Origin of the sequence: Asaia sp. VD9 (genome assembly GCF_037150015.1) — a bacterium.
In the GTDB taxonomy this organism is placed as follows: domain Bacteria; phylum Pseudomonadota; class Alphaproteobacteria; order Acetobacterales; family Acetobacteraceae; genus Asaia.
In genome coordinates, this window is record NZ_JBBCQM010000012.1 from 1 (window position 1) to 57,671 (window position 57,671).

The following is a 57,671-nucleotide window of genomic DNA, read 5'->3' on the forward strand; positions in this document are numbered from 1 at the left end:
CTCATAACCTGAAGGCCGCAGGTTCAAATCCTGCCCCCGCAACCAAATCCCCACACATACAGATACAGACGTACTCAGCAGCGTAGTGCACAGCGCCCTGCACATAGAACGTGCACAGCGGCCAATAAGCACACCCGTAGTGGGCGATTTGGGGAATATCCTTCCAAATACATCCCCACCCCTGCCTGGATCAGGGCTAAGACACAGCAAAAAAAAGAGAAACACGTCAGGAGTGCGCCGCTAAGGCAAGGAACCGCCATAGGCTCGATGTATGCTCAGGCGTCCATTAGGTCATGCAATGTTGGTACGGTTTCATACAGGTCGCCAGAGCAGAAAAGCCTGCGTCATTGACAACGAAGAGCAGCAGAGGGGCCAAGACTGAAGCGCCCATATATCCTTAGCCTATCGCCAATGATGGGAGAGGGAAGGTTTATGATCAGGATGATCCGTCCCCCCTAGATACGCTTCGTGATAGCCGCAAACTGCTGCACAGAAGAAGCGATCTCAGAGCGTGGCTCAATCGGCAATGTATCGTCGGGCTATCCGCCCCCATGCACAGAGAGAGCCATCCGACATGCTTCACGATGTCTCGCACACTGGTGGGACCCAAGTCCGCGCAGGCGATCCGAGCGCGATGAATGCGCTTCGCGTGTAGATTACTCGAAGAAAACGGTTTGCTCGCGCAGTGCCTGACAATCCTCCACGCCCATCAGGCACATATCTGTATGGATCTCGCGCTGGAGCAGAGTAATGGCGTGTTTGAGGGCCTGTTCGCCTCCCAAGGCCGCAGCGTAGAGAAAGGGACGGCCTATCAATACGCTGTCGGCCCCCATGGCGAGGCCTTTGATGACGTCGGTACCGCGCCTGAAGCCGCTATCGACGAGCAGTGTCATATCGCCACAAACTTCCCGTATGCGGGAGAGCGTCTCGACCGGCGACACCGCGCAATCGAGCTGTCTGCCGCCATGATTGGAAGCCACGATCCCATCGGCGCCCATCTCGCGCGCCAGTCGCGCGTCTTCTGGTGATAGGATGCCTTTGATGATGAAGGCCCCTTTCCAGCGACGCCTAATCATCTCAGCGTGTTTCCAGCTGAAATGCGGGTAACCGGTTACGGCGTTGATCTCGCGCGAGAAAATAGAGGGACGCGCAACCGGGTCGATATTGCTGATACGGGGCAGACCGCGTTGTCTGAACGTCCTCCACCCTGTGCGGTAGAGCCAGGAGGGATGGCGTACCATGTCTAAAGCGAGGCGGGCAGTTGGACGAAACGGCATGGTATAGCCATTTCGCCGGTTGTTTTCCCGATTGGAGCCAACGGCAACGTCAGCCGTCAGGAAGTAGGCCGAGAAGCCAGCATCGGAGACGCGTGCAACCATCCGTTCGATGTTGCTTTCATCAGGCTTCTGGTAACCCGCAAACCAGCATCCAGGATAGGCCCGCCCGATCTCTTCGATGGGTGTGATTGCGTTTGCACTGAGGATGTACGGGATGCGAGCGGATCTGGCAGCGCGTGCCATCGCATTATCGGCGTCATGACCCACAATGGCGGACGCACCCATAGGCGCGATCATGAACGGACTGGCGAAACTCTGACCAAATAGTGTGACCTGCTGCGAGCAGGCAGAAACGTCGCGCAGCACACGCGGAACCATACGCAGTCGGTCAAGTGCACGCAGATTATGCTGGATCGTTGTGCCGTCATCGGCGCCGCCCTGAACATAGCCGAAGATCGCTTTGGGAAGATGACGGCGCGCAAGGCTCTCCAAATCATTGAGGTTAAGGATCGCATTGTCGAGCGAACGAAGCAGTTTCAGCATGGTGTCGATACTCGTGCAGCTATGGCGGCCCGTTCAGGCGCGTTTTTCTTGGGGGGATCGAGGGGGAGTGGCTCAATCGGCCCCACGATGAAGAGGTATGAAACGGCGCCGAGCAGGCCAAATCCCCCGGTTGCGCAGAGCGGGATGAGAAATGACCCATGTGTCAGGCTCACCATCAGTCCGGTAAAGCTCGCAATCACGATCCCGGCGATATTCGCGGCACTGTTCTGAAGGCCGCCCAGAGTAGCCACGAGGTCGGGGCTTGGCGCGATATCGGCTGGAAGAGACCAGATATTGGCCCCAGTGAAGGCAATACCGCCGAAGGAAACCGACAAAAGGGTGATGCACAACCAGGTCTGGGTGACGAAGGCAGTCAGAGCGATGACAGAGGAAAGTACGAGCCCACCCACGAGGCAGGTCTTGCGTGCCGCTGTGAGGCTCCATCCGTTATGATGGAGCCGATCAGAGGTCCAACCGCCCAGCCAGGCTGCCGGAATGGCGACAACGCCCGGGATCATCCCGATGAGCCCCAGATCCTTGAGCGAAAACCCGTGCGCGCTCACGAGATAGCTCGGAAACCAGGTGGCAAAAAAATAGAAGACGAAATTGGCGCAGAAGAAGCCAAGCATCATGCCCCACACCGTTCGGTGCCTGAGCATCAACCGCCACGCTCCCGGGGCGGCACGTACGGGAGTGGGCTGGGCTGCTCTCAGCGTTGCCAGCTCTCCAGCGGGAAGTCGGGGATGTCTGTCCGGGTCATGATAAAGCGCAAACCAGAAGACGACCCAGACCAGCCCGAGGCATCCCGCTGCGACAAAGGCAAGGCGCCAGCCGAGAAGAGCAATCAGCAGGGCAACCAGCGGCATTGATACCGCAGAGCCCGCCCGTGACCCGCTGTCAAAGATCCCGGCAGCGAGGCCTCTCTCGCTTTTGGGGAACCAGAGCGAGGCGACCTTGGCATTCGAAGGATAACTGCCCGACTCACCTATACCCAGAGCAAGGCGCAGACCGAGAATACTCAGCGGCCCGCGGACCAGAGCGGTCAGGGCGGTACAGACCGACCACCATATCACGGCAAGCGCATAAGCTGCGCGGACCCCGACGCGATCCACCACCATACCGAATGGCAGCTGCATGAAGGCATAAGTCCAGAAGAAACCACCGAGGATGATGCCAAGGAGGGCCGGATCGATGTGTAATTCGCGCGCCATGAACGGGGCTGCAATGGCGATCGTTGCCCGATCGATGTAGTTGATGGTGGTCGCAGCGAAACAGAGGATGATCATCAGCCAACGCAGACGGGGCATGATCTCTCTCCTGCACCAGAGAGGAAGGATGGCGAGAGGGCTGTCCTTTGCAAGGTCCGCATATCGGGACCTTGCAGAGAGAACGCCGCGTTATCTCGGCAGAATGCGACGCAGATAAGCGCGGTTGGTCGCGCTTACGCTCAGACCGTCACCGCCATAATGCTCGACCAGGAAGGCACTTTTGAACCCGTGGGCGAGTGCCATTTTAATGGCCGCCCGATAGCTGATCACGCCGAATTCGAGTGGGGCAGGGGCCGTGACCACCATGCCCGTGGTGGCATCTTCAGTGCGATAGTAATTCTTCACGTGCCAATAGCGCGCAAACGGCGCCACTTTCTGCATCATCGTCGCCCAATGCTCGACCGGGCGATGCAGCCGGACAAGGTTACCCAGATCGGCGTTGATCCCTACGCTGGCGTGGTCGACATCCTGCACGAAGCGGACGGCACTCTCTGCCGTGCCCAGATAGGTATCTTCATACATCTCAAGCGAGAGCCCGACCCCGACCTCCTGCGCATGACGTGCCAGTTCGCGAATGCGGGCGACCGCAAGGTTCCAGGTCGTCGTGTCATCCGGGTTGACCGTTCCCTGTGCGGTCCAGAACCACAAGGCGGCTTTTTGCGCGGGGGTCAGGGGATAGAAAAGACCGAAAGAGACCTCCTTGATCCCGAGCTTCGCGGCGGTATCGATCACGCGATGACTATAGGCGAGATTTTCATCCGCCTGTTCCGGATCGATGATGGAGCGCCGCGCAGTCGAGAGCCCTGGCATTGTGAGACCGGCCTCCTTCACGAGCGACGCGAAAAGGGCCAGTCGCTCTGCGGGGAGATCAGCGAGCCTGATCCAGGAATCCGTGGGGTCGATCTCGGTAAAGCCCGCATCAGTGACTTCAGCCAGTGTAGCGGCCCATTCTTCGGGTGTCTGATCCTGAACGCTCGAGCCGTCCGGCAGGATATTCGCATACTGGATCATGGCTGCGGCAATGGGCCAGTTGGTGCGGTTGAAAGGGGAAGACATTGTTATCTCCTTTGGCTGGAAGAGAGGAAAAGGGTAAGCGTCCGAGAATTGCACGATTGACGGCTGCTTACGCCTCATCTCGGACATTCAAACGCCCAAATGACTCTCCGTAGAGCCGACCAGACATTAGCATATTTTTGATTGACACATACCCTCCCCTATAGGGTAGGGAAAAGGCATGGCACATGAAACTCACCCTCTCATCAAGCGCCGCCTGAAACAGGCGCACGGGCACCTCGCAAAAGTCATGGAGATGATGGATGCCGGGCGGTCATGTTCAGACCTGGCGCAGCAACTCGAAGCGATCGAAAGTACGATCCGAGGTGCCAAGCGACTGCTGGTTCAGGATCATCTTGAGCACTGCATCATCGACGCCATCGCGGACGGGAAAATGACCCGTGAAGACGCGATGCAAGAATTTTCCTTCCTCACCAAATATTTTTGAGCAATCGAGCATGATCTCCTCGCGGTTTTATCCTGGATCGTGGGGCGGCAGGATTTGTGTCCTGTCCTGCGTGGGCGCCGCTCTCCTGCGGCCCCCTGTCTCTCTCGCGGCTGACAACACGGTCATTCCGTTTCATGCTGCGCTGGTCGCGGCATGGGAAAACGATCCGGTTCGCCGCGAACTGGTGACGAATACCCAGTCGGCGGACGCGCGCGCTGCGGCGGCGCGGTCCTGGTTCGCGGGTGGCCCCGTCCTGACCGGCAGTTATTATGACGACCGCGCCGCAGGCACCAATCTCGGCTACATCACCTGGCAAGGCGGCGTGTCCGTGCCGCTCTGGCTCCCCGGCCAGGGCAGCGCGACAGAGCGCGTGGCGCAAGCTGATTCCAAGACGGTGTTGTCGCGCGTCGATGTCGAGCGGATGGCTGTCGCGGTTCGTGTTCTCGAACAAACGGGTGCCGTCATCCTCTCTGAACGTCGGGTCATTGCAGGACATGCGATCGTGCGCTCGTTCGAGCATATCGCCGAGTTGACAGCACGTGCCCATGGACATGGTGAGGTGGGCACGGTGGAATTGCAGGCGGTGACGGCGCAACTCGCTGACGCACGCGGCGAGGTCGCGAAGGCGAACACCGAGTTGGCCAGTGCCCGTTCCCGCCTTCAAACGCTTCTGGGCGTCCCAGGTGTGCCAGATCTGATGGCTGCCGATCCGCGATGGCTCGACCGGGTTCCCCTCGGTGACACGCGCAAGATCGAGGAGCAGGATCCCCGCGTGCAATCAGCGCATCGAGAGGTCATCGCCGCGCAGGAACAGATGCGCCTGGCACGCGCCAGTTTCATGCCGAACCCGGAAATCGGCGTTGATGCAATCGATCAGGGACAGTACGGCAGCCCGTGGGCGACGCAGGTCGGGGTCAACTTCCGCATTCCCCTACCAAGCGATGTGACGCATACCCCGCAGATCTCGGCCGCGCGTGATCGTTTGGCAGCCTCAACGCGCGCTGAAATTCAGGCCCGAAGGGCCGTGCATGACGAACTCGCCCAGGTCATGGCGAGCCTCGCCGGAACGCAGGAAGCCCTTCTTCAGGCTCGTACGAGCGCCGCGCAGACGATGCGGCGTGCCGACGCCATCGAGCACTCCTGGACCTTGGGTGAGACCCCACTGATCGAAGCCTTGCGCGCCCGAACCGACGCGTGGCGGTCTCTACTCGCGCTCAATCAGGCGGAAGTATCCTGGCACGGCGCCATCATCCGAACCGGTATTTCGACAGGAACGCTTCCTTGAAAACCAGATATCTTCTGACCGCAGCCTTGCTGATGGGCACGTCTGTCGTCACGCTAGCTCCCGGTCGGGCCGAAACGGCCATCTGGATGCGCTCCGTGCATCTGGACGCGGCCGCGCAGGCCAGCGAAAAACTCTCCATCATTCAGGTCGTATCCGGCACACTGCAGGCCAGTATACCGGCGATGGCTTCGGTGACCAGCAACACGGCGCGATCCGTCGCCATTCGGCCTGCTGGAAGCGGTAAGGTCACTGACGTGTCGATCACGCCCGGCCAGCAGGTCCGTCAGGGGCAGGTCATGATCACCTACACGGATCATACCCTTCACGAACTCTACCTCCAGCAGGATCAGGCCCGCGCCGCGCTAGCCTCTGCGCGAGCGGCCTTAACCGAAGCCACCAAAGCCTATCAGCGCGGACGTGCCCTGGACGGTAGTACCGTGTCGACCGGCGAGGTGCAGCGGCGTCTTGCAGCAAGGCAGCAGGCCGAAGCTGCCCTCGCGGCTCGTCAGGCCGACATTGGAACGATCGAACATCGCCTGCACGAGGAATTCACGTCCGTGACGGAGACCATCGGCCATGGCGAGGATTCGCGGCTGATTTCTCCTGTTAACGGTGTGGTGCAGAGCCTTGCCACGGCGGTTGCAGCAGATGTTACAGCAGGCGAGACAGTCGCGGTCGTGACGGATCTGTCGACGGTGTGGATCGTGGCACAGATCCGACCGCAGGATGCTGCCATGCTAGCCGTCGGAGGCCGCGTCACCGTCCGTCCGTCCGGAAACGCAAACGTTGCGCCGCTGGTTACGACGATCAGTACGATCGACGGCATGGCCGACCCGGCGACCGGGTTATTACGTGTGGTCAGCGTCGTGGAAAATCATACTATCCCCCTGCGCCCTGGAGAGATGCTCGATGCACAGATCGAGACGACGCATGGTGTATCGGGACTTATCGTGCCAACCACAGCCATCCAGGATATTGCCGGACATAGCATCGTCTATGTGCCTGACGGAAAAGGCGCGTTCCAAGCTCATGAAATACGCATCCTTCTGGCGACGGACGATCAGGCGGTCATAGAAAGCGACCTGCATGCCGGCGAGCAGGTGGTTGGCGCGGGCAGCTTCGCTCTCAAGGGCACAGCACTCCTTGCCGATCAGAGCGGCGGCTAAGACCCATGCTGGAATTCATCCAAAAAAATGCCTTCATGTTGCTCGGCCTTGTCGCGGCGCTACTGATCGGCGGACTGATGACGATCCCCGGCCTTCCGGTGGAACCCGTCCCGGATATCTCGCCGCAGCAGGTCATGGTCTCAGTTACCGCTCCAGGCCTCGCGACGGAAGAAGTGGAGAGGCTGATTACTTTTCCGCTGGAATCCAGCCTTACGGGGATACCTGGAGTGGTGGATCTTCGCTCCATTTCGCGTACAGGCGTTTCCGCTGTCTATCTTCAATTTGCTGATTCAACCGACATCGATCTCGATCGCACGCGTGTCAGCCAGCGCCTTGCCGCAGCGAGGGAGGCCATATCCGTTCCGGGGATCGCCATCTCCATGGGACCGCTCGCCACTGGTATGGGCGAGATCATGCAAATCCAGATCAAAGGTGCTGGCTATTCGTTGACCGACCTCAACCGCCTGATGACCTGGAGTGTGGTGCCACAACTGCGCCTGGTGAACGGTGTGGTGGATGTCAACGTCAATGGTGGCGCCGAGGAGACCTTCGAGCTGACACTCGATCCGTCTCGGATGGTCGCTTTCGGTGTGTCTGTCCATGATATCATGCAGGCGATCGATACCAACAACGCCTCCTCGGGCGGCGGGTGGATCGCCCACCATGACGAGCAACAGGTTATCGTTGCTCGCGCCCGCGTCGCGGGGCTGGAGACCTTGAGTGCCATTCCAGTCAAGATGGGGCACAACGGCCACGTCATTCGTGTCGGTGACATGGGAACTGTGGGTATCGGCGCGCGCACGCGCCTGGGGGCTGTCACGCGTGACGGAGAGGGAGAGATCGTCAACGGCGTGGTTCTGATGCAGAATGGCGCCAGTTCGAATGCAACGCTGGCGGCGATCAATGCCGCGCTTCCAGGTATCCAACAATCACTGCCCCCGGGCGTAACGCTGGACCCGTTCTATACGCGTGCGACGCTAACGTCAGAGACGATCGGAACCGTCAAGGAAAACCTGGCGCTCGGGGCCGCACTCGTCATTGTCGTGTTGATCGTGGTGCTGGGCGACTGGCGCGCGGCGCTTGTCATCGCTTCGGTCATTCCTGCAGCCCTGATTTTTGCCATGGCGGGCATGCGCTGGTTTGGCGTTTCGGCAAATCTGCTCAGTCTGGGTGCGATCGATTTCGGCATGATCGTGGACAGCTCCCTTGTGGTAGTTGAGCATCTTCTCACAACACGTGGCCAGGCAAACGACCAGCGCACCTTCAAGGATCTGGCTGGAAGTGCGCTGACCAGCGTCATCCGTCCGGTCAGTTTCTCGATCCTTATTATCATCCTGGTCTACCTGCCGATCCTTACGCTCGAAGGGATTGAAGGCAAGATGTTCCGGCCGATGGCGCAGACTGTCATCATGGCCCTGTTGGCATCGCTTCTCTACTGCATCGTCTGCATACCAACCCTGGCTGCACTGATGATCCGGTTCGGGGGAGAAGAGCGCGAAACGCGGTTCGTACGCTTCGTTCGCCGCCATTACGAACCTGCCCTGGCCTGGAGCGAGCATCACGGTCGTCTGCTGATCGCAGTCACGGCAGGCACGTTTGCCGTCGCGGTCTTGCTGGCAATGCGACTGGGTGGAGAATTTGTACCGCAGCTTGATGAAGGGGCGCTGCTGGTGACCTCGTTGCGCCTGCCTAGTGCATCTTTGGATACCGTCATCCGAGGCGTAACGGAGCAGGAACGTATTCTCAAGAGCTTCCCCGATGTGGCTACGGTCGTCAGCAATACCGGCACCTCGGCGATCCCCACCGACCCGATGGGGACAGGGGAAACCGACACTTTCATTTTTCTCAAGCCACGCGCGCAGTGGACAACAGCGCGCACCGAAGCAGGACTGGTCGATAAGATGAGTGCGGCTCTGGCTGAACGTCTGCCTGATGCCGAATATTCATGGACTCAACCCATCCAGATGCGCATGGACGATTTGCTGTCAGGCGTACGGACCCAGCTTGCCATTTCGATCTACGGCGATGATCTGGCGACCTTGTCACATCTGGCGGACGAAACGGTGACAGCCTTGGAGAGCGTGCGGGGTGCGGCCGACGTGACGTCAGCTGGCGAAGGCACTGTTCCCTACATGCATGTCGATGTTGACCGGGACGCTGCGGCGCGTCTTGGCGTCGCGGTTCCCGACATTCTCCAGACAGTCGAGGCCGTAGGGGGGAGAATTGGCACCACCGTCACGTTGGACGAAGCCATTGTCCCGACGCAGGTGCGTTTCGCACGGGATGCTGTTCGCTCAATGGACCGGATTGGCCGAATACAGGTGCGTCGTGCCGACGGCACAGGCTGGGTTCTTCTTGGAGATGTCACGCACATTTCGGTTCTGGATGGAACTTCACGTATCGACCGTGACAGTCTGCGGCGGCGAATCATCGTCCAGGCCAATGTACGCGGTCGGGACGTCGCTAGTTTCGTCGCCGAAGCCCGGAAGGTCGTAGCACGACAGGTACATCTCCCGCCCGGATACCGCATGAGTTGGGCTGGACAGTTCCGTAACCTGGAATCAGCGTCCCGGCGGCTTGCGGTCGTCCTGCCAATCGCGCTTGCGCTGATCTTCGGGCTTTTGGTTGCCGCCCTGTCATCGGTCGGTGCCGCCGCGCTGGTCTTCGTCAACCTGCCGGTTGCAGCAACAGGCGGCATTCTGGCGCTGGTCCTGCGCGGCATGCCGTTCAGCATCGCAGCGGGGATCGGCTTTATCGCGCTGTTCGGCGTTGCGATCCTGAACGGCGTTGTATTGATGTCGCAGATCCGGATCTACCGGGGTGAGGGCATGACTGCGGCCAAAGCGGCCTTCGAAGCTGCCCGCGTGCGATTACGTCCCGTCATCGCCACTGCATCAGTCGCAAGTTTAGGCTTTTTCCCGATGGCCTTTTCCGGAAGTGCCGGAGCGGAAGTGGAACGACCATTGGCGACCGTCGTGATTGGTGGCCTCGTCTCCTCCACCATTCTCACGTTGCTGGTTCTCCCCTCACTCTATGCGCTGGCTTTCGGCCGCAAATCTTCCACAGGCAGTGCGCCTTGATGAGACCAACAGACTGCAATCCAAGGGAGGAAAGAGTGTCATGCTGAACATTCTCCGGCACCGTAGTTACCGACATCTATTCGCGGCTCAGGTTATAGCTCTGATCGGTACCGGGCTTGCGACTGTGGCTCTGGGTCTTCTCGCATTTCGCGTGGCAGGTGAGAACGCTGGCGCCGTGCTGGGTACAGCACTGGCCATCAAAATGCTTGCCTATGTTGGCGTGGCGCCGGTCGCCGCCGCGTTCACCGAACGCCTGCCGCGACGGGTCATGCTGGTATCACTCGACCTTATACGCTGTGCTGTCGCCGCCTACCTTCCGTTCGTGAGCACGGTCTGGGAAATCTATGCTCTGATCTTTATTCTACAATCAGCATCGGCCGCTTTCACACCGACCTTTCAGGCGACGATCCCCGATATCCTGCCCGATGAACATGAGTACACAGATGCTCTTTCCCTCTCTCGTGTCGCTTATGACATGGAGAGTGTCATCAGCCCGCTTCTGGCGGCAGCACTTCTGACGCTGGTGTCATTCAACCTTCTGTTCGTCGGCACTGCGATCGGATTTTTGTGTTCTGCAGCTCTTGTTGTCTCAGTCGCCTTGCCCAGCCCGAAGCCAGCAAAACCGCGCAGCATTTATGAGCGTACGACACGTGGCATGAAACTTTATCTTGCGACGCCGCGCCTGCGTGGCCTGCTCGCGATCGATCTTGCTGTGGCAGCGGCAGCCTCGATCGTTCTGGTGAACACAGTCGTGTATGTCCAGGGACACTTTGGGTTGAATCAGCGTGCTACAGCTCTGGCACTTGCCTGCTTCGGGAGCGGCTCGATGCTGGCAGCGTTCGGTCTGCCGCGCATCCTGGACCGTATAGCCGATCGCACCGTCATGCTCGGCGGCGCAAGTTTGCTTGTAGTCGGCTCAGGCCTCGCCATCTTCCTCCCCACCTACAACTGGCTTTTGCCGCTTTGGGTATTACTGGGAATAGGCTATTCCAGTGCTCAAACGCCGACCGGGCGACTGCTTCGTCGCTCCGCTCATGCCGAAGATCGACCTGCGCTATTTGCTGCCCAGTTCGCTCTTTCACATGTTTGCTGGCTTATCGCCTACCCCCTCGCGGGGCGTGTTGGTGCCGCGTATGGATTGCCTGTCTCTGCACTCCTGCTTTGTTTACTGACAGCAGCGGGCGTCGTTATAGCTTTACTCGTCTGGCCCAGACAGGATCCTGACACCTTGATACACGGACACGTCTCTTCCTCTGAGGATAATCCACATCTTAAAGATTTGGAAAATGGCCAACACGCGCATTCCTACGTAATCGACGACCAGCACGCAAAATGGCCACGTAAAACGTAAATTGAGCACCCAGTATAAAAACTTTCGCCGCAAAGCAGACTTTCCGCTTTCCTGAAGGGTTTCGGGCGCCGCGAGGCGTACGAAAGTCTGGGAAGACCGAACCCGCGACACCGGGACTCAGTTATGGGGAATTTGCAACTGGCGCTACCCGGGGGAGAGCCTGAGCCAGAGCATACAGGTGCGTTTGTGGAACTGGAACGGGTTTTTTATGACCGGATCTGCATGACGCGATGACAGAACTGGCGGTGCAGACAGCGATTTTCCCGGTTTTTCCGGTGATGCGTACAGAAGCCCCGGTTTGCCGGGGCGGAGCCACTCCGACATCGGGATCGGTCATGCTGTCGTATCTGCGGGCTGTCATGGTGATCCCCCGGTCGGATCAGTCGCCCGTGGTGGCCCTCGGGGCTGGCACCATCGGGGAAGGATCTGGATGACGATCATCGGACCACCACAGCATGGGCACGGCGGTGGCGTGATCGGTTCGGCTTCCGGGACTTCTGGCGCTGGTGTGGATATGACCTTGAGCAGTTCCCGCACCCGGGCGAGGCTGGCCTTGCGGCTGGAACTGGCCAGCAGGCCATAATGGCGGATGCGATGAAATCCCCGTGGCAGGACATGCAGCATGAAGCGGCGGATGAACTCATCCGTGGCGAGTGTCATGACCTGCTGCTGATGGGCCGTGTCCCGCCGGTAGTCCTTGTAGCGGAACGTCACGCCGTTTTCGTTGAACGCCAGGAGGCGGCGGTTCGAGATGGCGACACGGTGGGTATAGCGCGACAGGTAGGCCAGCACTGCTTTAGGACCGGCAAAAGGCGGTTTGGCGTAGACGACCCAGCGCGTGCTGCGCACAGGGGCCAGATACCGCAGAAAGGCACGGCGGTCTGCCAGAGGGGCAAGCTGCCCCCGAAAGGCCAGCCGGTCGGCATCGAAAAGTGCGCGCAGCCGGGTCAGGAACAGGCGGCGGAACAGTTTGCCCAGCACGCGAACGGGCAGCAGGAAAGCCGGTCGCGATGAGATCCAGCGCTGGCCATCGGGCGAGAGACCGCCACCCGGCACGATCATGTGCACATGGGGATGGTGGGTCAGCGCCGAACCCCAGCTGTGCAGCACGGCGGTGATGCCGATGCGCGCCCCCAGATGCCGGGGATCGGCGGCGATCGTCATCATCGTCTCCGAGGCGGCCTGGAACAGCAGGGCGTAGAGAACGGCCTTGTTCTGGAGCGCGATGTCGGCGATCCGCGCAGGCAGGGTGAAGACGACATGAAAATACCCGACCGGCAGCAGATCGGCCTCCCGCTCGGCCAGCCATGTCCGCGCGGCGTTTCCCTGACAGCGCGGACAATGACGGTTGCGACAGCTGTTATAGGCGATCCGCCAGTGTCCACAGTCCCCGCAGGCCGCGACATGACCACCAAGGGCCGCCGTGCGACAGTGTTCGATCGCCGACATGACCTTGAGCTGCTGCAGGGGGAGACGGCCGGCATGGGCTGACCGCCAGGCAGGGCCGGCAGCCCGGAAGATGTCCCCCAGTTCGAGGGAGGCGGACATGACCGCCCCCGCCCGGGGATCAGCCGTCGGGCCTCGCCTGCGTTGTCGCCAGCATGCCCAGTCTGTCGAGCGGACTGATGACGGCCCGCACGGTCCGTGTCGCAACTTTTGTATAAAGGGCCGTGGTCTCCAGGCGGGAATGACCCAGCAGAACCTGGATCACTCGGACATCGACACCATCCTCCAGCAGGTGCGTGGCAAAGCTGTGCCGCAGGGTATGAGGCCCCACACGTCTGGTGATCGAAGCAGCCCGCGCGGCATCGACAACCACACGATGGAGCTGCCGTGTGCTGATGGGCCTCATGGTGTCCTGCCCGGGAAAAAGCCAGCCACCGGAATGCATCACGCCCTGCTGGCGTCCGGCCTTCCACCACTCCCGCAGCAGGGGCAGAAGGTCTGCCGGAAGCATGGCGTTGCGATATCGTCCCCCTTTGCCCCGTTCGACCCTGAGCAGCATGCGCTCGCTGTCGATATCACTGATCTTGAGAGCTGCGACCTCGGCCACCCGCAGGCCTGCCCCATAGGCGACCGACAGGGCGGCCTGATGCTTGAGGCATACGGTCGCGTTGAGCAACCGGGCAACTTCATCGCGGCTCAGCACGACGGGCAGGTTGCGGGGCTGCGCCACCCGGACCAGCTTGCGTGCAAGGTCGGGGCGGTCGAGCGTCTGGGTGAAGAAAAACCGCAGCGCCGACACGATGGCATTCATGGTCGGTGTCGGCATGCCAGCCGCGTTCTGCGCAATCTGGAACTGGCGCACATCCTCGACTGTTGCCGTGTGGGGTGAGCGGCCCAGAAACGTGGCGAACCGGCCGACATCGCGAAGGTAATTGCGCTGCGTCTCCCGGGAGAACCGCCGCACCGCCATGTCATCAAGCAGGCGCTGGCGAAGGGGACTGATTGCAGCAATGCACAGGGACTCTGTCATCATCCGGCTCCTTCTGGTGGGAAGAAGCCAGAGTGCTTGGCCCGATCAGGACAGTTCCAAATAAAACAGATCGCTCACGCCGTGGTGACAGACCTGCACACCGCACCAATCCCGCGCAGCGGGTTCGTTCTCCCCCCCAAATCAGCCGTTGGCGCTTTGGGGGAATGGAAGCAGTTCGCTGATCCGGGCTGCTGGATATCCGTCGATCATGCGCGTCAACACGTCACGCAGCCAGACGAACGGCTCAATGCCATTGAGCTTGGCTGTTTCGATCAGGGACGCCACGATGGCCCATCGGTTGGCGCCGCCTTCGCTACCCGCGAACAAAGCATTCTTACGGCCGAGCGTGATGGGTCGAATGGCCCGTTCCACCGGATTTGTGTCAAGATCTATGCGTCCGTCCTCGACAAACCGCGCGAGATCGTCCCAGCGGTTCAACGCATAGCGGATCGCTTCCGCCAGTCTGGCGCGAGAGGGGAGCAAAGCCAGTTTTTGTCGGAGCCAGAGTTCCAGCGCCTCAACACGCGGTCGACTTTGCTCATCCCGAAGCGTTTTGCGTTGATCAGGCGGCAGCCCCCGAAGGGATGCCTCAATCTCATACAGAGACCGGATCTGCATCAAAGCCTCGGTTGCCATTGGTGATCCCGTCTGGTGCAACTCGTAAAACTTACGGCGCGTGTGCGCCCAGCAGGCCGCCAGATGGATTTTTCCGTCCCGTCTCAGCTGCTCAAACCCGGCATAGCCGTCGACTTGCAGAACGCCGCGATAGCTTTTCAGATGGCGTGCCGGCCAAGCGGACGTGCGATCCGGTGTCGCATAAAACACCACGGCTGGCGGGGCCTTACCGCCAAAGGGGCGATCGTCGCGCGTGTAGGCCCAGAGCCGTCCGGTTTTAGTCCGGCCACGTCCCGGATCAAGGATGGGCAGTGGGGTGTCATCCGCGAAAACCCGTTCTGCGGCACAGACATGGATCATCAGCTGGTCACGCAGCGGGGCCAGCCACCAGGCGGCGGCCTTGACCCAATCGGTCAGCGTGGAACGCGCGGGAGCGACACCGTGACGTGCCAACATCTGGCTTTGGCGATACAGCGGCAGGTGATCGCAATAACGGCTGGTCAGCACATGCGCGATCAGGCCCGGAGTGGCGAGGCACCCTTCGGCGATGCGCTCGGGTGCCGGAGCCTGATGCAGCGTCCCGCAGGCGCGGCACGCGCATTTGGGCCGGTTGATCCGCACGACCCGCACCGAGGCCGGAACCCAGTCCAGCATTTCACTGGTGGTCGTGCCTGCGTCGCGCAGTGCGCCACCGCAGGACAGACAGGCTGTCACGTCGGGCAGGATCGTCACGTCCGTGCGCGGCAGATGCTCTGGCAAGGCTTTGCGATGCGGGGATTTAACTATCGGTGCAGCGCCGCTGATTTCCGTAATAAGCGTCGAGGTAGGTGCAATGACAGGGGTTTTGGGTATGTCGGCTTCCAGCGTCAACAGAAGCTGATCGGGTTCGAGTGTCTCGGCGCGACGACCGAACCGGGCGCGCTGGAACTCCCGGATGATCTGCCGCAAGCGATCAATCTCGATCCGCCCCTCATCCACAGCGCCGGCCAGATCCCGCACCATGGTTTGCAGGGTGATCGGGTCAAACGGCAGGCTGTCGAGGGCAATCCGCATGTCTATAAAATGCCAGTTTTCTGCGGGTTGATACAAGAAAAATCGGCGCGTTTTACCCTGCCATCAGCATACGTCGCGCGGGGGCCTGGGCCCGCCAGTCCAATCCTTCCAGAAGCATCGACAATCGGGCCGGGGTGAGCAGAACCGTCGCCGGTTCTCCGGGGCTGGCCTGCGTAACCGGCCATGTAAAGATACCCTGATCGAGGCGCTTGGCATACAGGCACATGCCGTTACCATCGTGATACAACAGCTTGATCAGTCCGGCCTTTCGGCCGCGAAACACAAATACATGCCCGCTGAACGGATCGGCCCGCAGCGTCTCCTGTACCAGCACCGACAACCCGTCGATCCCCTTGCGCAAATCGGTGTAGCCCAGGGCCACATGAACCCGGATATGGGGTGGGAGGCTGATCATGCCGCAGCCTCAAGCGCATCCGCCAGTCGGGTCATCGCTTCAAAGTCGATCGGAGTGGTGATCCGCAGGATACGCCCATTGCGCAGCACGATTTCAATGTACGCTCCAAAGTTTTGTTTGTCTTTGGAGGCAAGTGGAGAGGCTTGTGTTTGGGCCATCTGTTGTGACGTGGAAGGCATGTCGTCGATTTTAACTGCGGCAAATTTCGGCTGACGTGCCAGGGGATCAGCCGGACATTCCGCAAGTTGATCGGCAAACTGTTTCTGCCAACGATACAGCATACTGGGTGTCAGACCGTTCATTTTGGCATAGCGATCCAGCGACATGCCTGATTGCCGGGCGTCGACCAGAAGCGCCAAACTCTCCTCGGGCGTCCATGTCTTACGCACCCGGACGGCCAGAAGACTTTTCAGATCCCCAACGGGGATCGCAAGATCCGTTCTGGACGAGCCAGAGAATTCCTTAGCCCGTTCTCCTGATGTCCCGTCCGGGATCGACGCCTTGATCGGTGGCGGCCAGACAAAACCGAGCCGACGCGCCCAGAGCCGAAGAGCTTTGGCGCTGAGACCATGGCGGCTGCAGAAAGCAGTCTGCGTCAGCCCGCTCTCAGCAAACTGGACAAGCCGGTCTCGCCAAACCTCTTTCCGATTAATCATGACATTCCAATACCCGTAGTGGAGGCACGATTAAGGCACACCTCACGCAGGATCGCAGCGTGTCATCTCCGGACGCTTACGGAAAAGGTCTCAATGGGCCGGACGGTGTGTCTGGTGGTTGGTCCGCGGCAGGAAGGCGGCGATGACCAAACCGATCAGCCCGGAGAGGGCGACGGCGTAGAGACCGGCAACAGGCGTTTCCCAGAGATGGGAGGCAAAGCTGCGGATATTGGGCGCAGCAAACCCGCCCAGATTGCCGAGAGCGTTGATAAGTGCGATCGCCCCCGCAGCCTGCACTCCGGTGAAATGGGCGAGAGGGAAATTCCAGAAAACGGCCTGGACCGTGACGACTCCGGCTGCGGCAATGCACAAACCGATGACGGCAACCACGCCTGATTCGGCTCCGGATATGCATAGCCCGATCGCGGCTGCGGCCAGACAGACCAGAAGACCGAGGCGCGGCGCATCATGCTTCTGGACGAGGCGCGTGATGACGAAAGTGGAGAGAATGGCGAAAGCCCAGGGAATGCCACTGACCAGACCGACGCGGAACCCGATCTTTTCATGAAGGATCAGCGATACCTGTTCGGGCAGGTAGAATACCACCCCGTAGCTTGCGACCTGCATGACCATGTAGAGCGCAAGGAACTGGAGCAGTTTGCTCGAATGCAGCAGGGCTCCGAGTTGTATGCCGTGGCCATGCGCTCTCTCTTTTTCGGCGGCCTCTTTTTGCAGGATACCGGAGAGGGCCGTTTTCTCAGCGTTGCTCAGCCAGGCCACGTCCTGAGGCTTGTCGGGGAGGACGAAATAGGTTGCGATCCCCATGGCAACGGCCAGTCCGCCTTCAAGCAGGAACATCCATTGCCAGCCGGCAAGGCCCAGTATTCCATCGAGCCCGAACAATGCCCCCGATAGCGGATTGCCGAAGGTCATGGCGAGGGGATAGCCGAAATAGAACACGCCCAGCACCCGGGTGCGCTCCCGCTCGGGAAACCAGAATGTCAGATAAAGCATGATCCCGGGGAAGAACCCCGCTTCGGCAATGCCGAGCATCATGCGCAGGATGATGAACGACAGGTTACCCTGCGTGAACATCATGGCCGCGGATACGAGGCCCCAGGTGACCATGATACGGGCCATCCATCGCCGGGCACCCACGCGATACAGGATGAGATTGCTGGGGATCTCGAACAGGGCATAGCCGACGAAGAACACGCCAGCCCCGAATGCGAACATGGCGTCCGAAACGCCGACATCGGTATGAAGCGCCTGTTTGGCCGAGCCTATATTCGAACGATCCAGGAATGCGACGATATACATCAGGATCAGGAAAGGCAGAAGCTTGGCGAAGGCCTTGCCCGTCGCCCCTCTGCGCAGGGTTTCCTGATCCGCAATGCGAGCTGAGAGGGAAGAGGGAGAAAGAGCGGCAAGCGGTGGCATTGCGTCCGGAATCTCGGGCACCGCTTTGTTCTGTATCGTCTCTGAAGTCATGATGCTCGGCTCCTCATGCGCGCCCCTTCGACAAATGACTCGGGCGCGGATGTGGTCAGGCGGTCAGGGGAAGAAGGTGCTCAGGCAATGCGGCCGCCGAGCTCATCTTCAATATGTGCCTGGATGATCGCGTCGAAGCTCTGCTCCGTCGTGAACCCGAGAGACAGGGCGCGTTGCGGATCGAAGCCACGCGCCCAGCCAGCGACGATACGCGCAACAGCTTCGTCAGGTGCATGCCGGATAAGGGCTACTGCCTTTTCACCTGCGACACGGCGCAGTGCCGCAATCTGCTCGCCCACTGTGACTGACAAGGCAGGCATGGAGAGGTTGGGTCGCTCACCCAGGAGAGATAGATCGAGCGTTGCTGCATGCCGCAGGAACTGGACCGCCGAGCGCGGACTCGTCATCCAGTGACGCGTCGTTTCCGGTACCGGTAGGAGGGCTTCCTGTCCAACCAGCGGCTCGCGGATGATGCCCGAGAAGAAGCCCGAAGCGGCGCGGTTCGGCTTGCCAGGACGAACACAGATGGTGGGAAAACGCAGCCCGATCGCGTCAAAAATGCCGCGACGCCGATAATCGGCCAGCAAGAGCTCGCATATGGCTTTCTGGGTACCGTAGCTGGTCTGGGGGGTGAGGATGTAATCATCGGGGATCACGTCGGGAAAGTCGCCACCGAACACCGCATTGGATGAGGCGAAGACAATACGCGGCTTCCATCCCTCGCGTGTGCCAATCTGACGAATGGTCTCGAACAGGGTTCGTGTGCCATCGAGATTGACCGCATAGCCTTTGTCGAAATCGGCTTCCGCTTCGCCCGAGACGATTGCCGCGAGATGGTAGATGATATCGGGGCGACCACTCAGAAGCCTTTCGGCAGCGCCAGATTGCGTCAGGTCGCAGGTCATTGTCTCACACGCGCCACTAAAACCGTTTGGTGCGGCAGGCGCGACTACATCGGCCAAGGTAAGGCGCGTTGTGGCCTCCGTACCCTCGAGAGGCCTGCTTGTAAGACTTTCGATGAATTTACGGCCGATCATGCCGGCTGCGCCAATGACGAGGATATGCATCGCACTCACCTTTTTTCTCGGGTTTCCGAGCTTCAGATGAACGAAAGCTATCCGAAAGTTAATGATGCGCTAGACGCAAGATTGAACTGCCCGATCAGGAATGCTGATCGCGGCCTCTCTGAGTGCCGTAAAGACAAGATCGGCGGCGGGGGTGAGTGGGCGCTCTGGAATGCTGATCAGGGAATAGGCCCCAAGGAAGTCCGGCATGGGAACAGAGAGTCGACGGATCATCCCCGCGCGCTCGTAATGTCGGCTCACACTGCACGGAATGACCGCGAGCATGCTCGAATGAAGCAGCAGATCGATCGTTGCAAACATCGAGGATGCCTCGATGGGGTGGACCGGCAGAGGAAGCAAGGCGGTGGTGAAAGCAGCCTCGATCGCCCGACGCATGGGGCTGGGCGCTGTCTGCAAGATCCAGCGTTCGCCAGCGACATCCTTCAGGCTCAACCCTCCCGGATCATTGATCGGGTTAAGACAGCTGGTAACGACGCAAAGTGGCTCGCTGGCAAGGTCGAGACAGGTCAGCCTTGTAGGCCCATGGAGGCCGAGAGGGCGCCCGATCACAAAATCGAGCCTGCCTGATTCCATGCCCAGAAGAAGCGCGTCGCTGGTATCGATGGTGAGGGACAGGCTGATCCCCGGCTGGGTCCGGGAAATTTCTGCGAAGACCGGTGACACCAGATCGGGCAGGGCCGCGACAATGGAGCCGACGCGCACCGTGCCATATGTCCCCTCCTGCATCGCGTTCATATCAAGTTGCAGGCGGTCTATATCGTTGAGCATGAGCCGCGCATGACGGGCGGCAAGCACCCCGCTGGGTGTCGGAAACACGCCCTGAGAGGATCGCTCGAATAATCGGGTGTTGAGGGCGTGCTCGACCTCCTGCAGCAATTTCGATACCGAAGGTTGTGAGAGATTCATGCGCTCCGCGGCGCGGTGAAGGTTGTTGGTAGCCTCGAGTTCGAGGATGAGACGCAAATGGCGCAGCTTGAGCCGATTGATAAGGGAGTGTCCGCTCATGGGGCTGAGCCCCCGTCGAAACGCCCGGCTTCTCCCTTGTGCGTGATGTCACGCAGGAGGGACAGGATGGTTGTCGCGGCAGGGGTTGAGGGGCGGTCCTTCGACACCAGCATCCCCCAGGGCGCGACATCGAAGGAGAAATCCAGTGGCAGAAGCGCGATCTGGCCGACATCGCGCTGAAGTTCGGCGGCGGGCGCCGAAAGCAGGGTGAGGGCGTCGGTCCGGGTGATATAGGCCAGGGTCATCATCCAGGAATCCGAAGAGACGATCCGTGTGGGCAGCGTCAGATCCCGATCGAGGAAAAGCTCTTCGAGGCGTTGTCGTGATCGGCTCCCCTTTCGCTGCAGGATCCAGGGATAATCGGCAAGGGCTGGCAGAGGGATCGGCCCTGTATCCTGCAGGGGATGGTCAGGACGCGCCGCCACAACAAGATGTTCCGTGGCGATTTCCTCATAATGGACCGGATAGGGCGAGGGGATGACAGGACGGCGCCCCAGCATGATATCGATCTGGCCGTCCACCAGCATCTGGAACAATGCGTCGCTCGGGCCACTGCGGATTTCGAGTTCGATCTCGGGATAGGTTTCCTGGGCAATGCGCAGCATGTCGACAAGCGAACGGATGACAGGGCCGTCAATCGCTCCGATCGAGACATGGCCTATGCGCCCATCAACGAGTGCGTTGAGCTCGACACGCGTGCGTTCCAGCTCTTCAAGCATGGTCACAGCGTGTCGTGTCAGAACCTCACCGGCAAAGGTGGGGATCATGCGTCGCCCTTCGAGCCGGAAGAGGCGGATCTTCATCAACTCCTCGAGATCGCCAATCAGCTTGGAGGCAGCAGGCTGCGCCATGCCGAGACTTTCTGCGGCAGCCTGCAGGGTCGGATGGCGTGAAAATGCCGAGAGAAGCTGCAGGTGACGCAGCTTCAGTCTGGAGGCGATGAACCAGAACGGGCCGAGATGCGGATGGGACATGGGCGATTTCATAGTCAAATGGTTATCTATTGAGTGGATACGACTATTGGACGCGCCTCTTTTCGGGTGAGTATTTCTTTCGTCCGTTACATCGCTGGAACACTCCGTTTTCAGCGTCCATCAAAATCATCGTGAAGGTTGGGCGACATGTCGGTTCAGATCATCAGAAGTGCAGCGGTCATCGGCGCGGGGTATATGGGCGGTGGTATTGCCCAGAGCCTTGCAGCTTCAGGCATGAAAGTCACGCTCGCCGATGTCTCGCCTGAGGCAACGGAGCGCTCGCTCGAGCGGCTCCTGGGCGAAGCGCGCGATTTCGAGGCGCAGGGGCTGCTGACGCCTGGAAGCTATGATCGGATCATGACCAATCTGCGTTCCGCTCCGTCCATCGAGGAGGCGGTGCGTGATGTCGACTTCATCGAGGAAGCGGTCTTTGAACGTGAGGACGTCAAGAAGGAGGTACTCGGGCGGATCAGCGCGGCGGCCCGTCCCGATGCGATCATCGGGACCAATACCTCGACCATTCCTGTCCATGTGCTCGCCCCTTTCGTGACGGGGCAGGAGCGCTTCCTGACTGTGCATTTCAGTAACCCGGCGCCGTTTATCCCGGGTGTCGAACTGGTGTCGGGCACCGAAACGACCAAGGCCGTGGTCGAGACCGTGAAGGAAATGCTGGGCCGCGTGAACCGCCAGTCTGCCGAGGTCGCTGATCGGCCGACCTTCGTGCTGAACCGGCTGCAATATGTCCTGTTCAAGGAAGCGAATACGATCGTCGAGGAGGGGATCGCGACGCCTGAGGATGTCGATACGATCGTTCGGTCGACTTTCGGTTTCCGCCTGCCATTTTTCGGCCCCTTTGCCATCGCCGATATGGCGGGGCTGGACGTTTACGTGAATGGGTTCGTGACGGCCGAGAATGCGTTCGGGCCGCGTCTGTCCTGCCCCGATACGGTGAAGCGTCTCGTGGCCGAGGGCAAGCATGGCGTGAAGAATGGCGCGGGCTATTACGGGCAGTATTCAAAGGAGGAGGCCGAGGCGCTCGTGGCCTATCGCAACAAGGCCTACGCGAAGATGGCGGAAGTCCTGCGCGAACTCGGCCCTTCTCCGCTTGAAGCCAAGAAGAATGCGAAGAGCAGGGGATAAGCGTTGAAGGCGGGGCCGGGTCAATCCCGGCTGCCGCTGCCAATCACGCATGGGGCCTCCATATGTGATCTCTGGCGAAGGCCAGCCTAAGTAGAGAGGAGACGGCTGAATGTGTTGGTGGGCACCGATGATATGGAGCAAAAGCGAGGAGTGCCACGGTTTCGCCGAGACGAAGTAATATGCGTCAAGTTGCTGGGGCATCCATGCAGGAAATCATGGCGTATCATGAAATTTCTTCGTGAGTATAGACGAATGAGTGTGATGATTTAGCAATGATGTCCCATATACTGGGCGTTAACGAAAATTCCCGACAAGTTCTTTCTTCCGAAATCTTGATGTTTACAGGCGAGATGATAATGATTTAAATGGAATGGCATTCACGTTTGTGGAACAGGACTGATAGATTATGTCTGGGCGGACGTCGTTGACTGGATTGCTGTGCTGACCGTCTCCAAGACAAGACGACACATGCTCCGGGAGCATGTTCATGAGGCCCATGAACGGCTCGATTTTTTGATCGGCCCTTTGGCGACCGCGCACGACTATGAGCGTTACCTGCGCGGCACAGCCGCTTTTCGGCTGGCCGCGGAATCCGCGTTCGAGAATGTTGCGTATCCCGGCTGGCTGCGGGGATGGCGTCCGGTCCGAACGGGGCATGCGCTCAAGAAGGATCTTGCCACCCTGCGTCTGGCTCTTCCCATTGTGCCTGTCATCACCCCGCCCTCGGGTGACTCAGCTCTGCTCGGTATGCTGTATACCCTTGAGGGCTCCGCCCTCGGGGCACGGATCATCGCGCGTCGAGCCGCTGCGATAGGATATACAGAGGCTCATGGGGCGAGCCATCTGGCGCACCAGACGGCCGCTCCTGCAAATTGGAAGGTGTTCCTTGAGAGGCTCGAGGACGCCCCCGTATTCGATCTCGACGAAGCGGGTTCTGCTGCTTCCATGCTGTTCCGGCATGCCTATGATGCTGTAACGCTGGTCGATCGAGCAGAGGATGTTCTCCATGGCTGAATTTGGTCAGGTCGATCTGACAAGCTGCGATCGCGAGCCGATCCATATCCCCGGGAGCATTCAGCCCCACGGATGCCTTGTCACCTGCACGATCAGCGATTTTGTGGTTCTGCGACATTCTGCAAATGCGGCAGAGATGCTCGGTCACGAGGCATTGGGGATCGGTAGCGATCTTGTGGCCCTTTTCGGGTCCGAAGTCATTCATGACATTCGTAATGGTCTGACGCTGAGCGTCACCCAGCGTCGGCCTGTTTTTCTGCTCAGCCAGGAACTCGCGCCGGATGCCCGCTTCGACATGGCCGTCCATGTCGTGAATGGCGAGGTGGTGCTCGAATGCGAACCCGCTGCCGCGACTCATCGGGCAACGAAATTTCTGACCCAGCTTCATGGCATGATGGATCGCGTCCGCAAGACGACGGATATCACGCGGCTTTTCGACGTGGTGACCATGCTGATGCGTGGACTGCTCGAATATGACCGGGTGATGGTCTATCGCTTTGCCGATGACTGGTCGGGGAAAGTCGTCTCGGAGGCCCGGGCGCTTTCGCTCGAGAGTTTTCTGGGTCAGCATTTTCCGAGTGCGGATATTCCTGCTCAGGCACGCGAGTTGTATCGGCGTTCACCCATACGCATGATCGGCGATGTGAAATACACGCCGGTGCCGATCATCGAGGGGGAGGGGCTTGCCCCTCTCGACATGTCGCTGGGTCAATTGCGCAGCGTGTCGCCCATCCATTGCGAGTATCTGACGAATATGGGGGTGGGTGCCTCGATGTCGATCTCGATCGTGATCGATGGTGCACTCTGGGGTATGATTGCCTGCCACCATTACTCTCCGCGCGTCCTCCCCATCGCGGAGCGCGCGGTGGTGCAGATGTTTTCGGAGTTTTTCGCGCTTCAGATCATCGTCATCCTCAAGACGACGCGTCTTCAGGTTGCCGAGCGTACCCATGGGCTGATCGAGAGCGTGCTGCGCAATGCCGCCTCGGTTTCGGACATGCCCGCCTATCTGCGCGGGCAGATCAGCCGTCTCGCTCCTTTGATCCAGTCTGACGGAATAGCGATCTGGATCGATAATGAATGGACGGGCCATGGCATCTCGGCACCCAAGGAGGTGCAGAGCGAATTCGTCGAGCTGGCACGCAGGAAGGCCGGAACCCAGATCTGGCAATCGGACCATCTGGTAAAAGACCATCCCTGGATTGCGGCGCACACGGCCCATGTGGCCGGGGTACTGATCATCCCTATCTCACCGCAGCCGGAAAACTACGTCTTCCTTTTCCGCCGCGAGATCGTCCAGACGATCAACTGGGGTGGTGATCCGCAAAAGACATATGAGCACGGGCCGCATGGTCCGCGTCTGACGCCCCGTCAGAGCTTTGCGATCTGGAAAGAGCAGGTGCATGAGCGCTGCCTTCCCTGGTCAAGCTTCGATATCGAGGCAGCCGGCCAGCTGCGTTCGGCGTTGATCGAGGTGATGGGCGTCTATCATCAGCAGCAGCTTTCAGAACGCGCCGATGCCGATCTGCGACAACGCATGCTCAATGAAGAGCTCAATCACCGGGTGAAGAATATTCTCGCGGTTGTGCAATCCCTCATCGGTCGCCCCGTGGCCAAGGACCGCACGATAGAGGAATATGTCGAGGTTCTGCGCGGGCGCATCAAGGCGTTGGCCAGTGCCCATGATCAGGTAGCCCGGACCGATGGCGGTGGTCTGCTGCGTACCTTGCTGGAGGCCGAGCTTGAGCCGTATCGTCACCAGCCCTCTGCTGTGACGCTGGAAGGGCCGAATCTCTGGCTCTCTGGACCCGCCCTGTCTGTTGCGGCGCTGACGCTGCACGAACTCGCGACCAATGCCGCCAAATACGGGGCGTTGTCCAAGCCCTCCGGTAACCTTCGGATCTCATGGTTCCTCGACGAGGAGCCTGGAAACTGGGTGCTGGAATGGACCGAGACGGGAGGTCCTCCGGTTACACCTCCCAAGGGGAATGGTTTTGGCTCGATCCTGCTCGAGCGTGCGATTCCCCACGAACTGGGGGGTACCTCGGTGCGCGAGTTCCGGCCCGAAGGCTTGTTCATCCGTCTGAGTTTCCCGGTGCGTCATGCGGTCCTCGTGTCCGAGACGGCTATCGAGCCTGTGGCTGAGGACCTTCCGATCGCCACCGCAGCACAATCGGAATTGCTGCACTCAGCCTATGTCCTGCTCGTGGAAGACCAATTGCTCATCGCGATGGAGACCGAGCAGGCGCTGGGTGCTTATGGCGTGCGGAATATCCGTACGGTCTCTTCGGTATACGAGGCACTCCAGGCAATACGCGAGCGCGCCCCCGATGTGGCTTTGCTCGACTTCAATCTGGGTAAGGAGAGTTCGCATGAGGTCGCGACTCTCCTGCGCAAGAAGCGTATTCCGTTCCTGTTCGCAACGGGCTACGCCGATCGCACGATGATCCCGCGCGAATTCCAGGATGTGCCTGTGCTGCGCAAACCCTATTCGATCAAGAATGCGGTGCAGGAGTTGCTCAAGGTGCTTCCCGCCTAAGCGGTCCCACATCGGCTGATTTCTCATGGTTTAACCGCAGATTGGCCATCTCGGCATTCCGAGTGACGGGCGGGCACATACTGGCGCCTGCTTGTCCGTTCCAGACAAGGGGCGCCGTCGCTAGCCTCTCTCCTTGTCTCCTCCGGAGCTCATGAGCCTCCTGAGTGATCTGGGATCTTTTCCTGTCGCTCCGTGAGCGCGGTTCCGTCGGTATCCGATACTTAACGATCTTGCATGCGCCGAAATCCTGTGTGCGGGGGAGCAAACTGCGCTGACAGCGCCTAACGAGGCTGCTGGATCGCCCTTCGCGCGCGGTACTCACCCTGTAAATCCCAAAGAGGTCTCGCGGCTGTTAGAGTATGGTCCCGGGAACACGCCTCTCACGCTCACGGCCAGGTTTGAAGAGGCGCAAGAGGCGACATCCGGGTCCGGTTCCGGACAGCGGCGCGGTGTGTGGGAAACCCAGACAAACCCTGCATTTTGAGGCGCATTGTTCTTGACTTGTTCCGAGGCGTTTCCCATCTCCAAAGGATGAAAAAGACCCTCGCCGCACGTCTGGAAATTCTCTCGGATGCCGCCAAATACGACGCGTCCTGTGCGTCGAGCGGCGCGCGCTCGAAGAAGAAACCGGGTGAGGAAGGATTGGGCTCTAAAGCGCCGAACGGGATCTGTCACGCCTATACCCCCGATGGGCGGTGTATCTCGCTGCTCAAGATCCTGATGACCAATTTCTGTATTTATGACTGCGCCTATTGCATCAACCGATCATCCTCCAAGATCGAGCGCACACGGTTCACGGTCGAGGAGATCATATGGATTACCCTGGAATTCTATCGGCGCAATTATATCGAAGGGTTGTTTCTCTCTTCCGGTGTCATCCGTTCCTCCGATTACACCATGGAAGAGATGGTGCGCGTCGCGCGTGAGCTGCGCCTGACCCACCATTTTCATGGTTATATTCATCTCAAGACCATTCCTGACGCGGCGCCCCGTCTGATCGAGGAGGCCGGGCTCTACGCCGACCGTCTGTCGATCAATGTGGAAATGCCCACCGAGGCCGGACTGGCGGCCTATGCGCCAGAGAAAGATGCCGGACATATTAGGCAGAGCATGGGGTCGCTGCGCCTGCGTATTCAGGAGGCGGGGGACCGTACCCTGAGCGGGCGCAAGGCACGGCGCTTCGCCCCGGGTGGTCAGAGCACGCAGATGATCATTGGGGCGGACCGCTCGACTGACCGGGATATTCTGCGCAGCAGCGCCGCTCTTTATTCTGGGTATGCCTTGCGGCGTGTCTATTATTCGGCGTTCAGCCCCATTCCCGACGCGTCGGTCGCGCTCCCCTCGCAGGCGCCTCCGCTTCTACGCGAGCATCGGCTCTATCAGGCTGACTGGATGGTGCGCTTCTACGGCTTCTCTTTTGAAGAGATCGTGGCCGAGCGTCAGGACGGCATGCTCGATCTAGAACTCGACCCCAAGCTGGCCTGGGCGCTCCAGAACCGCGCGCAATTCCCGCTCGATCTGAACCGCGCCAGCCGAGAAATGCTGTTGCGAGTGCCCGGACTTGGGCCGCGCAGCGTGACCGCCCTGCTTTCAGCGCGCCGACACAAGGTGATCAGGCTCGAAGATGTGGAGCGGTTGCATGTGTCCCTGCGCAAGATCAAGCCTTTCGTCGTGACGGCGGACTGGTCACCGGGCCGTCTGATAGACCGAGATAATCTGGCGGCAGCTTTTCGGCCTCAACCGCGTCAATTGAGCCTCTTATGAGACATATCACGCTTCCTCCTGATGCGCGCTTCGAGGCATGGCGTGTTCAGGCGCGTGCCGCCCTGGCGGAGGGCTTGGTACCCGATGACGTAAAGTGGGTAAGCCCAGATTCTGCACAGTCGGAGCTCTTCTCTCCAGACGCCTCATCGGCCAGGCAAGGTGAGGAGGAATCTGTGGCGCGGCCGACTGAGCGCGCGGATCACCCGGTCGGCCATGTGACGAAAGCGGCCCTCTTGATGCTGCGTTCGATCCTGCGTCATCATGACCCGGCGCGCTTCGCGCTCGCCTATCGCCTGCTCTGGCGTTTGCAAAGCGAACCCGCGCTTCTGGCGATTGCAACTGATCCCGACATCCGCGAGGCCGCGCGCATGGAGCATCAGATACGGCGCGACATGCACAAGATGAAGGCATTCCTGCGTTTTCGGGAGGCGCTTCCCGAGGGCGGCGAAGAGGCGGTCGGGCGCCGGCATTTCGTCGCTTGGTTCGAACCGGAAAACTATATCCTTGAAAGCGTTGCGCCATTCTTCGCTGAGCGGTTCTCGGACATGGACTGGCTTATTCTCACTCCCATCGGCTCGGTCCTGCATGAGAAGGGCAAGGTCACCTTCGATATAGAACCCTGCACCCCACCCTCCATGCAGGATGATGTCGAGGCGCTGTGGCATCGCTACTATCAGTCCATCTTCAATCCGGCGCGTATCAAGACCAAAGCGATGCGCTCGGAGATGCCCACGAAATACTGGAAGAACCTGCCTGAGACACGGCTTATCCCGCAGATGCTGGCCGGAGCGGAAAAGCGTGTAGCCGCCATGGTGGCGCTCCAGAATGACGGCTCTGCACCGGGCTTTCATGAGCGTCATCAGGCCGAGTGGGCAAGACGGGAAGAAGTAGTGCGCGCGGAAAAGGCGGCGCTCGACGGTCTGCCTGCGCTGGCGCATGCCCTCTCGTCATGTCAGCGCTGCGCGCTCTGCCGCTACGCGACCCAGGTCGTGACCGGTGAGGGGCCAGAGCACGCGCCCCTTATGCTTATTGGCGAGCAACCTGGAGACCAGGAGGATTTGCAGGGCAAGCCGTTTGTCGGACCGGCAGGGCAGGTGCTTGATCGTATTCTTGGGGAAGTCGGGATTATGCGCGGTGAGGTGTATCTCACCAATGCGGTGAAGCATTTCAAGTTCGTATCCAAGGGGAGGCGGCGTATCCATCAGACCCCGGATCGGAACGAGATCGTTGCCTGTTCCTCCTGGCTCGAGCAGGAAATGGCCCTCGTGAAGCCTCGTCTCGTGGTGACGCTCGGAGCGACCGCTCTCCAGGCGTTTGAAGGGCGGATAGCGCGACTGGGCACCACACGAGGTCGGGTGCGGCAGGATCATGGACGCCCTGCGACATTGGCCACCATTCATCCCTCCTATCTACTCCGACTGCCTGATCCGCAGCGGGCGCAGGAGGAGGAGCGTCGTTTCGTCCAGGAGCTCACGATGGCAAAAGACTGGCTCAGAACGGCATAGGCCAATTCAACGTCAATCGGGTCATCATCCGAGGGCCTGCCGATCGGACTGACTCTCATCCAACGACTGTCGAGCGCAGTATTTGAGCCATACAAGGGAGATAGCCTGTGGGTGGCTCCGACGAGCCTGCCCTGTCAGGGCAGGCGCGCGCAGAGGGGCTCAGGCCTTGCTCACGCTGATCCAAACGGCTGCATTGGCGGGCAGCATCTTATCTTCCCCGATTTCATGGCTCGCCACCAGAATGTCACCGGGGGGGAGAGCGACCGGCTCATTCCCACAGTTCAGGACCACCCGAACGTCACCATTCGTGAACTCGACAACATTCTCGCGTGGCGCGGCCCATTTCAGGACGCCCCTCCCGAGGTGGAATTTCTTGCGCTGGGTGAGAAGCGCGCGATAGAGGGCGAGGGTGGAATGGGGGTCCTTCTCCTCGACCGTGACGGCATACTCCTTGTACTGCTTCGGCTGGGGCAGCCATAATTCACCGCTTTCATTGAAGCCGAGTGAGGGTCCGTCTGCTTTCCATGGCATGGGAATACGACAGCCATCGCGGCCGATTTCCTTCCCCTCGGTACGGAAGAAGGCCGGATCCTGCCGGTATTTCCGGTCTAGGGTCGTATGGTCGGGCAAGCCAAGTTCCTCACCCTGATACAGCGTCGCCGATCCGGGCAGGCCGAGCGTCATGAAAATGACAGCCCGCGCACGACGCAGCCCGAGCGCTTCATTCGGCTGCTCATGGGCTGCATCAATACCCTGGGGGCGGGCACCCGCATCCTTGAGGCCCAGACGTGAGGCATGGCGCACCGTATCATGGTTGGACATGACCCAGGCCGTGATGGCGCCGACCTCGTGCATCGCCTCGAGTGAGTCGGTGATGATCTCGCGGTATTTCGCGGCATTCCAGCGGCAGAGCAGATAATCGAAATTGAACGTCTGCTGCATTTCATCCGGGCGCACATAGCGCGCGAGACGTGAGAGCGGCTTGACCCAGGCTTCGGCCACGAGCATCCGGTCGCCGGGATAGCTGGCCAGAAGCTTGTGCCAACTGCGATAGATGTCGTGCACCCCGTCTCGATCCCACATCGGCGCGTCACTGGGGGTCTTGTCGTCATCCTCGCCCACCATCGTGGCACGCTCGGTATAGGGGGGCAGGCCTTTTTCCTTGATGAGGCCATGGGCAACGTCGATGCGAAATCCATCCACCCCGCGATCGAGCCAGAAGCGTAGCACGGACTCGAATTCGCTTCGGACCTCTGGATTGTCCCAGTTCAGATCAGGCTGACAGCTATCGAAGAGGTGAAGATACCATTGGCGTGGCTTGCCATCCTTGCGCTCGGGCTCGCGTGTCCAGGCAATGCCGCCAAAAACGCTCTGCCAGTTATTCGGGGGCTCGTCGCCGCTCTTTCCCTTGCCGTCGCGAAACAGATAGCGCTCGCGTGCGGCGCTGCCGGGTTCCGATACCATGGCCTCCTTGAACCAGGCATGCTGATCGGATGTATGGTTCGGGACCATGTCCGCGATCACACGCAGTCCATGGTCGTGCGCTTCCCTGATCAGCGCCTCGTAATCTTCGACCGTGCCAAAAAGTGGGTCGATCTTGCGGTAATCGGAAATGTCATATCCCGCATCGCCCTGGGGCGACTGAAAGCAAGGGGAGATCCACAACGCATCGATCCCGAGTTTCTCGAGATAGGGCATGTGATCGATGATACCCGGCAGGTCGCCAATACCATCGCCATCGGAGTCAGCGAATGAGCGTGGATAGACCTGGTAGATGACCGCGTCTTTCCACCAGAGAGGATGGGAACCGTTCTGTGTCATAGCCCTGCTTTCCATGAGGTATGTCTCAAGGAACACCGCTGCTGACGCCGGGTTGGTGCAGTCACACTAAATTGCAGCCCGGGAGCGGGGCGGGCGCGAAAGCGGGAAGCACTGCCGCCCCCAGGGAGAGGGGGCGGCGTTGAAGCTCTCCAGCCTGTTCGCTGCCACGCATACCCGGTCGCTGCCGGGCAACGACCCGGCAGCGAATGGTCTTACTTCTGGTACCCGGCCTGACGGATCACGCGGTTGGTAGCAGCATTGGCGGCCGAGAGACCGGCATCCACGCTGGTCGATCCTGCCAGGATGGAGGCGATGGTCTGGCCCACCTGGGTGCCGATCCCCTGGAAGGGGGTGATGTCGACAAACTGGGCGCCGACATAGGGCCGCGGCTGAGCCGTCTGCCCCGAGGGGTTCGAGCTTTCGATGGCCTTCAGCACGAAGGAGGAGAAAGGCGCGACCTTCTGATACTCAGCTGACTGGTACGAGGAGCTGCGGGTGCCGGGCGGAATATTGACCCAGCCATCGGTCTTCGCGACGAGCTGGATATACTCCTTGGAGGTCGCCCACTGGATGAACGTGCTTGCGGCCTCGGCATGGGTCGAGGATGCCGGAATCGCGAGGTTCCATGACCAGAGCCAGGTCGGCCCGCCCTTGAAGCTGCCCGTCGGCAGGGGCGCAAAGCCGACCTTGTCCGCCACGCTGCTCTGCTTGGGGTCATAGACCGTGCCAGCGGCGCTGGTGGCGTCGACCCATATGGCGCAATGACCGGTTGCGAAAAGCGACAGATTTTCATTGAAGCCATTTGCGCTCGCGCCAGGGGGGCCGAACTGCTTGAGCAGCGAGCTGTAATAGCTGATGGCATTATGCCAGGCGGGGGTGTTGAGCGTGGGTTTCCAGGCCATGTCAAACCATTGGCCGCCAAAACTGGTCACCATGGTGGTAACGATGGTCATGTTCTCACCCCAGCCCGGCTTGCCGCGCAGGCAGATCCCATAGGTATCGGTCGCTTTGTCGGTCGTCTTCGTTGCGAAATCGCGTATCTGGTCCCAGCTCGGCGCCTCCGGCATGGTGATGCCGGCCTTGGCGAAGAGGTCCTTGCGGTAAAGCGTCATCACGCTCTCGGCGTAGAAAGGCAGGGCATAGACCTTGCCTTCATAGCTTACGCTCTCGCGCACCGGCGCGATGACGTCGTTGAGGTCATAGGCGGCGGGCAGATTATCGAACTTGTAGAGCCACCCCTGCTTGGCCCAGAGCGGTACTTCATAATTGCCGATTGTCAGGATGTCGAACTGCCCTGCATGGGTGGCGATATCGGTTGTGACACGCTGACGCAGGACGTTCTCCTCAAGCGTGACCCAGTTGAGATGAATGTCGGGATGGGCCTTTTCGAATACCGAGGAAAGCTTGCGCATCTCGATCATCTGCACGTTGTTCACGGTGGCAATGGTGAGCGTCGTATCAGCCTTGGCCTGGGCAGCGAGACCGAGCCCGAGGGCGACACTGGCCAGAAGCAGGGATTTCTTCATTGAGGCAGTCCTTGGAAAATCATGTGCGATTTGGCGCGATGGCGAAGAATGAGAGCGTGCGCCCAAAACAGCCGGAATGGGGACAGGGACGGGTGCAGTCGGGCAGGGCGTGATGCCCCATGGGAGGCACCGCCACGTTCCAGCGGCTCAGCAACCGGAAGAAATGTAACAGGCAGGGCGTTGTCCGAGCCGCCTTCGGCCGATGGGAGATGCAACATCGAGAAGGGGCATTTCAGGCCTGAGCCTTGAGATGGGGCGCATGGGGGTCCGTCTGTCCGGTTCTTCATATGGCACTCCTTGCGGAATGCGTTCCCTCACGCTGTCACCCTTTCCGGTAAATAACAAGAAGATGACAATGTCGTAACATGAATGTGTTAAGCATGACACGTACGCTTTTGCCGACGGGTCCCTGAAGCGGCAAAGATGGTAGAGTTTCTGTAACAATACATACACTCTGTAGTGCTTTGGCCCTAGTTCTCCGCATTCTTCTTGCTAGAGATCGGTCATAGGCATCGAGTTGGGTGTCTTTGCAAATATAGGAAGAAGACGAGCATGATCTCGAAAAAGACTTTCTGCCTGCTGGCTCTTGCTGCGGCACCTTCTTTCATGGCGCTGGCTCATGCCCATGGTCCGGCCCCCGCCCCGGGACCGGTCGGTCCCGTTCCGCCACCGCCTGGTCATATGGGCATGATGCCGCCGCCACCGCTCATGGGACTACTGCGCGGGGTCGATCTGACCAAGGAGCAGCGCGACAAGATCCACACGATGATGCATGCGCATCGTCAGGAGCGACGCGAGGCAATGCATCAGCGTCGGGATCTTGATGGACAGATTGGCGCCCTGCTTCTGGCCAAAGGGCCGGTCGACAAGGCCAAGCTCGACGGCCTGATCAAGCAGAAGGAGGCGCTGAACGCCAAGGATGAGGAGGCCATGGCCGCCGATGCTGTCGCGATTCACGATGTGCTGACCCCGGAGCAACTCGACAAGGCCCGAACGACACAGGCCAAGCTGGATGCGCTTGAGAGCCAGATCCGCGATCTGCTGCGTCCCCCCCATGCCAAGAATGTGGCAGACAAGGAGGATGACGACGCTCCCTGAGCGGCTTCCATTTCATGATGAGCCCGGGGGTATTCCCCGGGCTTGCTGATCGTTGCCGAGGGCAGGTGGCATCATTTGCGGCCTGTCTCTCCGTAGTTCCCGGTGCAGACCTCTTCACCTGCCCATGAGATGGATGGGTGACGCGTACGGGCTTCGCTCCCGCCGCTTGAGGGGGACAGTTCGCTCATGTTCCGTGAGGCGGTCAGAGGAGCGGTCCGGTTTTGCCTTGACTTTGCCGTCTCGCCCCTTTAGCTCCCTGTCCAGATTTGAAACGCCACCTCGCGAAGACTCGCGCAGTGGCGTCTTTCTGTTGCTTATAAGGGTTCCACGTGTTCGACACGCTTTCTGGCAAACTTTCCGGTGTATTTGAGGGTCTGTCCAAGCGCGGCAGGCTGTCCGAGGCGGATGTTGCCGAAGCGATGCGCGAAGTGCGTCTGGCCATGCTGGATGCCGACGTGGCCCTGCCCGTCGTGCGTGACTTCGTCAACAAGGTGAAGGAAAACTCCGTCGGGACTGAGGTGCTGGAAAGCATTTCTCCCGGCCAGGCCGTTGCCAAGATCGTCAATGACGCTTTGATCGAGGCGCTTGGCGGTGCGGGCAACGTGCCGCTGAACCTTGCGGCCGCAGCGCCTGTGCCGGTGCTGATGGTCGGTTTGCAGGGGTCGGGCAAGACCACGACCTCCGGCAAGATCGCCCTGCGTCTCCTGACGCGCGAGCGCAAGCGGGTTCTTCTCGCCTCGCTCGACGTGCAGCGCCCTGCCGCGCAGCTTCAGCTTCAGCAGCTTGCCGAGCGCGTAGGCGTCGGTTCGTTGCCTATCATCGCCGGTCAGCAGCCCGTCGAGATCGCCAAGCGCGCTCTCGAGACGGGGCGTCGCGAAGGCTATGATGTGGTTATTCTCGATACGGCAGGCCGTCTGTCGATCGACGAAGCCCTCATGCAGGAAGTGCGTGACGTGCGCGACGCGACCAGCCCGGTCGAGACGCTGCTCGTGGTGGATGCCATGACGGGTCAGGACGCGGTAAATACCGCCCAGCGCTTCAACGAGGCAGTCGGCATTACCGGTGTCGTCATGACCCGTATGGATGGCGATGCGCGCGGTGGTGCGGCGCTCTCGATGCGTGCCATCACCGGCGCCCCTATCAAGCTGGTGGGTCTGGGCGAAAAGCTCGAGGCGCTGGACGATTTCTATCCCGAGCGTGTGGCCGGTCGTATTCTCGGCCTAGGCGATATTGCCGGGCTGGTCGAGAAGGCCAGCGAGACGCTCGATCACGAAGAGAGCGAACGCGTCGCCAAGAAGATGATGGCGGGCAAGTTCGATCTCGACGATTATGCCTCGCAGCTGCGTCAGATCGGCAAGATGGGCTCCATCTCCGGCATCCTCGGCATGCTGCCCGGCATGGGCAAGCTCAAGGACAAGCTGGGCGATCAGGATCTCGATACCTCGATCTTCAAGCGCCATCAGGCCATCATTTCCTCGATGACCAAGGACGAACGCAAGACGCCCTCGATCATCAAGGCCTCTCGCAAGAAGCGTATCGCTGCCGGTTCCGGCACGACGGTTCAGGAGGTCAACAAGTTGCTCAAGCAGTTTGACGACATGTCCACCATCATGAAGCGCATCAGCAAGATGGGCCTCGGTGGCATGAAGCAGATGCTTTCCGGTCTCATGTCGGGCGGTGCTCCCGGCGGGCGGCCCGGCGGTGGCTTTGGCGGCCCGCGTCGCTAACCCCAACCGGCATGATTTTTACACCGTTTTCGACACTTTGGAGTTAATCAATGAGCCTCAAGATTCGCCTTTCGCGCGCTGGTGCCAAGAAGCGTCCGTACTACCACATCGTGATTGCTGACAGCCGCAGCCCCCGCGACGGCCGTTTCATCGAGAAGGTTGGCGCGTACAACCCGATGCTGCCTTCCGACCATGCCGACCGCATCCGTCTGAACGACGAGCGTATCAAGCACTGGCTGTCGAACGGCGCGCAGGCGACCGATCGCGTTGCCCGCTTCCTCGGCAATGCCGGCCTGATGGAGAAGCCCGTTTACAACGAGCAGCCCAAGCAGTCCGCGCCGAAGAAGCGCGCCCAGGAGCGTGCAGCCGCCAAGGCCGCAGCCTGAGCCATAGACCAGGGATAGGCTTCAGCATTCCATGACGACCGGCAGCGCCCCATTAGACGTATCGAAAGATATTCTGGTCGCGACCGTGGGCAGGCCCCACGGCGTGAAGGGGCTCGTGCATCTCTTTGCGGCAACCGATGATCCGGCCTCTGTCGAGGAAATCGGGACGTTGCATGACGAGCGCGGGACAGTCTGGCGGGTGGAATGGCAGGGTCACGGCATTGCGCGTCTGTTTGATGCGTCCGGCCGCCCCGTCACCGACCGGGATGAAGCTTCGCGCCTCGTAAACCTCAAGCTCTATGTCGGTCGGGACTGCCTGCCCGATACGGATGAGGACGAGTTTTATCATGCCGATCTGATCGGGCTGCGCGCCGAAACCCGCGAGGGTAAGGTTCTCGGCACGGTTGCGGTCATCCATGATTATGGCGCGGGTGTCAGCCTGGAAATCACGGCCGCAGAGCAGGGCGGCAAGGGGCAGGATCTGATCGTGCCCTTCACCCATGCCTGCGTGCCGGAAATCCTGTTTGATCAGGGTCGGATCATCGTCGAGCCGCCGCATGAGGTGGAAGTCGAGGGTGATCTGTCGGGCAAGGACGATGTGGCGGTGCGCTCATGACCTGGCGCGCGGATATTCTCACCCTGTTCCCGGACATGTTTCCGGGGCCACTGGGGTTCTCCCTGGCGGGGCGGGCGCTTGAGGAAGGCGTCTGGTCCTTGGGTGTGCATGATCTGCGTGACTTCGGGCGTGGGCGTCATCGCGCCGTGGATGACACGCCATTCGGCGGTGGTGCGGGCATGGTGCTTCGGGCCGATGTGGTTGCCGAAGCGCTGGACTCGATCGAGGCCGATGGCCGTCCGGTCATCTACCCGACACCGCGTGGCGCGCGCCTGACGCAGGCGCAGTCGCGCGAGTTTGCGTCGGGTGACGGGGTTGTGGTGCTGTGCGGGCGCTTCGAGGGCGTCGATGAGCGGGTTCTGGAGCGACGCAATGTCGTGCAGGTTTCGCTTGGCGATTTCGTGCTCTCGGGCGGGGAGATCCCTGCCTATGCGCTGCTCGATTCCTGCGTGCGCCTCCTGCCCGGTGTGATGGGGTCCGAGCTGAGCGATGCCGAAGAGAGCTTCGGTGACGGTCTGCTTGAATACCCGCACTACACCAAGCCCGCCTCGTGGGAGGGCATGGACGTGCCGGACATCCTGCTTTCAGGACATCATGCTGCGATTGCGGCCTGGCGTCACGAGCAGGCCCGCCTTGTGACACAGGCCAGACGCCCCGATCTCTGGGCGGCCTATGCTGAAGCCAAGACCAACAGATAAATTTTCGTTTTCTCGGAGAAGTACCATGAACATTGTCCAGCAGTATGAGGCGCGCGAAATCGAGCGTCTGACCGCCGCCCGTCCGGTTCCCGAATTCCAGGCCGGTGACACCGTGCGCGTTGGCGTGCGCGTTGTCGAAGGCACGCGTGAGCGCGTCCAGGCCTATGAAGGCGTTGTGATTGCCCGTTCCAACAAGGGCCTGAACAGCAACTTCACGGTTCGCAAGATCTCGAACGGTGAAGGCGTTGAGCGTATCTTCCCGCTTTACTCCCCTTCCATCGCAGAGATCGCCGTTGTCCGTCGCGGCAAGGTGCGTCGTGCAAAGCTGTATTATCTGCGTGAGCGTAGCGGCAAGTCGGCTCGTATTGCCGAGCGTCCCCGTGACGTTGCCAAGACGGCTTCCTAAATCAGGATAGTCGAAACCGGTTCATGACAAAGGAGAGTACGGTGGCGCGAACATTGTTCGATAAGATCTGGGATGACCATGTGGTCGAACGCCTCCCGGACGGCACCTGCATTCTCTACATAGACCGGCACCTTCTCCATGAGGTGACAAGCCCGCAGGCCTTCGAAGGCCTGCGGATGTCCGGGCGGCGCCTGCGTCGTCCGGATGCGACGGTAGCCGTGGTCGATCACAACGTGCCGACCTCGGACCGCTCGCTGCCGATCGAGGAGCCGGAATCCCGGCGCCAGATCGAAACGCTCGAAAAGAACGTGGCCGAATTCGGCGTTCCCTATTTCAAGCTGCGCTCGAAAGACCAGGGGATCGTGCATGTGGTGGGACCCGAACAGGGCATTTCCCTGCCTGGCATGACCATCGTCTGCGGTGATAGCCATACCTCGACCCATGGGGCGATGGGGGCTCTGGCCTTCGGTATCGGCACTTCCGAGGTCGAGCATGTCATGGCCACGCAGACCCTTCTGCAGAAGCCGGCCAAGAACATGCGCATCACGGTGGCAGGCCAGGTTGGTCCCGGCGTGACAGCCAAGGACATCATGCTCGCCATCATCGGCAAGATCGGGACCGCTGGCGGAACGGGTCATGTGATGGAGTTCGCAGGCGACGCGATCCGCGCGCTCGACATGGCCGGACGCATGACGCTCTGTAATATGTCGATCGAAGCGGGCGCCCGCGCCGGTCTGGTCGCGCCCGATGAGACGACCTTTGCCTATGTCGAAGGGCGCCGCTTTGCCCCCAAGGGTGAGGATTTCGAGAAGGCCTGTGCCTATTGGCGCACGCTGGCCACCGATGACGGCGCCGTATTCGACACCGAGGTCACGCTCGACGCCGCCGCCATCCAGCCCAATCTGACCTGGGGCACCAGCCCTGAGGACGTGATCGCGATCGATGGTATCGTGCCCGATCCGGCGCAGTTCAACGATCCGGCGCGTGCCCGTCAGGTGCAGCGTATGCTCGACTATATGGGTCTCGAAGCCGGCCAGAAGATCGCCGGGACCAAAATCGACGTGGCGTTCATCGGCTCCTGCACGAATAGCCGTATCGAGGATCTGCGCTCGGCTGCCGCCATTGCCAAGGGGCGCCACGTGGCACCGGGCGTGCGCGCCATGGTTGTGCCAGGTTCGGGCCATGTGAAAGCCGCCGCCGAAGCCGAGGGGCTGGACCAGATCTTCCGCGAGGCCGGGTTCGAATGGCGGGAGGCCGGATGCTCGATGTGTCTGGGCATGAACCCGGACAAGCTGACCTCCGGCCAGCGTTGCGCCTCGACCTCGAACCGTAATTTCGAGGGGCGTCAGGGCCCGGGTGGACGTACCCATCTCTGTTCGCCCGCGATGGCGGCAGCGGCGGCGGTCACGGGCTGCTTTATCGATGTGCGGGAGATGGCATGATGGACAAGTTCACGACACTCACCGCCATCGCGGCCCCCATGCCGGTCGAGAATATCGACACGGATCAGATCATCCCGGCGCGTTTTCTCAAGACCATTCAGCGCAGCGGTCTGGGCAAGAATGCCTTTGCGGCTCAACGCTATCATGAGGACGGATCGGAAAAGCCGGAATTCGTGCTGAACCGTGAGCCTTACCGACAGGCCGAGATTCTGGTCACGCTTGATAATTTCGGCTGCGGCTCCTCCCGTGAACATGCGCCCTGGGCGCTGCTGGATTTCGGTATCCGCTGCGTGATCGCGCCGAGCTTTGCCGATATCTTTTTCAATAACTGCTTCAAGAATGGCATCCTGCCGATCCGCCTGCCGCGTGAAATCTGTGAAAGCCTCATGGAAGACGCGCAGATGGGGGCCAATGCCCGCGTCACCATCGATCTGGAGAAACAGGTCGTGCAGCGCCCGGATGGCAGCACCATTGCGTTCGAAGTCGATGCGTTCCGCAAGCACATGCTGATCGAGGGGCTCGATGATATCGGGCAGACCCTGCAGCATGACAGCGCGATCGCGTCCTTCGAGCAAAAGCGTCAGAAAGACGAATCCTGGCGCCCCACCATCGTGATGGAGACGATTTCGTGAGCCAGGCCCATAAGCTACTTGTTCTTCCCGGCGACGGGATTGGTCCCGAAGTCATGCGCGAAGTCGTCAAGATTGCGCGCTGGCTGGGTGAGGCCCGTGGCCTTCGCTTCGACATGACCGAAGAGCTGGTGGGAGGGGCCTCATTGGCTGTGCATGGCGTACCGTTGCGCCCCGAAGTCGTCGCCATGGCCAAGGAGGCCGATGCGGTACTGTTCGGTTCGGTGGGCGATCCGAAATGGAGCGAGATTTCCTTCGACAAACGTCCCGAAGCCGCCATTCTGGGCCTGCGTCAGGAACTCGAGCTTTTCGCCAATCTGCGCCCGGCTCAGGTCTTCCCGCCTCTGGTCAACGCGTCATCACTGAAGCCGGAACTCGTGGCCGGGCTCGATATCATGATCGTTCGCGAGACGGTGGGTGGCATCTATTTCGGTGAACCGCGCGGCATCGAGACCCTTGCCGACGGCTCGCAGCGCGGGATCAATACCGAGGTCTATACGACGTCGGAAATCGAGCGCGTGGCCCGCGTCGCATTCGAACTGGCCCGTCTGCGCGATAATCGCGTTTGCTCGGTCGAGAAATGCAATGTGATGGAAAGTGGCCTGCTCTGGAAGCAGGTCGTGACCGCACTGCATGCGCGTGAATATAGCGATGTCACGCTCACGCATATGCTGGCCGATAATTGCGCCATGCAGCTCGTCCGCAATCCCAAGCAGTTCGACGTGATCGTGACCGGCAATCTTTTCGGTGACCTTCTCTCGGATCTGGCCTCCATGCTGACTGGCTCTCTGGGCATGCTGCCTTCGGCCACGCTTGGTCCGGCACAGGAAAGTGGCAAGCGTCATGCGCTTTATGAACCGATCCACGGCTCAGCGCCCGATATTGCCGGGCAGGGCATCGCGAACCCGCTCGCGCAGATCCTCTCCTTCGCCATGCTGCTGCGCTACTCGCTCCAGCGCGAGGCAGAGGCGGCACTGATCGAGCTGGCTGTCTCGAATGTGCTCGCCAGCGGCTTGCGGACTGCCGATATCATGTCCGAAGGTATGAACCGCGTCGGCACCGAGGCAATGGGTGCCGCGGTTCTTCAGGAAATGCAGAAGCTGGCCTGAGCGCCAGCCGGAGGAAGATATGTCCCTGATCGCTGCCCGGCTCAACCGGATCTCTCCCAGCCAGACGATCGCCATTTCGCAGAAAGCGCGGGCCCTGAAAGAAGCGGGGCGGGACATCATCAGCCTCTCTGCAGGGGAGCCCGATTTCGACACGCCTGAAAACGTGAAGCGCGCCGCCTGCGATGCCATCGCCCGCGGCGAAACGCGTTACACAGACGTCGCGGGAACGCCCGCCCTGCGCAAGGCGGTGGCCGGCTGGTTGAACCGCGATTTCGGGCTTGATTACAGCGCCGAAGAGATCGTGGTCTCCACGGGAGGCAAGCAGGTCATTTATGACGTGTTCACGGCCACGCTCGATGCCGGGGATGAGGTGATTATTCCGGCTCCGGCCTGGGTCTCCTACCCCGACATCGTGGCGCTGGCCGACGGCACGCCCGTGATCGTCCAGACGAAACCGGAAAACGGCTTTCGCCTCGAGGCTGAAGCCCTTCGTGCAGCGATCACACCCAAGACAAAGTGGCTGGTGCTGAATTCGCCCTGCAATCCGACGGGCGCTGTCTATTCCGAGGCCGATCTGCGCGCGCTGTGCGACGTGCTGCTCGATCATCCGCGTGTCTGGGTACTCACCGACGATATCTACGCCAAGCTGGTCTATGACGGCCTGGTCAGCAAGACTCTCGTTCAGGTCGAGCCGAAGCTGCGCGACCGCGTGGTGACCATGAATGGTGTCTCCAAGGCCTATGCGATGACGGGGTGGCGCATCGGCTTTTCGGCTGCACCGGTCGAACTGACCAAGGCACTCATCAAGCTGCAGGGGCAGAGCACGAGTAATCCCTGCTCCATCGCCCAGGCCGCCGCACTTGAAGCCGTGACCGGACAGCAGGAATTCATCGGTGAGATGGTGTCAGTCTATCAGGGCCGACGCGATCTCGTCCTGTCCATGCTCGCCCAGGCTCCGGGTCTGAGCTGCACGCGACCGGAAGGAGCGTTTTATGTGTTTCCCTCCATCGCGGGGCTGATCGGCAAAAAGACCCCATCTGGCAAGGTGATCGAGACTGACGAAATTTTCGTCACGGAACTTCTCGAAGAGACGGGCGTGGCCGCTGTGCATGGCAGCGCCTTCCTGACGCCGGGCTATTTCCGCATCTCCTATGCCACCGACACCGAAAGCCTGCGTGAAGCCTGCACACGGATCCAGCGCTTCTGTGCCTCGTTGAGCTGAGGTCATGAGCTTCCGCCTTGCCCAACGCCTGTACGGTCTGCCGCAGCCCGCGACCATTGCCATGTCGGCCAAGGCGCGCGCCCTGCGTGCTGCCGGGGTCGATGTGATCTCCCTGGCACTGGGCGAACCTGATTTTCCATCTCCGCCCGAGGCAGTGGAGGCGGCCTATCAGGCGGGGCTGTGTGGCGATACGAAATATCCGCCCGTCGGCGGCCAGCCTGCGCTCAAGGCAGCAGTCGCCAGAAAATTTCTGGACGAGAACGGGCTGAGCTACGCGCCGGAAGAAATCCTGATCGGCAATGGCGGCAAGCAACTCATCTATAACGCCTTCGCTGCGACCATCGATCCGGGCGACGAGGTGATCGTGCCTGTGCCCTATTGGGTGAGCTACCCCATCATCGCGCAAATGATGGGGGGTGTTGCGGTACCAGTGCCCTGCCTCGAGAGCGACCGCTTCCGGCTCACTGCCGAGGCGCTGCGTGAAGCCATCACGCCGCGCACGCGCTGGCTGGTCTTGAATTTCCCGAACAATCCCAGCGGGGCCATTCTCGAACGCGATGATCTGGAGGCGATCGCTGCCGTGCTGCGTGATGCGCCGCATGTACTGGTCATGGCCGATGAGATTTATGAGCATCTGACTTTCGACGGACGCCGTCATGTGTCTCTCGCTTCTGTCGCGCCGGATCTGAAAGACCGGATCCTGACGATCAATGGCATGGCGAAGGCTTATGCCATGACGGGCTGGCGTGTCGGATTCTGCGGTGGCCCTCAGCCCTTGATCAAGGCCATGACAAGCATACAGAGCAATGCCACTTCAGGCATCTGCACGCTGGCACAGGCAGGGGCCGTTGCTGCTCTTGCCACGCCAGCGGATCGACGCGATGCCATGCGCGACGTGTACCAACTGCGACGTGATCTGGTGGTGGCGGCATTGCGAGACATGCCGGGCGTGACCTGCGCCATGCCTGACGGCGCATTCTATGCTTTTCCGGGAGTCGGAGCCCTGCTTGGGAAGACCAGCGCGGGGGGAAGGGCGATCATGACGGATATCGATTTCGCCGAGGCTCTGCTGGAGGAGGCCCATGTGAGTGTGGTGCCGGGGAGCGCCTTCGGTCAGGCCGGGTATATCCGTCTGTCTGTGGCCGCTTCGGATGCACTCCTGCAGCAAGCCTGCGCACGCCTCGGACAGTTCATCCTCACCCTTGCCTGACTGGACGAAAAGGGGGCGGGGTGCGACCATGTGCCATGATCACAGCTTTCCCCTTATTCGAGTCACTTGATTTCCCGACACCCTCACGCGAGACGCTCGGCCAGGCCTATGATGCTGTCGGCGCCGCACTGGATGAGGGCGACCTGCCCCGCGCGCTGAACCTGTTTGATGCCCAAAGACGCGCCTACGAATCCTGGTCCGCCCTTGTGGAGCTGCGTTTTGCCCAGGATACGCGCAATGCCGCCTTCGTGGCTGCCCGCGACTATGCTGACACGCTCACGCCCTTCGCCACAGGGCTCGAGACCGACATCAAGAAGCGTGTCCTCTCGCTGCGTGAGCAGGCCGCCCAGCATCTCGACGCCCATGTGCTCGCCCTATGGGAAGCGGATATCACCACCTTCGATGAGCGCATCGAACCCATGCTGGCGGAAGAGGCACGGCTGAGTGCCGAATACACGACCCTTCTGGCAGCGGCGGAAATTCCGTTCCGGGGCGAGCGTCATAATCTTTCCGGGCTGGAGCCGTTCCAGCAGGCTGCGGATCGCACCACGCGCCATGAGGCCGAGGCAGCGCGCTGGGTATTTTATGCTGAAAATGGCGAGGCGCTTGATCGGATTTTCGATGATCTTGTGCGCCTGCGTACCGAAATGGCGAAGGCGCTCGGATTCGATACCTATATCGAACTCGGATATCGCCGTATGCGTCGCACCGACTACACCGCGCAGGATGTCGCGCGCTATCGAGAGCGTATTGTCACTCATGTCACGCCGCTGGTTCAGGCGCTCCTGCAGCGTCGCCAGCTCGAAATGGGTTGGGACAGCCTGAAGGCGTGGGATGAAGCCCTTGTAGACCCCAAGGGCAATCCGGGAACGGCAGGCGATTACGACCTCATGATCGTCCGAGCGCGTGAGATGTTTGCCAATCTCGATGAAACCGGGGAGATGGCAGCTTTCTTCTCGGCCATGGTCGATCAACATTATGTCGATCTGAAAAATCGCGCCGGCAAGGCTGGCGGTGGGTTCTGTACCTCTTTCTCCACCGAAGGAACGCCCTTCATCTTCGCCAATTTCAACGGGACCCATGGCGATATCGGCGTATTCACCCATGAGATGGGCCATGCTTTTCAGAACTGGAAGAGCCGCACTCAACCCGTCATTGATATGCTCTGGCCCACCATGGAGGGGGCCGAGATCCATTCCATGGGACTTGAGTTCCTGACCTGGCCGGAAATCGATCTGCTGGTGGAGGAAGGGGCAGGGGAGCGATATCGCCGCCTGCATCTGATCGAGAGCCTGTGCTTCCTGCCCTACGGCGCCTGTGTGGATCACTTCCAGCACGAAATCTATGCCAGGCCAGGCATGAGCCCCGAGGAACGTCACGCGACATGGCTGCGTCTTGAGAAGCTTTACATGCCATGGCGTGACTGGGGTGATCTCGCTTATCCGGCCAGGGGTGGACGCTGGCAGGCGCAGCGCCATATCTATGGCTCGCCGTTTTACTATATCGATTACACGCTGGCGCTCTGCGTCGCGCTACAGCTCTGGCTGATCGCGCAGGTGGATCCGTCACGCGCTATGGATCTCTATCGTGGCCTTTGCGAGGCGGGGGGGAGCCAGGCGTTCTGTTCGCTGGTGCGCTCGGCCGGGTTGATCGTCCCCTTCGAGGAAGACGCACTGGCGGAGATCGTGCACGAAGCCGAACAGATGCTCATGATGTAACGGGTATGGAACAGGCGCTCCCCTCTGGACAGAGGGGAGCAGGGGGCGTCAGCCGCGGCGGTTCCACTTGTCCAGCAGGTCGAGAACGGCCTGGGGCGACATGGCGCGCGCGTTGCCCAGCGTGTTGGCGCCGTCGGCATTGAGCAATGTGCGACCCGGCGTCACGATCAGCACGGTCGGGACCTCGTGGATAGTGACGCCATATTGCTTGGCGATATCCAGATTCTTGTCGATGCGGCCGACATTGACCGGCACGACTACGAACTGGGATTCAAGCCATTGAGCGACTTCCGGCTGCTCGAAGACACCGGCAAGCATCCGGCAGTCAGGGCACCAGTTTCCGCCGAAATCGATCAGTACCTTGCGCTTGGTGCGCGCAGCCGTGGCGAACGCCTCCTCCACTTGTGTCTTTGCAAGGGCGATATCAGGGTAGACATCCTTGGCGGGAGTGATCTGGACCCCCTTATCAAGGACCGGCGGCGCAGGCGGACCCTGTTCGGCCAGAGCACTGGTGCTGGAGAGACCGATGGCGACAGGAGTCAGAGCGGACAGGCCCAGAACAAGAGATGTCAGGACGCCGAGTTTGCGAGTCAGCACGTGTGCGGGCCTTTCTGGTCGGGATTGTCCGGGTCGGGATGAGCGCTGGAAGACGAGACGCCCCCGAAATCCCGGGGAGTTGAAATTATGACAGAGTATGAAATGTTCTGTCGGACGTTTAAATACAAGAGAGCAGGAAAAACGCGATGACACAGCGTGAGGCGGGCGAAAGAAACGTGGGAGAGGTGTCGATTACCTCAACCCTGCTGCGCACCATCGGCCTGGTGGGGCTGACGCTCGTGCTGGCCTGCATGATTCGCTTCGTGCCGTTCCTGAGCCATGCAGTGCAGTGGGTGGCGGGTACCGATGCATGGCAGGCGCTCTATGCGCTGTTTGGCATCGATAGCAGCCTTGGGCGCGAGCAGCTCATTCTTGTCGGCATCATGCTCAGCTGCTTCGTTGTTGCGCTCGGGGTGCAGGCCCTGATCGTGTTCGTTTCGGAGAGGCTCCGCTCGTCACGGCGCGCGGGGCGTTGAACGATCCAGACGTGGCATGAGCACGGCGAGTCCGGTCAGGCCCAGCCATGAGAGCATGACAACCGTGCCGCCGTAAGGAGCCAGAAAACCGACATCCGGCCCTTCGAGTGCCTTGAGGGCGACAGGAACGACGAAGAGTAGCGTTCCAATGGCCATTGGCCAGGCAACGAACCGGAACATGGCGCGTCCGGTGGCGCAGAGCGCCAGAAGAGCGAGACCATGCCACATGAGCATCTCGACGCCATGGGCAAGCATGGCTCTGCCCCCGGGGATAAACCTGCTGTCGGGGAGATGGGCGCCGAGTGCGGCGAGCATGACAGAAGCACAGCCGCACAGGCCGCAGAAACCCAAAATCAGACGTTGCCAACTGGACATGGGCGGGACACTCTCTTTCTTGTCAGGGGCCGGAATCTGTTTCGGCACCTTACTCCGTACCCCGTCGATGCAAAGAAAAATGAGGTTGGAACGATGAGACATGGTTTGTGGACAATGGCAGCAATGCTCTCCCTTTGCGCCTGTACCCCGGCCTATCCGCGTTTGCCGCCCTTGCCTGACAAGGCTCCCCCTTTCACGACGGCTGATGCCGCGTTTCTTCAGCAGGCGAATGAGCACGATCTGACCCAGATCGCGTTGGGCAAGCTCACGATCGATCATGCGCGCTCATCCGAGATCAAGGAGAACGGTCAGGCCCTTGTGAAGGATTACGATGCCCATCGCACAGCGCTCTCGACCCTGGCGAGTAAACACGATCTAACCCTGACATCTACTCTGGTGGCGGATGATCAGGCGAAACTGGATCATTTGTCCAAATTACACGGCAGGGCATTCGACCGCGCCTATATGAGTGCCGTTCGCGATGAGTCCCAATCTTCGGGAACGGCCATCGCCTCGGTCTTCACCACGACCAAGGACAGCGATGTGAAGGCTTCGGCAACAGAAATGCAGAAGCTCGATCAGCGTTACATCTCGTCTGCCTATAGCTGGCTGCCACAACTCGCTACCCGCAAACACAAGAAGACCGCCCAGCAGTGAAGACGCTCTTTCGCAGGCACCCCGTTCCAGATGACTTGAGCGCGCGTCGCTTCAGCGTGATCTCAGATCATGTCCGGTGTTTGCGCCCGTGAGTGTACGCCTCGACCGCATCGTCACCCGAGGGGGCGATGCGGGCAAGACCTCACTGGGAGACGGGCGCAGGGTGCGCAAGGACGATCCTCTGATCCAGGCAATGGGATCGGTGGATGAGCTCAATGCAGTACTGGGCCTCTTGCGTCTGCATTGTTCGCATCACGCCACGCTTGCGGCCATACAGAACACGCTGTTCGATTTGGGCGCTGTTTTATGCATGCCGGAGCGCGATGGCGGCGAGGCATTTCTGCAAAGTGAATGCGTGGTACTCGAGGAGGCTGTCGAGATGCTGCGTCGCGATCAGGCGCCCTTGCGCAGCTTTATCCTGCCTGGTGGTTCGGTGGGAGCGAGCTGGGCGCATATGGCCCGCGTTGTGGCAAGGCGCGTCGAGCGTGATCTGGTTGCGCTCGATGAGGCGCGGCTGGGTGGGATGCTGCGTTATATGAACCGTCTGAGCGATTACTTCTTTGTACTCGCGCGCCATGAGAACGATCGCGGTGAGACGGATATTCTCTGGGAGCCGACCCAAACTCTCGGATAAGCCTGATGGGGGAGGATATCTGCTGGGAGAGCCAAGCCGTAAGATAAGACCTTATCGGTACTCTCAGGGGTGACATCACAAATATTTGTGATAAGACGGCAACTCGCTGCATCGTCTGCCGCTATTCCCAAAATGGCTTCTGTCGCTCGTCATTTCTGGTCTGTCGGAGATTTCAGGCAGTGTAGTACTTCCATAATATGAGAAGTCACCCTCAGGGATTGATCCTATTTTTACGTCCTGAAACGTAGGTGACATAAAGTAAATATGGCGGATGGATATTGTAGTCGTGACGATCGTTCCTCGTGACAAAGGGAACGATCTGGTATACGAACGCTGCTCAAGGCGCCCATCCTCGACAGAGTAAGATAAGAGCGTTTCTGGCGAAATAGACCAGAGCATCAGTTGGCAACAAATATCATCAGACAAATTTGGGCGAAATGAAGTGAGTATAGACTCCGATTTTTTGAATAAAGATCAAAGTCCCGATACAGAGATTAATGAAGATTCGTTGCGTCTGGCTCTGGAGCGGCTAGGCGCGAAAGGCAACAGGCGTCAGGCTCCCCTGACGCACAAGAAATCTCCCCCTGACCAGAGACGTCGGCGTTTCGTCCAGGAAGGGCAGGTTGTCGTCGAGCATCACCAGTCCTCCCGTACGGCCCAGCGCCTGACCTCTCCGCAATCGGATGAGCAGGGTGAAGAGATCAGCCGTTTGCGCAATCTGCTCAAGATCGAGCAGCGACGTGCGGAAGACACGCAACGCGAATTGAGCGATGCGAATGTTCAGATGCGCACACTTGAGACCCATCTCGTGCACGAGAAACTGCATGTGACAGAACTCAAGACGAAATGTGCGGAAATCGAGCAGGCTCTTCTCGAGGCTCAGGTCCAACTGTCTCGCCTGCGTGAGGAAGCAGCATCGCAGAAGCGTACGGTGGAGCGTGATGTGATCGCTGCCGAGGCGCCGGTGGTAAAAAAGAGAGGGCCAGGACGCCCCCCTCTGGCACGCAAGCCGGAAACGCGGACAGATGACCAGGAACCCGTGCGGTGGTGGAAAGACTGACCCTGTTGCGCCGGTATCGGGCAGGGGCGGTATGGACCGTCCGCCCGGTCGCCGCAGAGCACTGTTGAATCAGACTTCTGGCACGCGTTTACGGCGCGCCAAGACCTCTGGGCGATCGCTTTTCATCCCGGTCGTGTGAGCGGCAAGGAGACGCCCTGTTCTCAGATCGGCCCGCTCGCTCTGCGCAATTCCCGAACAAACCACACCAGACACAGCGCGAAAGCACAGGCACCTAGGCTGCCCGCCAAGGCGCTGCTCACGGGCAGTGCCAGAATATCGCCATGGCCGGTCATCCCGCTGAGCACGGCAATCACCACACCTACCAGGCTCTCGCCGACAATGAATCCCGATGCGATCATGGTTCCGGTGCTGTCATCGCCATGGGATTGCGGATGCGCCACACGGTCGAAGAGGCGCCCGATTATCGCGCCGATGGCGATGGTGACCGAGACGTCCGCCGGCAGATAGATTCCCATGCCGACGGCCAGTGGGGGCAGTGCGAGATTTCTGATTTTGAGGAGTCGATCAATAGCGATGAGGGCGACGCCAATCGCGGCTCCTGTCAGGATCATGGTCCAGTCGAGATTATGCAGCAAAATGCCATGAGCGATGTCGACCATCAACGCGGGCTGAGGGGCGGCCAGCGCCCGTGACGGGTCCATATCAGGGCGTGGCAGTGTCCCGACAAAGCCATAAGCCTGGTAGAGTACATTCAGAACAGGCGGGATCACGAGGGCTCCGACGACGCACCCAATCAGCAGGACGATTTCCTGTTTCCAGGGTGAGGCCCCGACCAACTGACCTGTCTTGAGGTCCTGAAGATTGTCGTTCGAGATGGCAGCGGAACCTGTCAGCGCGGTCAGAACGAAAAGCACATACGCAATGGCAATATGCTGCTCATGGGCGGTCATCGCATTTGGAACCAGGTGGAGTGCTTCCAAACCCAGCAGGGCCATGCATAACGCTACTACGCTGATGATCGAGATACCGGAGATCGGCGAGGAGGAAGACCCGATGATCCCCGCCATATAGCCACAGGCACTCGCAACCAGGAATCCGATGAAGAGACAGGCGGCGAGACCAAGCGCCAGCATGACCATAAACAGCGTGTCGTGGCCGGTTACGGGCCAGAGGAACAGCGAGAAGAGGAGGCCGAGCCCCAGGATGATTGCGCAAAGCAGGCCGTTCATGACGCGTGGGGGCAGATCGCGATCGGTCTCCTCCAACGCTTCCCGATGGGTCTGGGAAAAGGCCTCACGCAAGCCGCGTGTTACAGGGCCCAGCAGTGAGAATACCGTCCAGCACGCGGCGACCGCGATCGTGCCAGCGCCCATGAATCGGACCTTGTGTACCCAGAGACCCGTGGCGAAGCTTGCGTCATCCAGCCCTGCGGGATGCGGTATGGTTGCACTCAGCCAGGGTACGGCGATGCCCCACCCGAGAATGACGCCCCCCAGCATGGCAAGCCCGCCGGTCAGCCCGACGAGATAGCCCGTCCCGACCAGCGCGAGGGAATAGGCCCCCTGCAGGCGAAAAATGGAAGGGCCGAGCGCAAAACTCGCGCTCCAACCCTCGCGGATGACGCGCAATCCGGTGCTCAGAAACGTCAGGGCAGCAGCAATGGCACTGCCGCGTATCAGGGCATTGAGCGCCTGCTGGTTACCTTCGGGGGAGGCGACGCGCAGGATCTCGGCGCAGGCGACCCCCTCGGGATAGGGGAGAGCGCTGTGGGTGACCAGCGCGCGCCTGAGCGGGATGGTAAAGAGAACGCCCGTTGCTCCGCCAAGCAGCGTGATGGAAAAACTCTGCCAGAACGGAAAGCCGCTCCAGAATCCGATCATGACCAGCCCCGGTATGGTCGCGAAAACGCAACTCAGCGTGCCTGCCGCCGAGGCCTGGGTCTGCACCAGATTGTTTTCCAGAATGGTGCTGCCCCCCAGCGCACGCAGTACCGCCATCGAAATGACGGTTGCCGGAATGGAGGACGCGAAGGTGAGGCCGATCTTGAGGCCCAGATAGACATTGGAGGCAGTGAAGATGACGGTAATCAGGGCGCCGAGAATGAGCCCCCGAATGGTTAATTCCCGCGTCGCCTGATTCATGCCGTTTCTCTGTCTCGATAGCGTAAGGAACAGGTCCTACGACGAAGCGGTTAGAAACGAAAGACGAAGTTGGACTGGTAATAGCTCCCGCTCTTGCCTCCTGCCGCACGCAGCCCGTCCGAGCCGATGAAACGCGCCCCATATTGGGTCCATGTCAGATGGCGATTGAGCTGCAGCGTCAGTGACGCCTGGGGCACGACCCCGACAAAGCCACCACGCAAGTTCGTGAAACTATAGGCACCTGATGGGCCATAGATCGCGTCATTCGTCGACTCTCGCCAGAAAAACGGTGCCTTGAACTGGAGGCTGAGCCAGTTGCGGGGAGTGAGGCGGATGACGGGCGAGAGACTGACCAGATTACTGGGGGCGATATAGGTTGTGGTATCCAGATAATTCGTCTGTGGGTTGAACGGGGCAATATAGGTGCCAACCGATCCGCTGTTCCGGCGCGAGGAGCCACCCGAATACAGATCTGCCTGAACGCCGAGAAACGGATGGAGAGGGGAGGGCGTATGACGATAGCCCGCAATCGCGTTGAAAGCATAAGCCGAGACGTCGCGGTTCTGACCGGTACGGTTCAGCTCGAAACTCCCCCCTTGATACAGGCCACCCACTGAGAATTCGAAAGAGGGCGCTCCGCCATACCAGCGAAAGCCGTAGTTCTGACGCGCCGTCGTTCCGGCCAGTGTGGTACGGTTATAGGGGAGGGCGGCCGAGCTGCCCGCTACGCGAAAAGCGATCAGGAATACGTCAAGGAAGGACGAGACGCGCTCTGCCCCCAGCGAGAAGGAGGGCGGCGCCCAGGTCAGATCCAGCCCATGCAGACGCGTGCTCCAGTCCACACGGTCATGAAACATCTTGTTGAAATTGATATTCGTCCCGACGAAGTCATAGACATCGACGCGTAGTCGCGGCCAGACCGCGTAGCCGCGCACGCCGTTCCAGGCGAGGGGGATATTCGGCGTTTCGCGATTGTACAGAATATAGGAAGGCGCATCGAGGAATTGCTGCCTGCCGATCATCACCCCTGTTTTGGCCCCGGCCAGCTTCGACCGGAGCTCGATAAAACCCTGCTGCAGATCGAGTCGCTTGCGGAACGTCCCGTTATAGCCAAACCCGCCCCAGCCCGCGGCATCGCCATTCACCAACTGGCCGAAAAACCGCACATGCTCGCCCAGATGAAGATCAGCACCATAGAGATTGCGTACGGCGAAGCGGCCGGAGCCGGCGGGGCCACGCGTCCCCAGAAAAGGAGCTTCTTCCGACCAGTTACGCAGCCGGGTTTCGCCGGAGAGGGTGAGCCACCAATGGCCATCGCGCGTGAGCGGGATGAATTTCAAAGGGTCGAACAGATCGTCATGACGGCGTTTGTCGCGGAGGAACGACCAGTCTTCGGCCCAGGGCGCCACGCCATAGCGCCCGATCGGGCCGAAGCCGGCCGATTCACCGTTTCCCCGGGTGAAGACCCCCCAATCGCCCTGGGTGCCATGGGGAGGCTTGTTCTGGAGAGGGGTGACGCGCCGGGGCTGTCCGACCGGTCCGGCATGAGGAAAGTTCTGGATTTCCGGACGTGCCGTACCGTTCACGGTCACATGCTCTTCCGCTGCGGTCGGGTCGATCAGGCCGGGTTTGCCGGTTGTTGGCCGTACGATCCCGGGGGTGTCGGTCGAGACGCCCTGCGCGGTATCTGTCGCGCCTTGCGCTGCACAAGGGGCCACGCCTGCGAGCAGAATGAAGGCGGGCAGGACGTGGGATGAGCGCATGTGGAGTGTTCCGGAGACGAAAGGTTCCCCAGACTAGCAGAATAAAACAATATGACAACGTGTTTCTATATAAACACGTTCATATATAGTGATTTAGTTCGTGTGTAGCGTGAACTTGGCCGGGCGCAAATGGGTCTGGTTGTAATCGAGCTGCTCATGGCTCAGCTGGAAGCCGACCTTGAGCGCGTAATTCGTCTGCTGCAGGTCAGGCGATGCAGGGACATCGATCAGGCGCACCGGGGTACGGAGCGATACGGTGGACTGGTTTCCCGCGAAGGATACCGGCACTTCGAACTCCTTCTTGTCGATGATCTTCCCGTCACGAAGCACCGCGACGAAATAGGGCAGCACGATATCCTGGCCGCTCGAAGCCGGGCCACGTTCGACCGTAATCCCGAGGCTGAGTTTGGTGCGGACTATCTTCTTGGGTCCCGCCTCGCAATTGCCCGTGAGCCCGCTCATGCCGGCATGGGTCACGAGGCTGCCAGCATCCAGGCCCTTGCCATCGTATTGATAGAAGTCCGCGGCCTGGCTGAGGATCTCGACAGGAGGGCAGATAGGCGCAAAGGCGCTCTCGTCATCCTGATTACAGGCTGTCAGGCCGATGCCCGTGCCCATGAGGGCAAGGAGGGGAAGGAACTGGCGGGCGGATCTGGTCATCAACAAGGCTCTTTGTCTATTCACCGGTGCGCAAACCAGGCACGGTATGGTAAGAAGGTGACACGACGCAGAATGAACATGCAATCGCGGGCTTGCATACTGGCAAGGGGTTGCGTAGCTCCCATATGCGAGCCCATATCGCGACACGTTGCATCATTCGTCATGCGTGCTGCCTTGGGGCTTGTTCGCATATACCGCCTGCCGTGAGATTGGGGAACACCATGCCCGACACCTTGACCACTTCACGCCCGCAAGAGACCTCGGAGCAGGCGTCCGGGGCACAAACGCTTCGCGTTCTTCTGGCCGGGCCCCGTGGCTTCTGTGCTGGCGTGGACCGGGCCATTCGCGTGGTGGAAGAAGCCATCCGACGCTATGGCGCGCCCGTCTATGTGCGCCACGAGATCGTGCACAACCGCACCGTTGTCGAGAACCTGGAAGAACAGGGCGCGATCTTCGTCGAGGAACTCGATGAGGTTCCTGCCGATGGCCATGTCGTGTTCTCGGCGCATGGTGTGCCCAAATCGGTTCCGGCCGAGGCGCAGCGTCGCAATCTGCTTTACCTGGATGCAACCTGCCCGCTGGTTTCGAAGGTGCATCGCGAGGCCGAACGTCATTTCGCCGGAGGCGGGCCCGACGCGCGCCATATTCTCATGATCGGCCATGCGGGCCATCCGGAAGTGGTCGGCACGATGGGGCAACTGCCCAATGGGGCCGTAACCCTCATCAATGACGCGGAAGAGGCTCGTACGGTCCAGCCGGAAGACCCTTCGCGTCTTGCCTTCATCACCCAGACGACCCTCTCTGTGGATGATACCTCCGAAATCGTTGCGATCCTGCGTGAGCGCTTCCCGCTCATCGAGGGACCGAAGAAGGAAGACATCTGCTACGCCACCACGAACCGTCAGGAAGCGGTCAAGGCCATTGCGCCGGAGAGCGACCTGGTGATCGTGATCGGGTCACCCAATTCCTCGAATTCGCAGCGTCTGCGTGAAGTGGCCGAGCGTTCTGGCGCCAAACGGGCCCTGCTCGTGCCGAAGCTTGCGGCGCTGGACTGGAGCGTGCTCGAAGGCGTTTCCACCGTCGGGATCACGGCTGGTGCCTCGGCCCCGGAATCGCTGGTTCAGGAAATGGTCGATGCGCTTTCGACGCGGTACAAGCTCGCTATTGAAGAGCGTATCGTGAAGAAGGAAAACGTGGCCTTCCGCCTGCCGAGCCCGCTCGGCGAGCCGGTCTGAGGGCTGGCGGCATTTCCATGAACGCTCCGTTCGCCGCCTGATTCCATGGCGGTCTATACAAACATCCCGCCGGAAACGCTCGAATCCTTTCTGGCGGAATACGATCTTGGCCCCCTCAAGCGGGTGGACGGGATTGCCGAAGGTGTCGAGAACACCAATTATCTGATCGAGACCGAGGCCGGTCGCGCCATTCTCACGCTTTACGAGAAGCGGGTACGTGAGGAGGACCTTCCCTGGTTCCTTGGTCTCATGCAGCATCTCGCGCGCCGCGGGCTGAAATGCCCGACACCGGTGATCGCGCGCGACGGTGTCGCCTTGCGCCGGCTGATGGACAGACCTGCTGCGATCACGACGTTCCTTACCGGTCGCCCAATCGAGACAATCACGGCTTCGGCCTGCTTCAGCCTGGGGCAGTCGCTCGCGCGCATGCATCTCCTGGGTGACGGGTTCAGGGCGCATCGCCCGAACAGTCTCGGTCCGGATGCCTGGCGCCCTCTGCTGGAATCCTGCCACGGTGCCGCAGACACGGTGCAGCCCGGTCTGACCACAGAACTCGAGAACGCTATCAGCGAGGTTCTGGCCGCCTGGCCCGCGTCGGGTAGCCTGCCCGTTGGCCAGATTCATGCCGATCTCTTTCCCGATAATGCGTTTTTCGAGCGGGGAAATGTCTCAGGCCTTATCGATTTCTACTTCGCCTGTACTGATCTCTTGGCCTATGACCTCGCCATCTGCCTCAATGCCTGGTGTTTTCCTGATGAGCGCACGCCCGATGCAGCTCTGATGGCGGGGCTGGTGGGGGGATACCAGTCTATCCGCCCACTGGCGGCGGAAGAGAAAGCTGCACTTCCCGCGCTGGTACAAGGAGCGTCCATACGCTTTCTTCTGACCCGCCTCTATGACTGGGTGAACACGCCGGTCGATGCCATCGTCACGCGCAAGGATCCGCTGGCCTATTACCATCGTCTGATAGCATGGCGTGCGGATGCAAGAAGGCTGCTTCATGTCTGAGGAAGCAAAGGTGGAACTGCCCGAGGACGCGCCTGTCGTGGAAATCTGGACTGATGGGGGGTGCAAACCCAATCCGGGACCGGGTGGCTGGGGGGCGCTTTTGTGTTCAAAGGGGCACGAGCGCGAGCTCTCGGGCGGTGAGGGCGAGACCACCAATAATCGCATGGAACTGACGGCTGCCGCCGAGGCTTTGGAAGCGCTCAAGCGCCCCTGCAAAGTGACGCTGCATACTGACAGCGAATATCTGCGCAATGGCATCACGCGCTGGCATACAGGCTGGGTAAGACGCAACTGGCGGAACGCTGCGGGAGATCCGGTAAAGAATCTCGATCTGTGGCAGCGCATCCTGGCGGCGGAAAAACAGCACAAGGTGACCTGGCTCTGGGTGCGTGGTCACAGTGGCGACGTGAATAACGAACGGGTCGATCAGCTCGCGACCGCGGCGCGCCAGGCTCGGGAAAAAACCTGATCCTGCTCCCTGCGGTCGAGATGCTCTTGCGCAGGGAGAGGAGTTCATACGGACAGGCAGATCCGGTGTGCGATATCGGTGGCGTTATCCGCATCCTGCATCAGGCCTAGAAGCTTGAGCTCATCCACATATTGCTCAACCTGGATGCGCAGCGGATGACCCGTCACGGGATGGCTTGCAATCTCGCGCTCCAGCATGCCGTTCGCGTCTTCGGGTGCGTCCTGATCCTTCCGCCAGAGCTGTGCGAGTTCGTCCCTATGGGCAGGAAAGTCATGCTGTGCGTCGCTGAGTGCGGCGGTCAGCGCAGCCGCGAGCCCAGGATCCTGGGTCAGAGCCTTGGTCGCGATACCCAGCGTCAGATCGATTCGTTCGCGTTCCGCACCTGTCATGCTGTCGAGCATGTTCCAGCTGACGCCACGCGTTTGCTGCAGGATACGCCATCCCATCGGGTCGTGGACAGCGACAGCGTCGAGATCGCCTGCACGTAGCGCGTCCGCCATATCATCGGCTGGGATTGCTACCCAGTGGACCGAATCGGTCGGGTGCAGGCCGCGCCGCCTGAGTTGGATACTGACGAAGCGTCGATCAGCACCTTCGAGACTCACGACACCGATCTTCCGGCCCGCCAGATCAGCCACCTTGTGCAGATGCAGGTCGCGCCTTACCAGCAAGCGATAACTGCCCCCCCGAATTCCACAAGCGAGACGGGCGGGAAGTTCGTCGGCATCGTCCTGATAGAGAACCGGCAGCCAGTCCAGCAGGGGGCCAAGGGCGGCATCGGCCCGACCATTTACCACGGCGTCGATGGCGCTGTTGCCTCCGCTCGTCTCGACGATATCCACGGTCAGGTCATAGCGCCCGAAGAGGCCCTGCTGGCAGAGCCAGAGCAGCGGATCATAGTCGGGTTCAGGCCAGGCCAGCCGGATATGGCGCTTCTTTCCGTCTGTCGCGATCTGCTTGCGATGGTGAAAAACATGGCGCGATTGCAAGGCTGTAGCGAGAATGATGCCGCCTGCACCCATGAGGAGAAGACGACGGGAAGGCGCTGCCATCAGAAGAAAAACTCCATATGCAAAAAAAATGACAAAGGGGGGTTTACCCCAGGAAAAGCTTTCGCTAGATAGTGCCTCGCCGGTCCCGAATAGCTCAGTTGGTAGAGCAAGCGACTGTTAATCGCTGGGTCGTAGGTTCGAGTCCTACTTCGGGAGCCAGGCATTTTTCTCCTTCACATCATGGCTCATCCGGTCTGATCGTATCGAGGCGATCCAGCGTCCACAGGCGCGGGAACATCCTGATCCAGAGCCCGGCCACGATCAGCGTGCCGATGCCGCCTGCGACAACCGCAGCCTCTGTGCCGATGGCCGTTGCAAGCATGCCGCTCTCGAACTCCCCCAGCTGATTGCTCGACCCGATGAACAGCATGTTCACGGCCGAAACACGCCCGCGCATGCCGTCGGGCGTGGCGAGCTGGGTGAGCGCTCCGCGCACAACCACGCTCACCACATCGGCCGCACCCAGCACTGCCAGGGAGAGCACAGACAGCGCCAGGGAGTGCGAAACGCCGAACACGATCGTTGCAATGCCGAAAATCCCGACCGAGGCAAACATGATCGGGCCTGCATGCGACTTCAGCGGATAACGTGCCAGAACGAGGGACCCCAGGAGCGCTCCTACGGCAGGAGAGGCCCTGAGAATCCCCAGACCGACAGGGCCGAGATGCAGGATATCATCGGCGTATACGGGAAGCATGGCCGTCGCCCCTCCGAGCAGCACCGCGAAGAGATCGAGTGAGATGGCCCCCAGCAGGTCACGACGCCGACGCAA

The 57,671-nt window shown here is 60.4% G+C and carries 50 protein-coding genes and 1 tRNA gene (1 of these 51 running past the window's edge); 30 read left to right on the forward strand and 21 right to left on the reverse strand.

What is annotated here, in order from left to right; translation table 11 throughout:
- Positions 1-656: 656 nt before the first annotated feature.
- The 3 genes from WFJ47_RS13405 to WFJ47_RS13415 form a co-directional block, all read right to left on the reverse strand.
- The gene (locus WFJ47_RS13405) at positions 657-1,820 is read right to left on the reverse strand and encodes an alpha-hydroxy acid oxidase (RefSeq protein ID WP_336763658.1); all 1,164 of its coding nucleotides are present in this window, start codon (positions 1,818-1,820) and stop codon (positions 657-659) included.
- The gene (locus WFJ47_RS13410) at positions 1,814-3,127 is read right to left on the reverse strand and encodes an MFS transporter (protein ID WP_336763660.1); all 1,314 of its coding nucleotides are present in this window, start codon (positions 3,125-3,127) and stop codon (positions 1,814-1,816) included. The genes WFJ47_RS13405 and WFJ47_RS13410 overlap by 7 nt, the downstream gene beginning before the upstream one ends.
- A 90-nt stretch (positions 3,128-3,217) precedes the next feature.
- Positions 3,218-4,144 (reverse strand): sugar phosphate isomerase/epimerase family protein, encoded by a 927-nt coding sequence (locus tag WFJ47_RS13415; RefSeq protein WP_336763662.1) that lies wholly within the window; start codon positions 4,142-4,144, stop codon positions 3,218-3,220.
- 178 nt (positions 4,145-4,322) lie between these two features.
- Between WFJ47_RS13415 and WFJ47_RS13420 the strand changes: the two genes are divergently transcribed.
- The 5 genes from WFJ47_RS13420 (at position 4,323) to WFJ47_RS13440 (ending at position 11,471) form a co-directional block, all read left to right on the forward strand.
- Positions 4,323-4,589: a metal-sensing transcriptional repressor gene (locus WFJ47_RS13420; RefSeq protein ID WP_062106603.1), complete on the forward strand. Its 267-nt coding sequence runs from the start codon at positions 4,323-4,325 to the stop codon at positions 4,587-4,589.
- 70 nt (positions 4,590-4,659) lie between these two features.
- Positions 4,660-5,874 (forward strand): TolC family protein, encoded by a 1,215-nt coding sequence (locus WFJ47_RS13425; RefSeq protein ID WP_336763664.1) that lies wholly within the window; start codon positions 4,660-4,662, stop codon positions 5,872-5,874.
- On the forward strand, positions 5,871-7,040 hold the full coding sequence (locus WFJ47_RS13430) for an efflux RND transporter periplasmic adaptor subunit (RefSeq protein WP_336763666.1): 1,170 nt from the start codon (positions 5,871-5,873) through the stop codon (positions 7,038-7,040). Before WFJ47_RS13425 ends, WFJ47_RS13430 begins: the two co-directional genes overlap by 4 nt.
- Before the next feature lie 5 nt (positions 7,041-7,045).
- Entirely contained in the window at positions 7,046-10,120 is a 3,075-nt protein-coding gene (locus tag WFJ47_RS13435; RefSeq protein ID WP_336763668.1) for a CusA/CzcA family heavy metal efflux RND transporter, read from the forward strand.
- A gap of 40 nt (positions 10,121-10,160) precedes the next feature.
- Positions 10,161-11,471, forward strand: a complete 1,311-nt coding sequence (locus WFJ47_RS13440; RefSeq protein WP_336763670.1) for an MFS transporter — start codon at positions 10,161-10,163, stop codon at positions 11,469-11,471.
- Between the two features lie 357 nt (positions 11,472-11,828).
- Here WFJ47_RS13440 and WFJ47_RS13445 read toward each other — a convergent pair whose 3' ends face one another.
- The 9 genes from WFJ47_RS13445 to WFJ47_RS13485 all read right to left on the reverse strand — a co-directional run bounded on the left by WFJ47_RS13445 (position 11,829) and on the right by WFJ47_RS13485 (position 21,241).
- Complete coding sequence (locus tag WFJ47_RS13445) at positions 11,829-13,019, reverse strand: IS91 family transposase (RefSeq protein WP_336763672.1); 1,191 nt, start codon at positions 13,017-13,019, stop codon at positions 11,829-11,831.
- Between the two features lie 19 nt (positions 13,020-13,038).
- Positions 13,039-13,950: a tyrosine-type recombinase/integrase gene (locus WFJ47_RS13450; RefSeq protein ID WP_006560376.1), complete on the reverse strand. Its 912-nt coding sequence runs from the start codon at positions 13,948-13,950 to the stop codon at positions 13,039-13,041.
- 138 nt (positions 13,951-14,088) lie between these two features.
- Complete coding sequence (tnpC, locus tag WFJ47_RS13455) at positions 14,089-15,615, reverse strand: IS66 family transposase (RefSeq protein ID WP_062493655.1); 1,527 nt, start codon at positions 15,613-15,615, stop codon at positions 14,089-14,091.
- Positions 15,616-15,667: 52 nt separating this feature from the next.
- Entirely contained in the window at positions 15,668-16,030 is a 363-nt protein-coding gene (gene tnpB, locus WFJ47_RS13460) for an IS66 family insertion sequence element accessory protein TnpB (RefSeq protein WP_062493657.1), read from the reverse strand.
- Positions 16,027-16,686 (reverse strand): IS66 family insertion sequence element accessory protein TnpA, encoded by a 660-nt coding sequence (gene tnpA, locus WFJ47_RS13465; protein ID WP_062493659.1) that lies wholly within the window; start codon positions 16,684-16,686, stop codon positions 16,027-16,029. Before tnpA ends, tnpB begins: the two co-directional genes overlap by 4 nt.
- A 90-nt stretch (positions 16,687-16,776) precedes the next feature.
- Positions 16,777-18,177 (reverse strand): MFS transporter, encoded by a 1,401-nt coding sequence (locus WFJ47_RS13470; RefSeq protein WP_336763682.1) that lies wholly within the window; start codon positions 18,175-18,177, stop codon positions 16,777-16,779.
- 80 nt (positions 18,178-18,257) lie between these two features.
- Positions 18,258-19,244 (reverse strand): D-erythronate dehydrogenase, encoded by a 987-nt coding sequence (gene denD / locus WFJ47_RS13475; RefSeq protein WP_336763684.1) that lies wholly within the window; start codon positions 19,242-19,244, stop codon positions 18,258-18,260.
- Positions 19,245-19,313: 69 nt separating this feature from the next.
- Positions 19,314-20,267 (reverse strand): LysR family transcriptional regulator, encoded by a 954-nt coding sequence (locus tag WFJ47_RS13480; RefSeq protein ID WP_127101917.1) that lies wholly within the window; start codon positions 20,265-20,267, stop codon positions 19,314-19,316.
- Positions 20,264-21,241, reverse strand: coding sequence for a LysR family transcriptional regulator (locus WFJ47_RS13485; protein ID WP_158625362.1), 978 nt, complete (start codon positions 21,239-21,241; stop codon positions 20,264-20,266). The genes WFJ47_RS13480 and WFJ47_RS13485 overlap by 4 nt, the downstream gene beginning before the upstream one ends.
- 147 nt (positions 21,242-21,388) lie before the next feature.
- On the opposite strand from WFJ47_RS13485, the gene WFJ47_RS13490 reads away from it, so the two are divergent.
- The 5 genes from WFJ47_RS13490 (at position 21,389) to WFJ47_RS13510 (ending at position 29,203) form a co-directional block, all read left to right on the forward strand.
- Positions 21,389-22,381: a 3-hydroxyacyl-CoA dehydrogenase family protein gene (locus WFJ47_RS13490; protein WP_336763687.1), complete on the forward strand. Its 993-nt coding sequence runs from the start codon at positions 21,389-21,391 to the stop codon at positions 22,379-22,381.
- Between the two features lie 468 nt (positions 22,382-22,849).
- Complete coding sequence (locus WFJ47_RS13495) at positions 22,850-23,395, forward strand: biliverdin-producing heme oxygenase (protein ID WP_336763688.1); 546 nt, start codon at positions 22,850-22,852, stop codon at positions 23,393-23,395.
- Complete coding sequence (locus tag WFJ47_RS13500) at positions 23,388-25,934, forward strand: HWE histidine kinase domain-containing protein (RefSeq protein WP_336763689.1); 2,547 nt, start codon at positions 23,388-23,390, stop codon at positions 25,932-25,934. The genes WFJ47_RS13495 and WFJ47_RS13500 overlap by 8 nt, the downstream gene beginning before the upstream one ends.
- Before the next feature lie 531 nt (positions 25,935-26,465).
- Positions 26,466-27,698 (forward strand): putative DNA modification/repair radical SAM protein, encoded by a 1,233-nt coding sequence (locus WFJ47_RS13505; protein ID WP_336763691.1) that lies wholly within the window; start codon positions 26,466-26,468, stop codon positions 27,696-27,698.
- Positions 27,695-29,203, forward strand: coding sequence for a UdgX family uracil-DNA binding protein (locus WFJ47_RS13510; protein WP_336763693.1), 1,509 nt, complete (start codon positions 27,695-27,697; stop codon positions 29,201-29,203). The genes WFJ47_RS13505 and WFJ47_RS13510 overlap by 4 nt, the downstream gene beginning before the upstream one ends.
- Before the next feature lie 159 nt (positions 29,204-29,362).
- On the opposite strand, the gene WFJ47_RS13515 is transcribed toward WFJ47_RS13510, so the two are convergent.
- Complete coding sequence (locus WFJ47_RS13515) at positions 29,363-31,024, reverse strand: glycoside hydrolase family 13 protein (protein ID WP_336763695.1); 1,662 nt, start codon at positions 31,022-31,024, stop codon at positions 29,363-29,365.
- A 212-nt stretch (positions 31,025-31,236) separates the two neighbouring features.
- Entirely contained in the window at positions 31,237-32,550 is a 1,314-nt protein-coding gene (locus tag WFJ47_RS13520) for a sugar ABC transporter substrate-binding protein (RefSeq protein WP_127103583.1), read from the reverse strand.
- A gap of 552 nt (positions 32,551-33,102) precedes the next feature.
- On the opposite strand from WFJ47_RS13520, the gene WFJ47_RS13525 reads away from it, so the two are divergent.
- The 12 genes from WFJ47_RS13525 to WFJ47_RS13580 all read left to right on the forward strand — a co-directional run bounded on the left by WFJ47_RS13525 (position 33,103) and on the right by WFJ47_RS13580 (position 44,811).
- Entirely contained in the window at positions 33,103-33,648 is a 546-nt protein-coding gene (locus WFJ47_RS13525; RefSeq protein ID WP_336763698.1) for a periplasmic heavy metal sensor, read from the forward strand.
- A gap of 329 nt (positions 33,649-33,977) precedes the next feature.
- Positions 33,978-35,375: a signal recognition particle protein gene (ffh, locus tag WFJ47_RS13530; protein WP_127103581.1), complete on the forward strand. Its 1,398-nt coding sequence runs from the start codon at positions 33,978-33,980 to the stop codon at positions 35,373-35,375.
- A 50-nt stretch (positions 35,376-35,425) separates the two neighbouring features.
- Entirely contained in the window at positions 35,426-35,761 is a 336-nt protein-coding gene (gene rpsP, locus WFJ47_RS13535; RefSeq protein WP_127103580.1) for a 30S ribosomal protein S16, read from the forward strand.
- A gap of 31 nt (positions 35,762-35,792) precedes the next feature.
- Positions 35,793-36,377: a ribosome maturation factor RimM gene (gene rimM / locus WFJ47_RS13540; protein WP_336763701.1), complete on the forward strand. Its 585-nt coding sequence runs from the start codon at positions 35,793-35,795 to the stop codon at positions 36,375-36,377.
- Complete coding sequence (gene trmD, locus WFJ47_RS13545; RefSeq protein WP_127103578.1) at positions 36,374-37,075, forward strand: tRNA (guanosine(37)-N1)-methyltransferase TrmD; 702 nt, start codon at positions 36,374-36,376, stop codon at positions 37,073-37,075. Before rimM ends, trmD begins: the two co-directional genes overlap by 4 nt.
- Before the next feature lie 25 nt (positions 37,076-37,100).
- Positions 37,101-37,481, forward strand: coding sequence for a 50S ribosomal protein L19 (gene rplS, locus WFJ47_RS13550; protein WP_023978624.1), 381 nt, complete (start codon positions 37,101-37,103; stop codon positions 37,479-37,481).
- Between the two features lie 23 nt (positions 37,482-37,504).
- Complete coding sequence (gene leuC, locus WFJ47_RS13555; protein WP_336763703.1) at positions 37,505-38,923, forward strand: 3-isopropylmalate dehydratase large subunit; 1,419 nt, start codon at positions 37,505-37,507, stop codon at positions 38,921-38,923.
- A complete protein-coding gene (leuD, locus tag WFJ47_RS13560; RefSeq protein WP_336763765.1) occupies positions 38,923-39,555 on the forward strand; it encodes a 3-isopropylmalate dehydratase small subunit in 633 nt (210 codons plus the stop codon). Before leuC ends, leuD begins: the two co-directional genes overlap by 1 nt.
- 53 nt (positions 39,556-39,608) lie before the next feature.
- Positions 39,609-40,661, forward strand: coding sequence for a 3-isopropylmalate dehydrogenase (gene leuB, locus WFJ47_RS13565; protein WP_408868663.1), 1,053 nt, complete (start codon positions 39,609-39,611; stop codon positions 40,659-40,661).
- 19 nt (positions 40,662-40,680) lie between these two features.
- Entirely contained in the window at positions 40,681-41,883 is a 1,203-nt protein-coding gene (locus tag WFJ47_RS13570) for a pyridoxal phosphate-dependent aminotransferase (protein WP_336763705.1), read from the forward strand.
- 4 nt (positions 41,884-41,887) lie between these two features.
- The gene (locus WFJ47_RS13575) at positions 41,888-43,093 is read left to right on the forward strand and encodes a pyridoxal phosphate-dependent aminotransferase (protein WP_336763707.1); all 1,206 of its coding nucleotides are present in this window, start codon (positions 41,888-41,890) and stop codon (positions 43,091-43,093) included.
- 35 nt (positions 43,094-43,128) lie between these two features.
- Complete coding sequence (locus WFJ47_RS13580) at positions 43,129-44,811, forward strand: M3 family oligoendopeptidase (protein WP_336763709.1); 1,683 nt, start codon at positions 43,129-43,131, stop codon at positions 44,809-44,811.
- A gap of 48 nt (positions 44,812-44,859) precedes the next feature.
- Here WFJ47_RS13580 and WFJ47_RS13585 read toward each other — a convergent pair whose 3' ends face one another.
- A complete protein-coding gene (locus WFJ47_RS13585) occupies positions 44,860-45,408 on the reverse strand; it encodes a thioredoxin family protein (RefSeq protein ID WP_336763710.1) in 549 nt (182 codons plus the stop codon).
- Positions 45,409-45,554: 146 nt separating this feature from the next.
- Here WFJ47_RS13585 and WFJ47_RS13590 point away from each other — a divergent pair, with 146 nt between their 5' ends.
- On the forward strand, positions 45,555-45,884 hold the full coding sequence (locus WFJ47_RS13590) for a hypothetical protein (RefSeq protein WP_127103571.1): 330 nt from the start codon (positions 45,555-45,557) through the stop codon (positions 45,882-45,884).
- Here the strand turns inward: WFJ47_RS13590 and WFJ47_RS13595 are convergent.
- Positions 45,864-46,259 (reverse strand): DUF423 domain-containing protein, encoded by a 396-nt coding sequence (locus tag WFJ47_RS13595; protein WP_336763712.1) that lies wholly within the window; start codon positions 46,257-46,259, stop codon positions 45,864-45,866. The two genes, WFJ47_RS13590 and WFJ47_RS13595, sit on opposite strands and share 21 nt — an antisense overlap.
- 93 nt (positions 46,260-46,352) lie before the next feature.
- On the opposite strand from WFJ47_RS13595, the gene WFJ47_RS13600 reads away from it, so the two are divergent.
- The 3 genes from WFJ47_RS13600 to WFJ47_RS13610 all read left to right on the forward strand — a co-directional run bounded on the left by WFJ47_RS13600 (position 46,353) and on the right by WFJ47_RS13610 (position 48,610).
- Positions 46,353-46,916 (forward strand): DUF4142 domain-containing protein, encoded by a 564-nt coding sequence (locus WFJ47_RS13600; RefSeq protein ID WP_336763713.1) that lies wholly within the window; start codon positions 46,353-46,355, stop codon positions 46,914-46,916.
- An 88-nt stretch (positions 46,917-47,004) separates the two neighbouring features.
- Positions 47,005-47,550 carry a cob(I)yrinic acid a,c-diamide adenosyltransferase gene (locus WFJ47_RS13605; protein ID WP_336763715.1) on the forward strand — a complete coding sequence of 182 codons (546 nt, stop codon included), beginning with the start codon at positions 47,005-47,007 and terminating at the stop codon, positions 47,548-47,550.
- Between the two features lie 508 nt (positions 47,551-48,058).
- The gene (locus WFJ47_RS13610; RefSeq protein ID WP_336763717.1) at positions 48,059-48,610 is read left to right on the forward strand and encodes a hypothetical protein; all 552 of its coding nucleotides are present in this window, start codon (positions 48,059-48,061) and stop codon (positions 48,608-48,610) included.
- A gap of 161 nt (positions 48,611-48,771) precedes the next feature.
- On the opposite strand, the gene WFJ47_RS13615 is transcribed toward WFJ47_RS13610, so the two are convergent.
- The 3 genes from WFJ47_RS13615 to WFJ47_RS13625 all read right to left on the reverse strand — a co-directional run bounded on the left by WFJ47_RS13615 (position 48,772) and on the right by WFJ47_RS13625 (position 53,135).
- Complete coding sequence (locus WFJ47_RS13615) at positions 48,772-50,712, reverse strand: OPT family oligopeptide transporter (protein ID WP_336763719.1); 1,941 nt, start codon at positions 50,710-50,712, stop codon at positions 48,772-48,774.
- Positions 50,713-50,762: 50 nt separating this feature from the next.
- Positions 50,763-52,475 (reverse strand): alginate export family protein, encoded by a 1,713-nt coding sequence (locus WFJ47_RS13620; RefSeq protein ID WP_336763721.1) that lies wholly within the window; start codon positions 52,473-52,475, stop codon positions 50,763-50,765.
- A gap of 93 nt (positions 52,476-52,568) precedes the next feature.
- The gene (locus WFJ47_RS13625; protein ID WP_127103565.1) at positions 52,569-53,135 is read right to left on the reverse strand and encodes a hypothetical protein; all 567 of its coding nucleotides are present in this window, start codon (positions 53,133-53,135) and stop codon (positions 52,569-52,571) included.
- 221 nt (positions 53,136-53,356) lie between these two features.
- Between WFJ47_RS13625 and ispH the strand changes: the two genes are divergently transcribed.
- The 3 genes from ispH to rnhA are packed head-to-tail and all read left to right on the forward strand — an operon-like array spanning position 53,357 to position 55,847.
- The gene (gene ispH / locus WFJ47_RS13630; protein ID WP_127103564.1) at positions 53,357-54,370 is read left to right on the forward strand and encodes a 4-hydroxy-3-methylbut-2-enyl diphosphate reductase; all 1,014 of its coding nucleotides are present in this window, start codon (positions 53,357-53,359) and stop codon (positions 54,368-54,370) included.
- 45 nt (positions 54,371-54,415) lie between these two features.
- The gene (gene thrB, locus WFJ47_RS13635; RefSeq protein WP_336763724.1) at positions 54,416-55,378 is read left to right on the forward strand and encodes a homoserine kinase; all 963 of its coding nucleotides are present in this window, start codon (positions 54,416-54,418) and stop codon (positions 55,376-55,378) included.
- On the forward strand, positions 55,371-55,847 hold the full coding sequence (rnhA, locus tag WFJ47_RS13640) for a ribonuclease HI (RefSeq protein ID WP_127103562.1): 477 nt from the start codon (positions 55,371-55,373) through the stop codon (positions 55,845-55,847). Before thrB ends, rnhA begins: the two co-directional genes overlap by 8 nt.
- A gap of 44 nt (positions 55,848-55,891) precedes the next feature.
- Here rnhA and WFJ47_RS13645 read toward each other — a convergent pair whose 3' ends face one another.
- Positions 55,892-56,899, reverse strand: coding sequence for an ABC transporter substrate-binding protein (locus WFJ47_RS13645; protein ID WP_336763726.1), 1,008 nt, complete (start codon positions 56,897-56,899; stop codon positions 55,892-55,894).
- A gap of 83 nt (positions 56,900-56,982) precedes the next feature.
- On the opposite strand from WFJ47_RS13645, the gene WFJ47_RS13650 reads away from it, so the two are divergent.
- Positions 56,983-57,058 (forward strand) — tRNA-Asn (locus WFJ47_RS13650).
- 19 nt (positions 57,059-57,077) lie between these two features.
- On the opposite strand, the gene WFJ47_RS13655 is transcribed toward WFJ47_RS13650, so the two are convergent.
- Positions 57,078-57,671, reverse strand: partial view of an MFS transporter gene (locus WFJ47_RS13655; RefSeq protein ID WP_336763728.1) — the 3' portion only. It continues 669 nt past the right edge of the window; the window shows 594 of its 1,263 coding nt (coding positions 670-1,263); its start codon lies off the right edge, out of view — the gene reads right to left on this strand; it ends in the stop codon at positions 57,078-57,080.

Coding starts and splice junctions, on each gene's coding strand:
- WFJ47_RS13405 (WP_336763658.1), bottom strand. CDS start 1,820: ATGCTGAAACTGCTTCGTTCGCTCGACAATGCGATCCTTAACCTCAAT.
- WFJ47_RS13410 (WP_336763660.1), bottom strand. CDS start 3,127: ATGCCCCGTCTGCGTTGGCTGATGATCATCCTCTGTTTCGCTGCGACC.
- WFJ47_RS13415 (WP_336763662.1), bottom strand. CDS start 4,144: ATGTCTTCCCCTTTCAACCGCACCAACTGGCCCATTGCCGCAGCCATG.
- WFJ47_RS13420 (WP_062106603.1), top strand. CDS start 4,323: ATGGCACATGAAACTCACCCTCTCATCAAGCGCCGCCTGAAACAGGCG.
- WFJ47_RS13435 (WP_336763668.1), top strand. CDS start 7,046: ATGCTGGAATTCATCCAAAAAAATGCCTTCATGTTGCTCGGCCTTGTC.
- WFJ47_RS13440 (WP_336763670.1), top strand. CDS start 10,161: ATGCTGAACATTCTCCGGCACCGTAGTTACCGACATCTATTCGCGGCT.
- WFJ47_RS13445 (WP_336763672.1), bottom strand. CDS start 13,019: ATGTCCGCCTCCCTCGAACTGGGGGACATCTTCCGGGCTGCCGGCCCT.
- WFJ47_RS13450 (WP_006560376.1), bottom strand. CDS start 13,950: ATGATGACAGAGTCCCTGTGCATTGCTGCAATCAGTCCCCTTCGCCAG.
- tnpC (WP_062493655.1), bottom strand. CDS start 15,615: ATGCGGATTGCCCTCGACAGCCTGCCGTTTGACCCGATCACCCTGCAA.
- tnpB (WP_062493657.1), bottom strand. CDS start 16,030: ATGATCAGCCTCCCACCCCATATCCGGGTTCATGTGGCCCTGGGCTAC.
- tnpA (WP_062493659.1), bottom strand. CDS start 16,686: ATGATTAATCGGAAAGAGGTTTGGCGAGACCGGCTTGTCCAGTTTGCT.
- WFJ47_RS13470 (WP_336763682.1), bottom strand. CDS start 18,177: ATGACTTCAGAGACGATACAGAACAAAGCGGTGCCCGAGATTCCGGAC.
- denD (WP_336763684.1), bottom strand. CDS start 19,244: ATGCATATCCTCGTCATTGGCGCAGCCGGCATGATCGGCCGTAAATTC.
- WFJ47_RS13480 (WP_127101917.1), bottom strand. CDS start 20,267: ATGAGCGGACACTCCCTTATCAATCGGCTCAAGCTGCGCCATTTGCGT.
- WFJ47_RS13485 (WP_158625362.1), bottom strand. CDS start 21,241: ATGTCCCATCCGCATCTCGGCCCGTTCTGGTTCATCGCCTCCAGACTG.
- WFJ47_RS13490 (WP_336763687.1), top strand. CDS start 21,389: ATGTCGGTTCAGATCATCAGAAGTGCAGCGGTCATCGGCGCGGGGTAT.
- WFJ47_RS13495 (WP_336763688.1), top strand. CDS start 22,850: ATGCTCCGGGAGCATGTTCATGAGGCCCATGAACGGCTCGATTTTTTG.
- WFJ47_RS13500 (WP_336763689.1), top strand. CDS start 23,388: ATGGCTGAATTTGGTCAGGTCGATCTGACAAGCTGCGATCGCGAGCCG.
- WFJ47_RS13505 (WP_336763691.1), top strand. CDS start 26,466: ATGAAAAAGACCCTCGCCGCACGTCTGGAAATTCTCTCGGATGCCGCC.
- WFJ47_RS13510 (WP_336763693.1), top strand. CDS start 27,695: ATGAGACATATCACGCTTCCTCCTGATGCGCGCTTCGAGGCATGGCGT.
- WFJ47_RS13515 (WP_336763695.1), bottom strand. CDS start 31,024: ATGACACAGAACGGTTCCCATCCTCTCTGGTGGAAAGACGCGGTCATC.
- WFJ47_RS13520 (WP_127103583.1), bottom strand. CDS start 32,550: ATGAAGAAATCCCTGCTTCTGGCCAGTGTCGCCCTCGGGCTCGGTCTC.
- WFJ47_RS13525 (WP_336763698.1), top strand. CDS start 33,103: ATGATCTCGAAAAAGACTTTCTGCCTGCTGGCTCTTGCTGCGGCACCT.
- rpsP (WP_127103580.1), top strand. CDS start 35,426: ATGAGCCTCAAGATTCGCCTTTCGCGCGCTGGTGCCAAGAAGCGTCCG.
- rimM (WP_336763701.1), top strand. CDS start 35,793: ATGACGACCGGCAGCGCCCCATTAGACGTATCGAAAGATATTCTGGTC.
- trmD (WP_127103578.1), top strand. CDS start 36,374: ATGACCTGGCGCGCGGATATTCTCACCCTGTTCCCGGACATGTTTCCG.
- rplS (WP_023978624.1), top strand. CDS start 37,101: ATGAACATTGTCCAGCAGTATGAGGCGCGCGAAATCGAGCGTCTGACC.
- leuC (WP_336763703.1), top strand. CDS start 37,505: ATGACAAAGGAGAGTACGGTGGCGCGAACATTGTTCGATAAGATCTGG.
- leuD (WP_336763765.1), top strand. CDS start 38,923: ATGGACAAGTTCACGACACTCACCGCCATCGCGGCCCCCATGCCGGTC.
- leuB (WP_408868663.1), top strand. CDS start 39,609: ATGCGCGAAGTCGTCAAGATTGCGCGCTGGCTGGGTGAGGCCCGTGGC.
- WFJ47_RS13570 (WP_336763705.1), top strand. CDS start 40,681: ATGTCCCTGATCGCTGCCCGGCTCAACCGGATCTCTCCCAGCCAGACG.
- WFJ47_RS13575 (WP_336763707.1), top strand. CDS start 41,888: ATGAGCTTCCGCCTTGCCCAACGCCTGTACGGTCTGCCGCAGCCCGCG.
- WFJ47_RS13580 (WP_336763709.1), top strand. CDS start 43,129: ATGATCACAGCTTTCCCCTTATTCGAGTCACTTGATTTCCCGACACCC.
- WFJ47_RS13590 (WP_127103571.1), top strand. CDS start 45,555: ATGACACAGCGTGAGGCGGGCGAAAGAAACGTGGGAGAGGTGTCGATT.
- WFJ47_RS13595 (WP_336763712.1), bottom strand. CDS start 46,259: ATGTCCAGTTGGCAACGTCTGATTTTGGGTTTCTGCGGCCTGTGCGGC.
- WFJ47_RS13600 (WP_336763713.1), top strand. CDS start 46,353: ATGAGACATGGTTTGTGGACAATGGCAGCAATGCTCTCCCTTTGCGCC.
- WFJ47_RS13615 (WP_336763719.1), bottom strand. CDS start 50,712: ATGAATCAGGCGACGCGGGAATTAACCATTCGGGGGCTCATTCTCGGC.
- WFJ47_RS13620 (WP_336763721.1), bottom strand. CDS start 52,475: ATGCGCTCATCCCACGTCCTGCCCGCCTTCATTCTGCTCGCAGGCGTG.
- WFJ47_RS13625 (WP_127103565.1), bottom strand. CDS start 53,135: ATGACCAGATCCGCCCGCCAGTTCCTTCCCCTCCTTGCCCTCATGGGC.
- ispH (WP_127103564.1), top strand. CDS start 53,357: ATGCCCGACACCTTGACCACTTCACGCCCGCAAGAGACCTCGGAGCAG.
- thrB (WP_336763724.1), top strand. CDS start 54,416: ATGGCGGTCTATACAAACATCCCGCCGGAAACGCTCGAATCCTTTCTG.
- rnhA (WP_127103562.1), top strand. CDS start 55,371: ATGTCTGAGGAAGCAAAGGTGGAACTGCCCGAGGACGCGCCTGTCGTG.
- WFJ47_RS13645 (WP_336763726.1), bottom strand. CDS start 56,899: ATGGCAGCGCCTTCCCGTCGTCTTCTCCTCATGGGTGCAGGCGGCATC.